47 protein-coding genes, 1 tRNA gene, 1 other RNA gene and 1 pseudogene (1 of these 50 only partly in view) are annotated in these 57,671 nt (G+C 72.3%); 29 read left to right on the top strand and 21 right to left on the bottom strand.

From position 1 onward, the window contains the following. The 4 genes from ftsE to smpB all read left to right on the top strand — a co-directional run. Positions 1-383, top strand: the 3' portion of a protein-coding gene (ftsE, locus tag ACIQCJ_RS31220) for a cell division ATP-binding protein FtsE (protein ID WP_188284086.1). 307 nt of this gene lie to the left of the window's left edge; 383 of the gene's 690 nt are visible here — the last part of the coding sequence; the start codon falls outside the window, past its left edge; the stop codon is at positions 381-383. Positions 384-455: 72 nt separating this feature from the next. Next, positions 456-1,373, top strand: a complete 918-nt coding sequence (ftsX, locus tag ACIQCJ_RS31215) for a permease-like cell division protein FtsX (protein ID WP_188284085.1) — start codon at positions 456-458, stop codon at positions 1,371-1,373. 159 nt (positions 1,374-1,532) lie between these two features. Then, a complete protein-coding gene (locus tag ACIQCJ_RS31210) occupies positions 1,533-2,816 on the top strand; it encodes a S41 family peptidase (protein ID WP_401304952.1) in 1,284 nt (427 codons plus the stop codon). Between the two features lie 18 nt (positions 2,817-2,834). Next, a complete protein-coding gene (smpB, locus tag ACIQCJ_RS31205) occupies positions 2,835-3,314 on the top strand; it encodes an SsrA-binding protein SmpB (protein ID WP_355342970.1) in 480 nt (159 codons plus the stop codon). A 126-nt stretch (positions 3,315-3,440) separates the two neighbouring features. Here smpB and ssrA read toward each other — a convergent pair. After that, positions 3,441-3,810, bottom strand: a transfer-messenger RNA (tmRNA) gene (ssrA, locus tag ACIQCJ_RS31200). 277 nt (positions 3,811-4,087) lie between these two features. On the opposite strand from ssrA, the gene ACIQCJ_RS31195 reads away from it, so the two are divergent. The 7 genes from ACIQCJ_RS31195 (at position 4,088) to ACIQCJ_RS31165 (ending at position 16,404) form a co-directional block, all read left to right on the top strand. After that, positions 4,088-7,999: a S8 family serine peptidase gene (locus tag ACIQCJ_RS31195; protein WP_402713188.1), complete on the top strand. Its 3,912-nt coding sequence runs from the start codon at positions 4,088-4,090 to the stop codon at positions 7,997-7,999. 224 nt (positions 8,000-8,223) lie between these two features. Then, a complete protein-coding gene (locus tag ACIQCJ_RS31190) occupies positions 8,224-9,228 on the top strand; it encodes a helix-turn-helix domain-containing protein (protein WP_391117364.1) in 1,005 nt (334 codons plus the stop codon). 491 nt (positions 9,229-9,719) lie between these two features. Continuing rightward, the gene (locus ACIQCJ_RS31185; RefSeq protein ID WP_402713187.1) at positions 9,720-10,895 is read left to right on the top strand and encodes a uroporphyrinogen-III synthase; all 1,176 of its coding nucleotides are present in this window, start codon (positions 9,720-9,722) and stop codon (positions 10,893-10,895) included. 108 nt (positions 10,896-11,003) lie between these two features. Then, positions 11,004-11,621 carry an ABATE domain-containing protein gene (locus tag ACIQCJ_RS31180; RefSeq protein WP_355342982.1) on the top strand — a complete coding sequence of 206 codons (618 nt, stop codon included), beginning with the start codon at positions 11,004-11,006 and terminating at the stop codon, positions 11,619-11,621. 161 nt (positions 11,622-11,782) lie between these two features. Then, complete coding sequence (locus ACIQCJ_RS31175) at positions 11,783-14,047, top strand: HelD family protein (RefSeq protein ID WP_402713186.1); 2,265 nt, start codon at positions 11,783-11,785, stop codon at positions 14,045-14,047. A gap of 407 nt (positions 14,048-14,454) precedes the next feature. Then, a complete protein-coding gene (locus ACIQCJ_RS31170) occupies positions 14,455-15,900 on the top strand; it encodes a malic enzyme-like NAD(P)-binding protein (RefSeq protein WP_391047160.1) in 1,446 nt (481 codons plus the stop codon). Between the two features lie 222 nt (positions 15,901-16,122). Then, on the top strand, positions 16,123-16,404 hold the full coding sequence (locus ACIQCJ_RS31165) for an HU family DNA-binding protein (protein WP_355342991.1): 282 nt from the start codon (positions 16,123-16,125) through the stop codon (positions 16,402-16,404). Positions 16,405-16,528: 124 nt separating this feature from the next. Here the strand turns inward: ACIQCJ_RS31165 and murA are convergent, their stop codons facing one another. After that, on the bottom strand, positions 16,529-17,878 hold the full coding sequence (gene murA / locus ACIQCJ_RS31160) for a UDP-N-acetylglucosamine 1-carboxyvinyltransferase (RefSeq protein ID WP_391047158.1): 1,350 nt from the start codon (positions 17,876-17,878) through the stop codon (positions 16,529-16,531). Positions 17,879-18,157: 279 nt separating this feature from the next. On the opposite strand from murA, the gene ACIQCJ_RS31155 reads away from it, so the two are divergent. The 7 genes from ACIQCJ_RS31155 to ACIQCJ_RS31125 all read left to right on the top strand — a co-directional run bounded on the left by ACIQCJ_RS31155 (position 18,158) and on the right by ACIQCJ_RS31125 (position 27,536). Next, positions 18,158-18,736: a YqgE/AlgH family protein gene (locus tag ACIQCJ_RS31155; protein ID WP_402713185.1), complete on the top strand. Its 579-nt coding sequence runs from the start codon at positions 18,158-18,160 to the stop codon at positions 18,734-18,736. An 11-nt stretch (positions 18,737-18,747) separates the two neighbouring features. Further along, on the top strand, positions 18,748-19,047 hold the full coding sequence (locus tag ACIQCJ_RS31150; RefSeq protein WP_093716639.1) for a DUF3039 domain-containing protein: 300 nt from the start codon (positions 18,748-18,750) through the stop codon (positions 19,045-19,047). A 36-nt stretch (positions 19,048-19,083) separates the two neighbouring features. Continuing rightward, positions 19,084-20,355 carry a hypothetical protein gene (locus tag ACIQCJ_RS31145; RefSeq protein WP_355343000.1) on the top strand — a complete coding sequence of 424 codons (1,272 nt, stop codon included), beginning with the start codon at positions 19,084-19,086 and terminating at the stop codon, positions 20,353-20,355. Positions 20,356-20,668: 313 nt separating this feature from the next. Beyond that, positions 20,669-22,300, top strand: coding sequence for a beta-N-acetylhexosaminidase (locus ACIQCJ_RS31140; protein ID WP_402713184.1), 1,632 nt, complete (start codon positions 20,669-20,671; stop codon positions 22,298-22,300). A 267-nt stretch (positions 22,301-22,567) separates the two neighbouring features. Further along, positions 22,568-23,440, top strand: coding sequence for an FAD binding domain-containing protein (locus ACIQCJ_RS31135; protein ID WP_355343006.1), 873 nt, complete (start codon positions 22,568-22,570; stop codon positions 23,438-23,440). Then, positions 23,437-25,230, top strand: coding sequence for a (2Fe-2S)-binding protein (locus ACIQCJ_RS31130; protein WP_402713183.1), 1,794 nt, complete (start codon positions 23,437-23,439; stop codon positions 25,228-25,230). Before ACIQCJ_RS31135 ends, ACIQCJ_RS31130 begins: the two co-directional genes overlap by 4 nt. Further along, positions 25,227-27,536, top strand: coding sequence for a xanthine dehydrogenase family protein molybdopterin-binding subunit (locus tag ACIQCJ_RS31125; RefSeq protein WP_402713182.1), 2,310 nt, complete (start codon positions 25,227-25,229; stop codon positions 27,534-27,536). Before ACIQCJ_RS31130 ends, ACIQCJ_RS31125 begins: the two co-directional genes overlap by 4 nt. Positions 27,537-27,730: 194 nt before the next feature. On the opposite strand, the gene ACIQCJ_RS31120 is transcribed toward ACIQCJ_RS31125, so the two are convergent. The 8 genes and pseudogenes from ACIQCJ_RS31120 to ACIQCJ_RS31085 all read right to left on the bottom strand — a co-directional run bounded on the left by ACIQCJ_RS31120 (position 27,731) and on the right by ACIQCJ_RS31085 (position 33,037). Continuing rightward, on the bottom strand, positions 27,731-28,468 hold the full coding sequence (locus tag ACIQCJ_RS31120; RefSeq protein ID WP_402713201.1) for an isocitrate lyase/phosphoenolpyruvate mutase family protein: 738 nt from the start codon (positions 28,466-28,468) through the stop codon (positions 27,731-27,733). A 74-nt stretch (positions 28,469-28,542) separates the two neighbouring features. Then, entirely contained in the window at positions 28,543-28,989 is a 447-nt protein-coding gene (locus tag ACIQCJ_RS31115; protein WP_402713181.1) for a carboxymuconolactone decarboxylase family protein, read from the bottom strand. 110 nt (positions 28,990-29,099) lie between these two features. Next, the gene (locus ACIQCJ_RS31110) at positions 29,100-29,783 is read right to left on the bottom strand and encodes an NADPH-dependent F420 reductase (RefSeq protein WP_401724179.1); all 684 of its coding nucleotides are present in this window, start codon (positions 29,781-29,783) and stop codon (positions 29,100-29,102) included. A gap of 231 nt (positions 29,784-30,014) precedes the next feature. Continuing rightward, entirely contained in the window at positions 30,015-31,118 is a 1,104-nt protein-coding gene (locus ACIQCJ_RS31105) for a methyltransferase domain-containing protein (protein WP_402713180.1), read from the bottom strand. 226 nt (positions 31,119-31,344) lie between these two features. Next, positions 31,345-32,039, bottom strand: a pseudogene (locus tag ACIQCJ_RS31100) (helix-turn-helix domain-containing protein). A 32-nt stretch (positions 32,040-32,071) separates the two neighbouring features. Then, positions 32,072-32,599 carry a DUF6879 family protein gene (locus tag ACIQCJ_RS31095; protein WP_391047144.1) on the bottom strand — a complete coding sequence of 176 codons (528 nt, stop codon included), beginning with the start codon at positions 32,597-32,599 and terminating at the stop codon, positions 32,072-32,074. After that, entirely contained in the window at positions 32,583-32,774 is a 192-nt protein-coding gene (locus ACIQCJ_RS31090) for a hypothetical protein (protein ID WP_355343280.1), read from the bottom strand. The genes ACIQCJ_RS31095 and ACIQCJ_RS31090 overlap by 17 nt, the downstream gene beginning before the upstream one ends. Positions 32,775-32,965: 191 nt before the next feature. Further along, a tRNA-Cys gene (locus tag ACIQCJ_RS31085) sits at positions 32,966-33,037 on the bottom strand. 312 nt (positions 33,038-33,349) lie between these two features. On the opposite strand from ACIQCJ_RS31085, the gene ACIQCJ_RS31080 reads away from it, so the two are divergent. The 4 genes from ACIQCJ_RS31080 (at position 33,350) to ACIQCJ_RS31065 (ending at position 39,034) form a co-directional block, all read left to right on the top strand. Further along, positions 33,350-34,762 carry an MFS transporter gene (locus tag ACIQCJ_RS31080; RefSeq protein ID WP_402713200.1) on the top strand — a complete coding sequence of 471 codons (1,413 nt, stop codon included), beginning with the start codon at positions 33,350-33,352 and terminating at the stop codon, positions 34,760-34,762. Between the two features lie 180 nt (positions 34,763-34,942). Then, positions 34,943-36,733: a DEAD/DEAH box helicase gene (locus tag ACIQCJ_RS31075; RefSeq protein WP_355343030.1), complete on the top strand. Its 1,791-nt coding sequence runs from the start codon at positions 34,943-34,945 to the stop codon at positions 36,731-36,733. Positions 36,734-36,975: 242 nt separating this feature from the next. Continuing rightward, positions 36,976-37,716, top strand: coding sequence for a helix-turn-helix domain-containing protein (locus ACIQCJ_RS31070; RefSeq protein ID WP_355343033.1), 741 nt, complete (start codon positions 36,976-36,978; stop codon positions 37,714-37,716). 523 nt (positions 37,717-38,239) lie between these two features. After that, a complete protein-coding gene (locus tag ACIQCJ_RS31065) occupies positions 38,240-39,034 on the top strand; it encodes a S16 family serine protease (protein ID WP_355343036.1) in 795 nt (264 codons plus the stop codon). 7 nt (positions 39,035-39,041) lie between these two features. Here ACIQCJ_RS31065 and ACIQCJ_RS31060 read toward each other — a convergent pair whose 3' ends face one another. From ACIQCJ_RS31060 to ACIQCJ_RS31030, 7 genes are all read right to left on the bottom strand, one after another. Next, positions 39,042-40,367 (bottom strand): MFS transporter, encoded by a 1,326-nt coding sequence (locus ACIQCJ_RS31060; RefSeq protein WP_355343039.1) that lies wholly within the window; start codon positions 40,365-40,367, stop codon positions 39,042-39,044. 164 nt (positions 40,368-40,531) lie between these two features. Then, a complete protein-coding gene (locus tag ACIQCJ_RS31055; protein WP_188284047.1) occupies positions 40,532-41,143 on the bottom strand; it encodes a helix-turn-helix domain-containing protein in 612 nt (203 codons plus the stop codon). Positions 41,144-41,284: 141 nt separating this feature from the next. Further along, complete coding sequence (locus ACIQCJ_RS31050; protein ID WP_391163964.1) at positions 41,285-42,256, bottom strand: glycine betaine ABC transporter substrate-binding protein; 972 nt, start codon at positions 42,254-42,256, stop codon at positions 41,285-41,287. Next, complete coding sequence (locus tag ACIQCJ_RS31045) at positions 42,253-43,200, bottom strand: ABC transporter permease (protein ID WP_402713179.1); 948 nt, start codon at positions 43,198-43,200, stop codon at positions 42,253-42,255. Before ACIQCJ_RS31045 ends, ACIQCJ_RS31050 begins: the two co-directional genes overlap by 4 nt. After that, positions 43,197-44,492, bottom strand: coding sequence for a betaine/proline/choline family ABC transporter ATP-binding protein (locus ACIQCJ_RS31040; protein ID WP_402713178.1), 1,296 nt, complete (start codon positions 44,490-44,492; stop codon positions 43,197-43,199). Before ACIQCJ_RS31040 ends, ACIQCJ_RS31045 begins: the two co-directional genes overlap by 4 nt. Next, positions 44,485-45,132 carry an ABC transporter permease gene (locus tag ACIQCJ_RS31035; RefSeq protein ID WP_355343051.1) on the bottom strand — a complete coding sequence of 216 codons (648 nt, stop codon included), beginning with the start codon at positions 45,130-45,132 and terminating at the stop codon, positions 44,485-44,487. Before ACIQCJ_RS31035 ends, ACIQCJ_RS31040 begins: the two co-directional genes overlap by 8 nt. Before the next feature lie 41 nt (positions 45,133-45,173). After that, positions 45,174-45,644: an Lrp/AsnC family transcriptional regulator gene (locus ACIQCJ_RS31030; RefSeq protein WP_093716663.1), complete on the bottom strand. Its 471-nt coding sequence runs from the start codon at positions 45,642-45,644 to the stop codon at positions 45,174-45,176. A 124-nt stretch (positions 45,645-45,768) separates the two neighbouring features. Between ACIQCJ_RS31030 and hppD the strand changes: the two genes are divergently transcribed. Beyond that, entirely contained in the window at positions 45,769-46,884 is a 1,116-nt protein-coding gene (gene hppD, locus ACIQCJ_RS31025) for a 4-hydroxyphenylpyruvate dioxygenase (protein WP_355343054.1), read from the top strand. 67 nt (positions 46,885-46,951) lie between these two features. After that, positions 46,952-48,322: an FAD-linked oxidase C-terminal domain-containing protein gene (locus ACIQCJ_RS31020; RefSeq protein ID WP_355343057.1), complete on the top strand. Its 1,371-nt coding sequence runs from the start codon at positions 46,952-46,954 to the stop codon at positions 48,320-48,322. A 25-nt stretch (positions 48,323-48,347) separates the two neighbouring features. Here ACIQCJ_RS31020 and ACIQCJ_RS31015 read toward each other — a convergent pair whose 3' ends face one another. Continuing rightward, positions 48,348-48,827 (bottom strand): SsgA family sporulation/cell division regulator, encoded by a 480-nt coding sequence (locus tag ACIQCJ_RS31015; RefSeq protein WP_355343286.1) that lies wholly within the window; start codon positions 48,825-48,827, stop codon positions 48,348-48,350. Positions 48,828-49,146: 319 nt separating this feature from the next. Here ACIQCJ_RS31015 and ACIQCJ_RS31010 point away from each other — a divergent pair, with 319 nt between their 5' ends. From ACIQCJ_RS31010 to ACIQCJ_RS31000, 3 genes are all read left to right on the top strand, one after another. Next, positions 49,147-50,334: an RDD family protein gene (locus tag ACIQCJ_RS31010; RefSeq protein WP_402713177.1), complete on the top strand. Its 1,188-nt coding sequence runs from the start codon at positions 49,147-49,149 to the stop codon at positions 50,332-50,334. 115 nt (positions 50,335-50,449) lie between these two features. Next, complete coding sequence (locus tag ACIQCJ_RS31005) at positions 50,450-51,211, top strand: RDD family protein (protein WP_391047128.1); 762 nt, start codon at positions 50,450-50,452, stop codon at positions 51,209-51,211. 74 nt (positions 51,212-51,285) lie between these two features. Then, on the top strand, positions 51,286-51,759 hold the full coding sequence (locus ACIQCJ_RS31000; protein WP_355343066.1) for an RDD family protein: 474 nt from the start codon (positions 51,286-51,288) through the stop codon (positions 51,757-51,759). A gap of 144 nt (positions 51,760-51,903) precedes the next feature. Here ACIQCJ_RS31000 and ACIQCJ_RS30995 read toward each other — a convergent pair whose 3' ends face one another. Continuing rightward, complete coding sequence (locus tag ACIQCJ_RS30995) at positions 51,904-52,248, bottom strand: hypothetical protein (protein ID WP_355343069.1); 345 nt, start codon at positions 52,246-52,248, stop codon at positions 51,904-51,906. A gap of 316 nt (positions 52,249-52,564) precedes the next feature. On the opposite strand from ACIQCJ_RS30995, the gene ACIQCJ_RS30990 reads away from it, so the two are divergent. Continuing rightward, on the top strand, positions 52,565-54,973 hold the full coding sequence (locus ACIQCJ_RS30990; RefSeq protein WP_355343072.1) for an immune inhibitor A domain-containing protein: 2,409 nt from the start codon (positions 52,565-52,567) through the stop codon (positions 54,971-54,973). A gap of 159 nt (positions 54,974-55,132) precedes the next feature. Next, positions 55,133-55,456 (top strand): hypothetical protein, encoded by a 324-nt coding sequence (locus tag ACIQCJ_RS30985; protein WP_355343075.1) that lies wholly within the window; start codon positions 55,133-55,135, stop codon positions 55,454-55,456. Positions 55,457-55,473: 17 nt separating this feature from the next. Here the strand turns inward: ACIQCJ_RS30985 and ACIQCJ_RS30980 are convergent, their stop codons facing one another. Both ACIQCJ_RS30980 and ACIQCJ_RS30975 read right to left on the bottom strand, forming a co-directional pair. Next, positions 55,474-56,064, bottom strand: a complete 591-nt coding sequence (locus ACIQCJ_RS30980) for an isochorismatase family protein (RefSeq protein WP_355343078.1) — start codon at positions 56,062-56,064, stop codon at positions 55,474-55,476. Between the two features lie 163 nt (positions 56,065-56,227). Further along, the gene (locus ACIQCJ_RS30975; protein WP_391047120.1) at positions 56,228-57,556 is read right to left on the bottom strand and encodes a nicotinate phosphoribosyltransferase; all 1,329 of its coding nucleotides are present in this window, start codon (positions 57,554-57,556) and stop codon (positions 56,228-56,230) included. Positions 57,557-57,671: the final 115 nt, after the last annotated feature.

Genomic DNA, 57,671 nt, shown 5'->3' with positions numbered 1-57,671 from the left:
TCGCCCTCGAAGTGATCGGCAAGGCCCGCGGCACCATCCGCAAGACCGTGCCCGAAGTGCTCGACCTGGTCGGCCTCGCGGGCAAGGAGGACCGGATGCCCGGCGAGCTGTCCGGCGGTGAGCAGCAGCGCGTCGCCATCGCCCGCGCCTTCGTCAACCGGCCCATGCTGCTGATCGCGGACGAGCCGACCGGAAACCTCGACCCGCAGACCTCGGTCGGCATCATGCGCCTGCTGGACCGGATCAACAGGACCGGCACGACCGTGGTGATGGCCACCCACGACCAGAACATCGTCGACCAGATGCGCAAGCGCGTCATCGAGTTGGAGAAGGGGCGGCTGGTGCGCGACCAGTCGCGCGGTGTCTACGGCTACCAACACTGAGAGCCGCGCGTACGGCGTACGTACTGCCGTACAGCAGTAGTCACCACCCCCCTGAAAGGACAACCAGAGACCATGCGCGCCCAGTTCGTCCTGTCGGAGATCGGCGTAGGACTCCGCCGCAATCTCACCATGACCTTCGCGGTGATCATCTCCGTCGCGCTCTCCCTCGCCCTGACCGGTGGCGCCCTGCTGGCCAACAAGCAGGTCAAGTCCATGAAGGGCTACTGGTACGACAAGGTCCAGGTCACCATCTACATGTGCAACAAGGGCGACGCGTCGACGACGCCCAGTTGCGCCAAGGGCGCCGTCACCGACGACCAGAAGGCCCAGATCAAGGCCGACCTGGAAAAGCTCCCGATCGTGGAGAAGGTCTACTTCGAGAACGCCGAGCAGGCGTACAAGCACTACCAGGAGCAGTTCAAGAGCTCCCCGCTCGCGGCCTCGATCACCCCGGACCAGATGCAGGAGAACTACCGGGTCAAACTCAGGGACCCGACGAAGTTCACCGTCGTCGCGAGCGCCTTCGACGGGCGTCCGGGGGTGCAGTCCGTTGAGGATCAACGGGCCGTGCTGAAGAACCTCTTCTCGCTGCTGAACGGTATGACGCTGGCCGCCTGGGTGGTGCTGGCCTTCATGCTCACCGTCGCGATGCTGCTGATCGTGAACACCGTGCGCGTGTCCGCCTTCAGCCGCCGCAGAGAGACCGGCATCATGCGGCTGGTCGGCGCCTCCAGCTTCTACATCCAGATGCCGTTCATCATGGAGGCGGCCTTCGCCGGACTCGTGGGCGCGGGGCTGGCGTGCGGAATGCTGCTCGGCGGCCGGTACTTCATGATCGACGCGGGTCTGAAGCTCCAGGAGAAGATCCCGCTGGTCTCCTTCCTCGGCTGGGACTCGGTCGTCGCGGTGCTGCCGCTGGTGCTGCTGATCGGCGTCGTGATGCCGTCGATCGCCGCCTTCATCGCGCTGCGCAGGTATCTGAAGGTCTGACGCCCGCGGGCCGGGCCCGGCCGTCGCGCCGGGCCCATCGCGGGGCCGTACGGCGGGGGACGGGTCCCAGGGGGGCGGTGTACCGGGTTGCGGATCATGCCCCGCCGAGGTAGCGGCAACTATCCGTATGCCGCCCGTTTCTGTCCTAGACTTCCGGCCATGTCCGGCCCGTCGCTGTTCGGGACGCCCCGCCGCTTGCGCCGCGGGGCCACTCTGACGTTGGTGTTCAGCACTCTGCTGGCCACCGGTGCGGCGGCCAGCGGACTCACCGCGCCGGACGCCCGGACCGCCGCCCGCGCCACCCGTATCGCCGCCGCGCCGGTCGCCGACGGGCGGCAGGACGACGGCAAGCCGCCGGCCCCGGCCCACGGCGGCGAGCCCGCACCGTCGTCCCCCGCGGCCTCCGAGACCCCGACGGGCTCGCGGGCGAAGCCGGACGGGACGAACGGCGACCACGTCGACACCGGCCGGATCGCCGAGGAGATCCAGGACGGCAAGGTCGGCCCGCTCGCCGCCGCGAAGCTCGTCAGCCGCAGCGGCGACCGCTGGTCGTCCTTCTACACCGCCCGCGAGTACGCGGGCCTCCAACAGGCGCTCGACGGCCGCTACGTCGGCGTCGGCCTGTCCGTGCGGCGGATCGACGACGGCCGGATCCAGATCGCCCGCGTCCAGCCCGGCAGCCCCGCCGACCGCGCGGGCCTGCGCGAGGGCGACCTGCTGGCCACCATCGGCCCGGTCAAGTGCACCGGCCTCGCGGTCACCGAGGTCGTCGCGGACCTGCGCGGCGACAACGTCCCCGGCAGCGTCGTACAGCTGGGAGTCCAGCGGGCGCAGCGTAGTTGGACGGTCACGGTACGTCGCGCCACGCTCGACACCGACGCCGTCACCGTGACGCGGTCCGCCGACGCGCCCACGGTCGTCAAGATCGACGCCTTCACGCTCGGCGTCGGCGACCAGGTGCGCGACGCGGTACGGGACTCCGAGCACGGCGTGCTGCTCGACCTGCGCGGCAACTCCGGCGGCCTGGTCACCGAGGCGGTCGCGGTGGCCTCCGCCTTCCTCGACGGCGGCCTCGTCGCCACCTACGACGTCCACGGCGAGCAGCAGGCCCTCTACGCGGCCGAGGGCGGCGACACCACCGTCCCGCTGGTCATCCTGGTCGACGGCGGCACGATGAGCGCCGCGGAACTGCTCACCGGCGCCCTCCAGGACCGCGGCAGGGCCGTCGTCATCGGCTCGCGCACCTTCGGCAAGGGCTCGGTCCAGATGCCCAGCACGCTGCCCGACGGGTCGGTCGCCGAGCTGACCGTCGGCCACTACCGGCTGCCGGACGGGCGCAGTGTGGACGGGCGCGGCATCGACCCCGATGTGACCGTCCCCTCCGGTGAGGACCCGCTCGCCGAGAGTCACGAGGTATTCGCTGGCCTCGGACCCCCCTCCTAGTGGGACAATGGCCCGGTTATGGCAAAAGAGACGGGTCGCAAACTGATCGCGCAGAACAAGAAGGCGCGGCACGATTACCTCATCCTGGACACCTTCGAGGCCGGGCTCGTGCTGACCGGCACCGAGGTCAAGTCCCTGCGCCAGGGACGCGCCTCCCTGGTGGACGGCTTCGCGCAGCTCGACGGCGGCGAGGCGTGGCTGCACAACGTGCACATCCCGGAGTACACCCAGGGCACCTGGACCAACCACTCCGCGCGCCGCCGCCGCAAGATGCTGCTGCACCGCGCCGAGATCGAGAAGCTGGTCCACAAGACCCAGGAGACCGGGCACACGATCGTGCCACTCGCCCTGTACTTCAAGGACGGCCGCGCCAAGGTCGAAATCGCCCTGGCCAAGGGCAAGAAGGAGTACGACAAGCGGCAGACCCTGCGCGAGAAGCAGGACCGCCGCGAGTCCGACCGCGCCATCTCGGCCGTGCGCCGCAAACAGCGCGGCTGAGCCGCCCCCGGCCGCCGGCCTCGACGCGCCCGGGGGAGACGCGGGTGACACGACGTCACGACGTCGGCTTGCCCTGAAACGACGAAACGGCACCCTCCCGAAGGAGGGTGCCGTTGTCACATGGGGTGGTGGAGATGGCGGGAATCGAACCCGCGTCCTGTGGTGCGGAATCAGGGCTTCTCCGAGCGCAGTCCGCTGTGCTTTTCTCGGCCCCGGCTGTCACGCGGACAAGCTGCCGACGGGCTCAGTCACTGTTTGATTTCCTTCTGAGGCCCGTGACCGGCCCTAGAAGTTTAGATCCCTTGATGATGCCAGGATCCGGGTCGGGATCACCCCCGGGCTGACACTTCGCAAGTCGCTACTTAGGCAGCGAGGGCGAAGGAATCGCGCTTGGTGTTGGCGATTATTGGTTGCGACATATGGTTAACGAGATCATTGCCGCTTCCTCGGCTCGCTTCCCCTGCTTCGACATCCCCAGTCGAAACCGATCATCCCCATGTTGATTTTTCAAGGTGCACCACCCGAGGGTGGCGGCTGGTTCCATCGTACGGGATCAACGGTCACACGGGCCAGCGCATTCCCCCGTGGGTGTCCCGGCGCACGCCCGGGAGCAAGCGCGCGGCCACCCGGCCGTCACCGGGGAGGGGGCGGCGGCGCGGGTGGCGCCGTTGTGCCACGTCACATCCGTGCCACCGGAAACGGGTGACACACCCTCCGGCCCCACCGGATTCTTTCCAGCATCGCGTGCACATGCATGGAAAGGGGCTGGACCGATGAGACGAACCCGCTTCGCGGCGGTCGTGTCGACAGGGCTGATCCTGGCCGTCTCCGCCGCCGTACCCACCGCGGCCGTCGCCGTACCCGGCGCCGAACCCGTACCGACATCGGGCGCACAGCCGGGGACAACCCCCGACAGCACCGCCACGGTTCGGCTGATCACCGGCGACCGGGTGCGGGTGACGACGACCGCGGACGGCCGGCACACCGCCTCCGTCGAGCCGGGCGCCGGACGGGAGCGCGTCGTCTTCCACACCTCGGACGCCGACGGGCGGCTGACCGTGCTGCCGTCGGACGCCGACCCCCTCGTACGGTCGGGGCGGCTTGACCGGCGGCTGTTCGACGTGACGGCGCTGGTGGAGCAGCGGTACGACGAGGAGCACCGGGCCTCGCTGCCGCTGATCGTCGCGGGGTCCGGGGGAGCGGCGGCCGACCGGCTGACCGCGCTGGCCGCGCCCGGCGCCCCCACCCATGACCTGGGCAGCATCGGGGCCCACTCCCTCACCGTCCCCGACGCGAAGCTCGCCGCCTTCTGGCAGCAGATCGTGCCCGCGGGAACGGACACCGGGAAGACCGGCACCGCGGCGGCCGGCACCGGGCCGGCCGACACCGTGAAGGCCGCCGCCGTCCCGAAGATCTGGCTCGACGGCCGGGTCCGGGCGGCGGCGGACAGCATGGACCAGATCGGCGCGCCCCCGCTGTGGAAGGCGGGATACGAGGGCGCGGGCGTCAAGGTCGCGGTGCTGGACACCGGCGTCGACCAGACCCACCCCGATCTCAAGGACCGCGTCGCGAAGGCCGAGGACTTCACCGAGAGCCCGACCGGCACCGGCGACCACTTCGGACACGGTACGCACGTGGCGTCCATCGTCGGCGGTACGGGAGCGGCCTCTGGCGGTGCCCGCAAGGGCGTCGCCAAAGCCGCGAACCTGCTGGTCGGCAAGGTCCTCGGGGACGACGGCTACGGCTACGACTCGCAGGTCATCGCGGGCATGCAGTGGGCGGCCGACCAGGGCGCCAAGGTCGTCAACATGAGCCTGGGCGCCGACGACGAGAGCGACGGCACCGACCCGATGAGCCTGGCGCTGAACGAGATCAGCGAGGCCAGCGGCACCCTCTTCGTCGTCGCGGCGGGCAACAACGGCGAGAACGGGCAGCGGACCGTGGGCATCCCGGGCGTCGCCGACGACGCGCTGACCGTCGGCGCGGTCGACGGCAAGGACGCGCTGGCGAACTTCTCCAGCCGCGGCCCGCGCTACGGCGACGGCGCCGTCAAGCCCGATGTCACCGCGCCCGGCGTGGACATCGTGGCGGCCCGCGCGAGCGGCACGACGCTCGGCGACCCGGTCGACCCGTACTACGTCAGCCTGTCGGGGACGTCGATGGCGACCCCGCATGTGGCGGGCGCCGCGGCCCTGTTGGCGCAGCGGCACCCGGACTGGACCGCGCGCCAACTCAAGGACGCGCTGATCAGCACCGCGCACACCGTGGACGGGCAGGCCGTGACCGACCAGGGCGGCGGCCGGATCGACGTGTCGGCGGCGGCGCTCGGCACGCTCACCGCGACCGGCACCGTCTTCCTCGGCGACATCCACGCGACCGACCCGAAGGCCACCTACCCGGTCACGTACACCAACACCTCCGCCGCGCCGGTCACGTTGACGCTGGGCCTGGCGCTCAGGACGTCGGGCGGCCGGGCGGTGAACGCGGGCGCGGTACGGATCGGCGACGGTTCCGCCGCCGCCACGAAGGTCACCGTCCCCGCCCACGGCACCGCCCGCGCCGACCTCACCCTCGACCCGGCCAAGGTGACGTACGGCTCCTACTACGGCTATCTGACGGCGACACCGGCCGGGGGCACGGCGGGAGCGGCCGTCCACACCACGCTCGGCCTGGTCGCCCACGGCCCGCTGCACACCCTGACCGTCACCGCCTACGACGCGCACGGCGCTCCGGCCCACCCCACCATCAGCATCTGGGGCGCGAGCGGTCTGCTGTACCCGTCGGGCGACAGCAAGGGCACCTCCGCCTCCGACCTCGAAGAGGGCACGTACCAAGTCCGCGCGTCCTTCCAGGAGATGACGGACGACGGCATGGAGGAACGGCTGGTCGTGCTGCCCGAGGTGAGGCTCACCAAGGACACGGCCGTGACCGTGGACGCCCGCAGGACCACGCAGGTCGAGATCCGTACGCCGCGGCCCGCCGAACAGAGCGGCATCCCCTACTACCAGACGTACCGTCAGATCGAGGGCAGGGGCCTCACCGAGAGCGAGGAGTTCTTCACCGGCATCCTCAGCAAGCTCTACGTCAGCCCCACCGCGAAGGTCACCGACGGCGACTTCGAGTTCTCCTCCCGCTGGCAGCTCGCCGCGCCGCAGCTCACCACCGAGGCGCCGGGCACGGGACTGAGGCTGAAGAGCTACTACACCTCGTACTCACCGCTCTTCGACAGCAAGGGCGTGAATCTGACGGCGGTCGACGCGGGCTCCCTGGAAGCGCCGGACTTCAGCGGGGCGCGCGGCAAGCTGGCCGTCGTCCGCAACGAATCCGGCGAGGGAGAAAGGGAGTTGGCGGCAGCCGCGGCCAAGGCGGGCGTGCGCGGACTGATGATCGTGCACTTCTCCGACTTCGGCTGGACCCGCTGGTACCCGACCGGCGAGCGCAACGCGGTGCCGACGATACGGATCGGGAAGGCGGCCGGTGACGCGCTGCTGGCGCGACTGGCGAAGAAGCCGGTGAAGACCGTCACCGTACGGATCGGCGGCACGGCGGTCAGCCCGTATCTGTACGACGTGTTCCAGACGTCCACGCAGCAGATCCCGCAGCGCGTCGTCCACACCGTCACCGCCGCCAACAGCGCGGTGATCAGGACGACGTACGCCGAGAACGGCGGCGCCCCGTGGGCCGCTGAGCAGCGCTTCGCGTGGCGGCCGTACCAGAACTTCGCGTGGGAGGCGACGCGGAACGTGCCGACGGGCGTGACGCGTACCGAGTACGTCAGCGCCAACGGCACCTGGTGGATGCACCGGGTCAACCAGGAGACCACCTTCGACATCGACCAGCCGCTGCTGGCCGGCATGGTCGACACGACCACCACCTACCGGGCGGGCAAGCAGCCCGACCAGGCGTGGCAGCAGGCCGTGGTGCGGCCGTCGATCCCGCGCGGCACGCGCAACCCGAGCGTGCGCAACGGCGACGTACTCGACCTGCGCATACCGGAGTTCACCGACTCCGGCGCCGGACACTGGGCACGCGCGGCGGTCGGCGGCGACTTCGGCGGCTTCGGCACGGCGGCCGGTACGAGCCCGGCCTCCGGCACGCGTACGTCCTCCGGCACGAGCGGCGCGCAGGACGCCCCCGTCGAGGGCGACTCCGCCAAGGCGACGCTCTTCCGCGACGGCCGGCGGATCGCCGCCGCCGACTCCCCGTGGGCCGACCTCGAAGTGCCCGCGGGCACCGCCGACTACCGCCTGGACGTGGCGACTTCACGGGTCTCCCCGGAGTGGCGCTACGCCACCGACACCAGCACCTCGTGGTGGTTCCGCTCCGGCACCGCGGCGCGACCGACGCTGCTGCCGCTGCTCCAGGTCGACTACGCGGTACCGGTCGACGCCTGGAACGCGGTGCGCAAGGGCAGTTCGCACACCGTGGGTCTCACCGTCCGCGCCCAGGACGGGGCGGCCGTGCCGACCGGCGTGAAGGTCGAGGTCCAGGCGTCGTACGACGACGGGCGGACCTGGACCGGCGCGCGCGTGGACGGCCGAGGTCACAACACCTTCGACGCCCGGCTCACCAAGTCGGCCCGCTCCAGGGGCGATGCGTACGTGACGCTGCGGGTCACCGCGCGCGACGCCGCGGGCGACCAGGTGCGGCAGACCGTACGCCGCGCGTATCTGTGGCGGGGGTGAACGGGCACGTGAGCCGGTGGCGCTGATCCGACGCCACCTCGACAGCCGGGGCGAGCGGGCCAGTGGGGTGCCCGCTCGCCCCGGCGCGTGGTCCCGGCGCGCGTGGTTCCGGTACGTGGTTCCGGCGCGTGCTCCCGGCACGGGCTTCGCCGGGCCGCGGTGGTGATCTCCGCTCGTAGTACGGTGGCTGCTCACCCAGCCCCCGTACCCGCGAGGAGGGTGCCATGGCCCTGGAGGCCGCCGGGATCACCGACGCCGAAGAGGCCGCGTACCGGCTGCTGGTGACGATGGACAGCGCCTCGGCGCGGGAGATCGCGGAGTACTCGGGCCTGAGCCCGGACACCGCGCTGTCGGCGCTGACCGGTCTCGTCGCCAAGGCCATGGCCAGCGCCTCCGACGGCCGGCCGCCGCGCTACCGGGCCTACCCGCCGGATGTGGCGCTGCTGCCGCAGCTCAAGCACCGGGCCGACGCCCTGGACCTGGCGCGCTCGGCGGCGGCCGACCTGCTGGAGAGCTACCGGGCCACCGCGCGCCGCCGGGACGCCGGGCTGCTGATCGAGGTCATCACCGGGGCGGAGGCGCTGCGCCAGCGGCTGCGGCAGATCCAGGCGGACGCGCGCGACGAGATGCTGTGGTTCTGCAAGGCGCAGTACGTGGCGATGCCGTCGGGCAGCAACACCGCCGAGTTCGACGCGCTGGAGCGCGGGGTCCGCTACCGGGTGCTCTACGAACGGGACTTCTTCGACGACGAGAGCGCCGTCGGCAACATCGCGGCGGCCGTGCGGAAGGGCGAGATCGCCCGCGCCGTCCCGCACCTCCCGCTGCGGCTGGCCGTCGCCGACCGCTCGGTGGCGATCTTCCCCCTGGTCCCCGGCGGCCCGCACGGCAGCCCCGAGGAACCGTCCACCGCGCTGGTCCGCGACAGCAGCCTCCTCGACGCGCTCATCGCGCTCTTCGAGCGCTACTGGGAGGACGCCGTACCGCTGCACGTCGACGCCTCGGGCGCGGTCACCGGCGCGGCCGACGTCGGCCCCGCGGACCCGTTGTCGTCCACCGACCGGCGGCTGCTGTCGCTGATGGTCGCCGGGGTCGCGGACAAGGCGATAGCCACCCAGATGAACCTCAGCCGCCGCACCCTCCAGCGGCGCGTGCAGAGCATGATGGAACTGGCGGGCGCCACCACCCGCACCCAGCTCGCCTGGCAGGCGGCCCGCCGCGGCTGGCTCTGAGACCCGGCCCCGGCACCAAGACCTGACACCCAGCCCCGACTCCCCCCCCACGAGGGCCGGCGCACAGCCTGGCGCGGGCGCGGGTGAGCGCATGGTTGCGCTCGTGTCACCTCGGGGCGCGGGGCGGTCATGCGGCCGTTTCCAGCGTCGGGCCCGACAGTCCACCCCCGCCTTCGTCTCCTTCCCCGCCTTCGTTCTCCTTCCTCGCCGCCTCCGCGCTCTGTTACGCCGTCACGTGGGCCGTATACCTGCGGCGACCGGCGCGGGCGGCGGGCGGGGCCGGGCGGACGGCGCCTGCCGGGACCGCCGTCCGCGCGCGGGTGTGAGCGGCGGAGGCGTCCGTAACATCCGGGTCATCCCGGTGAATCGACCCCGTCACCCCGTCTTGGGACGATGCGGCTCCGGCGGGGTGGCCGGGAGGGCGGCGGCGGATCAGGGACGGTCCGCCCGCCGTCCGGCACGCGTAACTCCAGCAAAAGTGGGGCGGAGCCATGCAGGCGCAGGCGACCAGGAACAGCGATCCGGGCCGGGGCGGCGGGGTGCCGCCCCTGGCCGGGTTCACCGTCGGGGTGACGGCGGCCCGCAGAGCCGACGAGCTGGCCGCGCTGCTGGAGCGGCGCGGCGCGGTCGTGCTGCGGGCGCCCGTCCTGCGCATCGTGCCGCTGCCCGACGACACCGAACTGCTGGAGACCACCAGGCGACTCGTCGCCGACGCACCCGACATCGTGGTCGCCACCACCGCGATCGGCTTCCGCGGCTGGATCGAGGCCGCCGACGGCTGGGGCCTGGGCGAGGCGCTGCTGCGCAGGCTCGGTGCGGTCGAACTCCTCGCCCGCGGGCCCAAGGTGCGCGGCGCGGTGCGCGCGGCCGGGCTGCGCGAGGCGTGGTCACCGGCCTCGGAATCGATGGCCGAGGTCCTGGAACGCCTGCTGGAGCAGGGAGTCGAGGGCCGCACCGTCGCCGTCCAGCTGCACGGCGAGCCGCTGCCCGGCTTCATCGAGTCGCTGCGGGCGGCCGGGGCGACCGTCGTGGCGGTGCCGGTCTACCGCTGGATGCCGCCCGAAGACCTCGGGCCCGTCGACCGGTTGCTCGACGCCGTCCTGTCCCGGTCGGTCGACGCGCTGAGCTTCACCAGCGCCCCGGCCGCCGCCTCCTTCCTCGACCGGGCCCGGCAGCGCGGCCGTTGCGACGCACTCCTCGCGGCGCTCCGCCATGACGTCATGACCGCCTGCGTCGGCCCGGTCACCGCGCTGCCGCTCCAGGGCCACGACGTGCCCACCCGGCACCCCGAACGCTTCAGGCTGGGACCGCTGGTGCAGCTCATCGCCAGCGAACTGCCCGGCCGCGTAAGGCCGTTGCCCGTGGCCGGGCACCATGTCGAGATCCGCGGGCACGCCGTCGTCGTGGACGGGACGCTGCGGCCGGTGCCGCCCGCGGGCATGGCCCTGCTGCGGGCGCTGGCCCGCCGCCCCGGCTGGGTCGTCGCCCGCGGCGACCTGCTGCGCGCCCTGCCCGGCTCCGGCCGCGACGAACACGCCGTCGAGACCGCGATGGCCCGGCTCCGTACCGCACTCGGCGCCCCCCAGCTGATCCAGACCGTCGTCAAACGCGGCTACCGGCTCTCCCTCGACCCGCACGCGGACGACAAATACGGCTCGGCGCCGTAAGCCGGTCAGGCGAGCGCGGCCACAGCGGTCCTGACACGCCCTAGACCCCGCGACGGCCGCCGGGCACCCTGGGGGGAAGGTGACGGGCGGGCGGGAAGGCGGCTGACCATGAGTGGAACGAGCCCGCTACGGTTCGACACCGGCCGGCTGTGTCTCGATCTCGTCGCCACCCGCACCGGCCGCCCCGAGCGGGAGCGGCTCGGCACGCCCGACCGGCTGGCGGCGTGGCTGTACGGGACCGGCCTGGTGCCGCGCGCGCCCGGGGAGGCGGCGCGGCCGGACCTCGCCGTGGACGACGGCTGGCTGAGCGGATTCCGCGGCCTGCGCGCCGTCGTCTGCCGGGTCGTGACCGCCGAGGTCGCCGGTGAGCGGCCCGCCGCCGCCGACATCGCCGAGCTGAACGCGACGGCGCTGGCCGCCCCGCCCGCCCCGCGCGCGGTCACCGGCGAGGGCGGCGCCCTGATCCGTACGCTGGCCGCGCCCCCGGAGCCCGCGGGACTGCTCGCGGCCGTCGCCCGCGACGCCGTCGCGCTGCTGACCGACCCGCTGGCCCGTACGCAACTGCGCCGCTGCGAGGGCGAGAACTGCTCGCTGGTCTACCTCGACACCTCCCGCGGCCGGCGCCGCCGCTGGTGCAGCAGCGAGATCTGCGGAAACCGCGAGCGCGTCGCCCGGCACCGCCGTCGCACCACCACGCGCGGGACTCTCACCTCGCCCCAGGGCTGACCCGCCGGGGTCCCCGGCCCGCCGGAAAACTGACCGCGCCTCAGACCCGACCGCACGGCGGAGTGTGCAGAAGCCCGCAGGTCGCGTACGGTTGCAGGCTGCCCCACGTGCCCCGTCACGTACGTGGGCGGCGCATGACGCAATGAAGAAGGGGGTCCTGCGTGGCCGCGCAGACCACAGCCCACCTGGGGGTCCGGGATCAGGAGATCGCCGTCGAGCAGGCGCATCTGGACCGGGTGTACCACCGCCTCGAAGAGAAGATCGACGAAGCCGAGTTCCTGATGAAGGACGCCGCCCAGCGCGGCCACGTCGGCACGCCGGGCGCGCTCGCCGAACGCGACGCGCAGGTCTTCCGCGCGGGGGTCCACCTCAACCGGCTGAACAGCGAGTTCGAGGACTTCCTCTTCGGCCGGATCGACCTGCTGCGGGGCAAGGACGGCAAGAAGGGCGCCGACGGCGCCTTCACCTCCGTCGAACCCGCCGACGACGCCGTCCGCGAGGACCGGACCGCCGACATCGCCGAGACCCTGCACATCGGCCGGATCGGTGTCCTGGACAGCGAGTACGCGCCGCTGGTCATCGACTGGCGGGCCCCGGCCGCCGCGCCCTTCTACCGCTCCACCCCGGTCGCGCCGGGGCGCGTGGTGCGCCGCCGGGTGATCCGCTCCAAGGGCCGCAAGGTGCTCGGCGTCGAGGACGACCTGCTGCGCCCCGAGCTGACCACCGGGCTGCCGGTCGTCGGCGACGGCGCCCTGATGGCGGCCCTCGGCCAGGCCCGCAGCCACACCATGCGGGACATCGTGGCGAGCATCCAGGCCGAGCAGGACATGGTGATCAGGGCGCCCGCCGCGTCCGTCACCGAGGTGACCGGCGGCCCCGGCACCGGCAAGACCGCGGTCGCCCTGCACCGGGCCGCGTACCTGCTCTACCAGGACCGGCGGCGGTACGCGGGCGGCATCCTGTGCGTCAGCCCGACCCCGCTGCTGGTGTCGTACACCGAGGGCGTGCTGCCGTCGCTCGGCGAGGAGGGCCAGGTCGCGATCCGCGCCGTCGGCTCGCTGGTCGACGGCGTCTCCGCCGATCTGTACGACGAGCCCGCGGTCGCCCGGATCAAGGGCTCGCTGCGGATGCAGAAGGTGCTGCGCAACGCGGCCCGCGGCGCGCTCGACCTGACGCCCGGCCGCCCGGCGACGCTGCGCGTGGTCGCCTTCGGCCGCCGCGTGGAGCTGTCCGAGCAGGAACTGGCGGGCATCCGCCACAACACCCTCGGCGGCACCGCGCCCGTCAATCTGCTGCGCCCGCGCGCCCGCCGCCTGCTGCTGGACGCGCTGTGGCGCAAGACCGGCCGCCGCTTCGACGATCCGGAGCTGGCCGCGGAGGAACGTCAGGGCTTCGACGAGGACATCAGCACCGAGCAGGACTTCACCGACTTCCTCGACGCCTGGTGGCCGGTGCTCCAGCCGCGCGCCGTGCTGGCCGCGCTCGCCGACGAGAAGCGGCTGGCCCGCTGGGCGCGCCGGGTGCTGTCCCCGCCGGAGGTCCGCCGGGTGGCGCGCTCGCTGCGCAGGACCGGCGCCACCGCGCACGACGTGGCGCTGCTGGACGAACTCGACACGCTGCTCGGCCCGGTGCCGCGCCCCAAGCGCCGCGAGGCGGACCCGCTGGACCAGCTCACCGGCCTGGACGAGGTCACGACCTTCGCCGACCGGCACGACGCGGGCCGCCGCAGCCGAGCCGAGCGGCTGGACGAGGAGCGCACCGAGTACGCGCACGTCATCGTGGACGAGGCGCAGGACCTGACGCCGATGCAGTGGCGGATGGTCGGGCGCCGCGGCCGTACGGCCACCTGGACGATCGTCGGCGACCCGGCGCAGAGTTCCTGGACGGACGTGGACGAGGCGGCGCGGGCGCGCGACGAGGCGCTCGGCACCCGGCCCCGGCGGCGCTTCACCCTCACCGTCAACTACCGCAACCCCGCCGAGATCGCGGAGGTCGCCGCCACCGTGCTGGCGCTCGCCATGCCCGGCATGCAGTCGCCGCGCGCCGTGCGCTCCACCGGTGTCCTGCCGCAGTACGCGGTCGCGGGCGACGACCTCGGCGCGGACGTACGCCGGTGCGCCGCGCGGCTGTTGGAGGAGGTCGACGGCACGGTCGGCGTCGTCGTCGCCATGAACCGCCGCGCCCAGGCCCGCGGTTGGCTCGAAGGGCTCGGCGAGCGCGTCGTGGCGCTCGGCAGCCTGGAGGCCAAGGGCCTGGAGTACGACGCCACGCTCGTGGTGTCCCCCGCCGAGATCGCGGAGGAGTCGCCCGCGGGGCTGAGGGTGCTGTACGTGGCCCTGACGCGGGCGACGCAACGCCTGATGGTCCTCGCGGCCCAGGGCGATCTGCCGGACGCCGAGGGAGTGCCGGACCTGCTGCGCCCCTGACCGGGCGCCGGGGTCCGACAACGGGTCCTGGCACGGGTCCGGGAAGCGGCTCCTGGCACGGGTCCGAAAACGCCGTGGGCGCCCCCTCCGGAAGAGGGGGCGCCCACGTGACGTTCACGACACCGGCCCGCCATGCTCGCCTCGCGGCAAGTGGGCGCTCGAAGCGCCTAAGGTTGGGCCCGGGGGCTTGGATCGAACCGGTGCCGTACTCAGGCTAACAAACGGCTACGGGAACCTCTTCCCGGCGGACGAAAATCTCTTCTTCGGTCCACCCGGTTGCGCCGCTCCCGCATCGCGGAAGTATTCTTCCAATCTTCACCCCACGCGGGTTTACGCGTACCCGTCGGTAGGTGCAACGATCGACGGGCAGCACCACCAGCAGCAGAGGAACCGGAAGAAGGTCCGTCATGGCAACGGCGCCAAGCGTCTCGTACTCGATCACGGTACGGCTGGAGGTCCCCGCCAGCGGGACCGCGGTCAGCCAGCTCACCACCGCGGTGGAGTCCTCGGGCGGTTCGGTCACCGGCCTGGACGTCACCGCGTCGGGCCACGACATGCTCCGCATCGACGTCACCGTCGCCGCCAGCTCCACCGCGCACGCCGACGAGATCGTCGGCAAGCTCCGCGGCATCGAGGGCGTCGCCGTGAGCAAGGTCTCCGACCGTACGTTCCTCATGCACCTCGGCGGCAAGATCGAGATGCAGTCCAAGCACCCGATCCGCAACCGTGACGACCTCTCCATGATCTACACCCCCGGCGTCGCCCGGGTCTGCATGGCCATCGCGGAGAACCCCGAGGACGCCCGCCGCCTGACCATCAAGCGCAACAGCGTGGCCGTCGTCACCGACGGCTCCGCCGTCCTCGGCCTCGGCAACATCGGCCCGAAGGCCGCGCTGCCGGTCATGGAGGGCAAGGCGGCCCTCTTCAAGCGCTTCGCCGGCATCGACGCCTGGCCGCTGTGCCTCGACACCCAGGACACCGACGAGATCGTGGCGATCGTCAAGGCCATCGCCCCCGGCTTCGCGGGCATCAACCTGGAGGACATCTCCGCGCCGCGCTGCTTCGAGATCGAGGCCCGGCTGCGCGAGGCGCTGGACATCCCGGTCTTCCACGACGACCAGCACGGCACCGCCATCGTGGTGCTCGCCGCGCTCACCAACGCGCTGCGCGTGGTCGGCAAGCAGATCGGCGACGTACGCGTCGTCATGTCCGGCGCGGGCGCGGCCGGTACGGCCATCCTCAAGCTGCTGCTGGCCGCCGGAGTGAAGCACGCGGTGGTCGCCGACATCCACGGCGTGGTGCACTGCGACCGCGACGACCTGGTGGAGGCGTCGCCGGACTCGCCGCTGCGCTGGATCGCCGACAACACCAACCCCGAGGGCGTCAGCGGCACCCTGAAGGAGGCCGTGACCGGCGCCGACGTCTTCATCGGCGTCTCCGCGCCCAACGTCCTGGACGGTACGGACGTGGCGCGGATGGCGGACGGCGCGATCGTCTTCGCGCTCGCCAACCCCGACCCCGAGGTGGACCCGGGCGTGGCCCGCGAGACCGCCGCCGTGGTCGCCACCGGGCGCAGCGACTTCCCCAACCAGATCAACAACGTCCTGGTCTTCCCCGGCGTCTTCCGCGGCCTGCTGGACGCCCAGTCCCGCACCGTGAACACCGAGATGATGCTGGCCGCCGCGCACGCCCTCGCGGACGTGGTGGGGGAGGGCGAGCTGAACGCCAACTACATCGTCCCCAGCGTCTTCAACGACAAGGTCGCGGGCGCGGTCGCCGACGCCGTACGCGACGCGGCCAAGGCGCAGGGACCGGCGGTGGCCGCCGCGGCGACCGCGCCGGGGGCGGTCTGACAATCCGTCCGACAAACGGATTCGATGCGTCGACCATGTGACGACAATCCGTCATCCCCGTGGTGTCCCCGTGCAATCGCATCGTTTTTTGTGCGACTCGCGCGGTCGGTGGATTGGCTTTCCCCCCATATATGGGGGCAGGATGCACACCTGGGCAGTGAGGCACACAGCAACAGCTTCGAGCTCGCGCCCCCATGGCAGAAAGAACACGGGAGTACAGATATGAACCGCAGTGAGCTGGTGGCCGCTCTGTCCGAGCGCGCCGAGGTGACCCGCAAGGACGCCGACGCCGTACTGGCCGCGTTCGCTGAGACCGTCGGTGAGATCGTGGCCAAGGGCGACGAGAAGGTCACCATCCCCGGCTTCCTGACCTTCGAGCGCACCCACCGTGCCGCTCGGACCGCGCGTAACCCGCAGACCGGTGAGCCGATCAACATCGCGGCCGGCTACAGCGTGAAGGTTTCGGCGGGCTCCAAGCTCAAGGAAGCCGCCAAGGGCAAGTAATCACATCGCCAAAGGGCGGCTTCTCCCGGGGGAGAAGCCGCCCTTTCGCATGGGGCGGCCCGCACGACAGCGGTACGCCGGGCCGCACGGCGGGCGTACGGCTGCCGTACGCCCGCCGTACCGCTCAGGAAGCGACCGCGCCCGCGGGCTCGGGCAGCTCGATGTGGGCGCCCAGGCCCTCCAGCTTGGCGAGGAAGTTCTCGTAGCCCCGGTTGATCAGGTCGATGCCGTGCACGCGCGAGGTGCCCTGCGCGGCCAGCGCCGCGATCAGGTACGAGAAGCCGCCGCGCAGGTCGGGGATGACCAGGTCGGAGCCCTGGAGCTTGGTCGGGCCCGACACGACCGCGGAGTGCAGGAAATTGCGCTGCCCGAAGCGGCAGGCGGAACCGCCCAGGCACTCGCGGTAGAGCTGGATGTGCGCGCCCATCTGGTTGAGCGCGGAGGTGAAGCCGAGCCGGGACTCGTACACCGTCTCGTGCACGATGGACAGCCCCGACGCCTGGGTGAGCGCCACCACCAGCGGCTGCTGCCAGTCGGTCTGGAAACCGGGGTGCACGTCGGTCTCCAGCGCGATGGCGTTGAGCGGGCCGCCCGGGTGCCAGAAGCGGATGCCGTCGTCGTCCACCTCGAAGGCCCCGCCGACCCGGCGGAAGGTGTTGAGGAAGGTCATCATCGACCGCTGCTGGGCGCCGCGGACGTAGATGTTGCCCTCGGTGGCCAGCGCCGCGCTCGCCCAGGAGGCGGCTTCGAGGCGGTCGGGGAGGGCCCGGTGGTTGTAGCCGCCGAGCTTGTCGACGCCGGTGATCCGGATCGTCCGGTCGGTGTCCATCGAGATGATCGCGCCCATTTTCTGCAGGACGCAGATCAGGTCCTCGATCTCCGGCTCGACCGCCGCGTTGGACAGCTCCGTGACGCCCTCGGCCAGCACCGCGGTGAGCAGCACCTGTTCGGTCGAGCCGACCGACGGGTACGGCAGCCGGATCTTGCAGCCGCGCAGCCGCTGCGGCGCCTCCAGGTACTGGCCGTCGGCGCGCTTCTCGATCGTGGCGCCGAACTGCCGCAGCACGTCGAAGTGGAAGTCGATCGGCCGGCCGCCGATGTCGCAGCCGCCCAGGCCCGGGATGAAGGCATGGCCGAGCCGGTGCAGCAGCGGGCCGCAGAACAGGATCGGGATCCGGGAGGAGCCCGCGTGGGCGTCGATGTCGGCCACGTTGGCGCTCTCGACGCGCGTCGGGTCGAGGACCAGCTCGCCCGGTTCCTCACCGCTCTGCACCGTCACGCCGTGGAGCTGGAGCAGCCCGCGTACGACGCGTACGTCACGGATGTCGGGGACATTGCGGAGTCTGCTCGGTCCGCTGCCGAGCAGGGCGGCGACCATGGCCTTGGGCACGAGGTTCTTCGCACCGCGGACACGGATCTCGCCCTCGAGGGGGGTTCCGCCATGAACAAGCAGTACATCGGCGATGTCGGTCATGGATCTCGCGATCTTCGGAACGGTTGGTACGGGGGAGGCCGGGCGCGGCCGGGGTGCTCGCCGCGCGGAGCGCAGGAAGAAATGGTAATGCGCCTACTGACCCGTCCCGGCTGCCGTGAACCTCGGCCAGTGTCATGACTTCGCTACAGCGCGGTGCGTGGCGGACCGCACACCGTCCGCTGCCGCGCGCGCCGTACCGCGTGTCGCGCCGTACCTGCGGATGTCCGGGAGTGGCGGTTGCCGCTCCGCCCAGCGGGTTTGTGCGGGATCATGTGTCCCATGACCGAGGTGTCCTCGCTCACCGGAAGACTGCTCGTCGCCACGCCGGCGCTCGCCGACCCCAACTTCGACCGGGCGGTGGTGCTCCTCCTCGACCACGACGCGGAGGGGTCGCTCGGCGTCGTCCTGAACCGGCCCACGCCGGTCGGCGTCGGCGACGTCCTGCTGCCCTGGGCGCCGCTGGCGGGCGCGCCCCCGGTGGTCTTCCAGGGCGGCCCGGTCTCGCTGGACTCCGCGCTGGGCCTGGCCGTGGTGCCGGGCGACGTCCGCGAGGGCGAGGACGCGGACCCGCTGGGCTGGCGGCGGGTGCACGGCGCGATCGGCCTGGTCGACCTGGAGGCGCCGCCCGAACTGCTCGCCGCCGAGCTGGGCTCGCTGCGGATCTTCGCCGGATACTCCGGCTGGGGGCCCGGCCAGCTGGAGAAGGAACTGGTCGGCGGCGCCTGGTACGTGATCGAGTCCGAGCCGGGCGACGTGTCCTCGCCCGATCCCGAACAACTGTGGCGCTCGGTGCTGCGCAGGCAGCGCAATGAGCTGGCCATGGTGGCCACGTATCCCGACGATCCGTCTCTCAACTAGTCTTGAGTCTTATGAGCACTCTTGAGCCCGAGCGCGGGGCGGGCACCGGCACTCTGGTCGAGCCGACCCCGCAGCTCTCCCATGGTGACGGCGACCACGAGCGCTACGCGCACTATGTCCAGAAGGACAAGATCATGGCGAGCGCGCTGGAAGGCACGCCCGTCGTCGCGCTCTGCGGCAAGGTCTGGGTCCCGGGACGCGATCCGAAGAAGTACCCGGTCTGCCCGATGTGCAAGGAGATCTACGAGGGCATGCCGCTGGGCGGCGGGGACAAGGACAAGTCCGGCAAGGGCAGCGGCGGCAAGAGCTGACGTCCGCGCTCCTCGCCGGCGGAAACAGGGGCGGACGTGGACAGCGGTCAGGGTGACGACGGCGCGTTCGGCGCGGCGGACGCGCCCGGCGACGACGACGCGAGCGACGGCGAGCGGGTGCACTCGCTCGTCGCGCAGAGCCGGTTCGCCGAGGCGCACGCCCTCGTCAGCGATGCCTTCGTGGAGCGCAACGGCAGCGCGGGCTACCTGCTGCGCGCCTGGATCCTCGCGCAGGAGAAGCGGCGCCCCGAGGCCCGCGAGTCGGTCGACTGGGCACTGGCGCTCGCCGGGCCCGCGGAGGCGGCCGACGTCTTCGTGCTGGCCGGGGTCGTGCTGCTCTCGCTGGACGAGCCGCACGCGGCGCTGACCGTCGCGCTGCGGGCCACCGGCGCCGACCCCGACGGCTGGGAGCCGTCGGTGCTGCTCTCCGACGTCTACCGGCGGCTCGGCCGGGTGCCCGACGCGGTGGCCGCCGCCCGCCGCGCGGTCGCGCTCGCCCCGCAGGAGGCCGAGGCGCAGGTCGCGCTGGCCCGTTCGCTGACCTCGGGGCGCGGGCTGCTCGGCCGGGTGCCCAAGCGGCACCGCGCCGAGCACCAGAGCGCGGTGGAGCGGGCGCTGATGCTCGGCGCCGACCCCAGCCAGCTCACCGCGCCGCGCGGCGGGGCACTGGCCGGGATCATCGCCGTGGCCCTGCTGGTGGGCGTGCAGCTCTTCCGGATCGCGACCGGTGACGTGTGGCAGATCATCGCCACCGCCGCCGGGGCCGCGGCGGCCCTGGTCCTGATCGTGGTCCTGCTGACGGTGGCGGGGCGCCGCTCCGGTACGCCGCTGCCCGCCCGGCTGCGGGGCATCCGTGCCACCGTCCGTACGGAGCTGGCCGCCGATCCCTGGCTGCGGCGGGTCCGGGAGATCAACGCCGTCGCCGTACTCCCGCTGGTGCCGCTGGTCACCACCGTGCTGCCCTGCGACAAGGAACGGCAGCGCGCGCCGTGGCCGCTGTGGGCGGTCTCCGCCGTGACCGCGGCCGGTCTGGCCGCCGTGGTCGTCGTCGGCCTCGCCGTCCGCTGGTGGTACGGCGGGCCTTTCGCCGAGCGCGCGTTCCTGCGGAGCTGGAACGGGCGTGTGCAGCTCGCGGCCGTGTTCGCGCTGCTGGGCGCCACCCTCGCCCTGGCCTCCGCCCCCGACGTGCCCCACTCCGCGTGGCAGGCCCTCACCATCGCCCACTTGGCGTGGCTGCTCCTCGGTGTGACCCTCACCGTGCTGCTGGCCGTGCGCGCCCAACGCGAGAGGGCGGCTGCCGCCTTCTAGCCTTTCCCGGGCCGGGTACGCGGTGCCCCGCTCCGGCAGCCCCCGCACTCCCGCCCGGTGGGGGCTGGCCGCGCAGTTCCTCCCCCCAGCTACCGCTGGGAGGTGCCCCCGGCGCCCCTTCGGGGCCCGTGCCCGTCGTCTTTGCCCGCGCCCGGGCGGGGCAAGTCTGCCGCGGGCGGGTGAGCCGAGCGCTTCAGGGGCGCGGGAACTGCGCGACCAGGCATGACGCTTCCGCGGTCGGAGAACGGTCCTCGGTCAGGCAGCTGCGGGATTGGTCTATGCCAATCGCGGATTACGGGTCAGGATGGCCCCCATGGACCTCATTCCGGCCCCGCGCCATCAGACCCCGTACGGCACCGACGACGCCTTCGTCCTCGGGCCCGAGACGACCCTCACCGCGACCCCCGGCGCCGAAGGCGCCGCGCGCTGGCTGCGCGGAGTGCTCGCGGCAGCGACGGGCCTGCCGCTGGCGCCGGTGGAGCCGTCCGGGAAGGACGTGATCCGGCTGGCGGTGGACGACGCGGTGGCCAGGGACCTGGGCCCCGAGGGCTACCGCATCATGGCCGCGCCCAACTCCGGCGTGCACGTCTTCGGCGGGAGCCCCGCCGGCGTCTTCTGGGGCGCGCAGACCCTGCGCCAGCTCCTGGGGGCCGACGCCTTCCGCCGGGCGCCCCTGGGGGAGCGCGAGTGGCGCGTGCCGACCTGCCAGATACAGGACGCCCCCCGCTTCGCCTGGCGCGGCTTCATGCTCGACGTGGCACGGCACTTCATGCCGAAGGACGTCGTGTTCAAGTACCTCGACCTGATGGCCGCCCACAAGCTGAACGTGCTGCACTTCCACCTCACCGACGACCAGGGCTGGCGGGTGGAGATCAAGCGCTACCCGAAGCTGACCGAGGTCGGCGCGTGGCGCGAGCGCACGAAGGTCGGGCTGCGCGAGTCGCCGCTGTGGGACGAGCGCCCGCACGGCGGTTACTACACCCAGGACGACATCCGCGAGATCGTCGCGTACGCCGCCGAGCGGCACATCACCGTCGTCCCCGAGGTCGACATCCCCGGCCACTCGCAGGCGGCCATCGCCGCGTACCCGGAGCTCGGCAACACCGACGTCGTCGACACCTCGGCCCTCTCCGTGCTGACCACGTGGGGGGTCAACCCCAATGTGCTCTCGCCCGCCGAGAGCACCCTGCGCTTCTACGAGAACGTCTTCGCCGAGCTGCTGGAGCTGTTCCCCGGCGAGTTCTTCCACGTCGGCGGCGACGAGTGCCCCAAGGACCAGTGGCGCGCCTCGCGTTCGGCGCAGGAGCGGATGCAGGAGCTGGGCCTGGAGGACGAGGACGAGCTGCAGAGCTGGATGATCGGCCACTTCGACCACTGGCTGACCGAGCGCGGCCGGCGGCTGATCGGCTGGGACGAGATCCTGGAGGGCGGCCTCGCCGAGGGCGCCGCCGTGTCGTCGTGGCAGGGATACGCCGGCGGCATCGCGGCGGCCAAGGCCGGGCACGACGTGGTGATGTGCCCTCAGACCCATGTCTACCTGGACTGGCGGCAGTCGGAGGACCCCGAGGAGCCGGTGCCGATCGCGCACGCCCGCGGCCTGGAGGACGTCTTCCGCTTCGAGCCGGTTCCGCCGCAGCTCACCGAGGAGGAGGCGGCGCACGTCATCGGCACCCAGGCCAACATCTGGACCGAAGTCATGGACGCCGTACGGGTGCTGGACTACATGGCCTTCCCGCGGCTCGCCGCCTTCGCCGAGGTCGCCTGGTCGGACCTGCCCGCCGCCGACGAGCGCGACTGGCCGGAATTCGAAGCCCGGATGCGGACCCACTACGCCCGACTGGACGCCCTGGGCGTGGAGTACCGGCCGCCGGGCGGCCCGCTGCCGTGGCAGCGCCGCCCCGGCGTCCTCGGCCGTCCCAAGGACGGTCCGCCCCCGATCGTGTGACTGATTCCGCAACTTCCGCACCCGGCGCGGGCGGAGCTGGCACGGTGGAGTGGCGTACCGTCGCAACACACCCGAAGGATGGCAATTCCGGCACAGCGGTTGATTCCGTCAGAGCCGTACGATCGCGCCCGTGACGGACGGATCGGTACTTCGTGGACCCTCGCGTTGACCACCGTGGAACATGTGCCAGAGTTGCCACGTCCAGGCTGTGAGCACGTACGGTACGGCTACCGCGCGACGGAGGAAGGCCGGGAAGGGGCAGGCTGCGTGAGCACGTATGCACGGCGGACGGCGGAGAACGTGACGCTGCCGTCCTCGCTCGACGAGGCGGTGGAGGCGCTCGCCGCCATGCCCAGCGCCGTGCCCGTCGCAGGCGGCACCGACCTGATGGCGGCGGTGAACTCCGGGCTGCTGCGCCCGGACGCGCTGGTCGGCCTCGGCCGGATCAGTGAGATCCGCGGCTGGCAGTACGCGGACGGCGCGGCGCTGCTCGGCGCCGGACTGACCCACGCGCGGATGGGGCGGCCGGACTTCGCCGCCCTCATCCCCGCGCTCGCCGCCGCCGCCCGCTCCGCGGGACCGCCGCAGATCCGCAACGCGGGCACCCTCGGCGGCAACATCGCGACCGCGGCACCGACCGGCGACGCCCTCCCGGTGCTCGCCGCGCTGGAGGCCAGCGTCATCGTCGCCGGACCCGAGGGCGACCGCGAACTCCCGGTCAGCCACCTGCTCACCGGCATGGACCCGCTGCGCCCCGGCGAACTCCTCGCCTTCGTGAGGATTCCGCTGCTGCACGCGCCGCAGACCTTCCTCAAGGCCACCGGGCGCACCGGGCCGGGGCGCGCGGTGGCCTCCGTCGCGCTCGTGGTCGACCCCGCGCGCCGCCAGGTGCGCTGTTCGGTGGGCGCGGTCGCGCCGGTGCCGCTGCGGCCCCTGGAGGCCGAGCAGTGGGTCGCGGGCCTCATCGACTGGGACGGCGACCGCAATCTCGCCCCCGAGGCGTGCACGGCCTTCGGCGAGTACGTGGCCGCCGCGTGCATCCCGGACCAGGAAGGTGTCGAACTGCCGCCCGCCGCCGTCCAGCTACGCCGTACCGTGGCCGCACTGTCCCGTCGAGCGCTCGGGAGGGCACTGGCATGACCGACCAGCCGCAGCCGCAGCCGGGCGCACCCGGCACCGACGACAGGTCGGGCACGTCCGGCGGGTCCGGTACGTCGCCCGGCACGTCGGGGACCTGGCAGCCGGTGCCCGGCGGCGGGGACTACGACCCCGACCAGACCATGCACGTCTCCTTCGCGGCCCAACTGCCGCCGGAGCCGCGGCCGGGCGAGGACCCGCTCGGCGCGCACGGCCCGGCGGGGCCGCCCGTCACCGGTGAGGGCGACCCGGTCACCCAGTGGTCGATCCCGGTCATAAAGGACGACGCGGACGGCGACTCGGGGGAGTTCTCCGTCGGCTCCTTCGCCTCGCCGTGGGACCAGGCGCCGTCACCCGCGCCCACGCAGTCCTTCCCCGCCGGGATGTTCGGGCAGGGCGCGGCGGCCGCCGCGCAGGCCCAGGCGGCCGCTCAGGCCGCCGCCCAGGCGCAGGCCGGGCAGGGCGCACCGCAGGACCAGCTCACCGGGCAGTGGGACTTCAGCGGCGTCGGCACCGGCATCGACCCCGGCACGGGCCTGGGCACCGGCCTGGGCGCGGGAGTTGACGAGGGGCTGCCCTGGCCGCCCACCCAGGCCGCCTGGTCCGCCGCCGTCGACGACCCGGAGGGCCCGCCGCCCGGCGCGGGACACCAGGCCACCGCCGACAGCGCGTTCACGCACACCGGCCACGACGCCGACTACGGCACCGGCCACGACCCGGCGGCCAGGACGCGCGCCCCCGGCGACCCCGAGAGCCCCGGCAGCGCGGGCGCGCTGCACGACCCCGAGGGCCTGTCGGACGGCCTCACCCCGCTCACCGGGATCGGCGCGCTCGACGGCGTCGACGGCCTGTCCGCGCTCGACGGTCTCAGCGGCCTCGACGCCCTGCCGGGCGGCCTGGGCGGCCTGTCGGCGCTGCCCGCGCTGCCCGCGCTCGACGGCGGCGAGGAACTGGTGGCGAACGGCCACGTACCGGACGGCCTCGCACCGGACGGCCTCGCACCGGACGGCCACGTACCGGACGGACTCGCGCCGGGCGAACTGCCCCCGGCCGGGCCGCTCCCCGACGCCGTGGACGGCCCCGCGCCCGACGGCCTCACGCCCGACGGCCTCGCCCCCGACCTCCTCGCCCCGGATTCCGGTACGGCGGAGGCGGACGGCGACCTCGCGGCCGACGAGGCCGAGCGGGAGCCGGAGCCGGAACCCGTCGAGGAGACCCACAGCGAACACCCCCTCGCCTCCTACGTCCTGCGCGTCAACGGCGCCGATCGCCCGGTGACCGACGCCTGGCTCGGCGAGTCGCTGCTCTACGTGCTGCGCGAACGCCTCGGCCTCGCCGGCGCCAAGGACGGCTGCGAACAGGGCGAGTGCGGGGCCTGCTCCGTCCAGGTCGACGGCCGTCTGGTCGCCTCCTGCCTGGTGCCCGCGGCCACCGCGGCGGGCAGCGAGGTCCGTACCGTCGAGGGCCTGACCGTGGACGGCCGCCCCTCCGACGTCCAGCGCGCGCTCGCCGAATCCGGCGCCGTACAGTGCGGCTTCTGCATCCCCGGCATGGCGATGACGGTGCACGACCTGCTGGAGGGCAACCACAAACCCACCGACCTGGAGACCCGCCAGGCGCTGTGCGGCAACCTCTGCCGCTGCTCCGGCTACCGCGGCGTCCTCGACGCCGTCGACCAGGTCATCGCCGCCCGCGAGGCCGCCGCCGACGACCACGACAACCCGGCGTCCGCGGCCTCCTCCACCGCCGCCCGCGTCCCGCACCAGGGCGGCCCCTCGGGAGGCGCCGTATGACCGGCATCATCGACGGACCGGGGCCCGTCGCGGAGACCCTGGCGGGCGCCGGGGCGGTACGGGGGATCGGCGCGTCGCTGCCCTCGGCCGACGCGCTCCAGAAGGCGCAGGGCACCTACCCGTACGCGGCGGATCTGTGGGCCGAGGGGCTGCTGTGGGCGGCCGTGCTGCGCTCGCCGTACCCGCACGCGCGGATCACCCGGATCGACACCAGCGAGGCCGTCGCGATGCCCGGCGTGCGGGCCGTCGTCACGCACGAGGACGTGCCGGGCGACGCGATGCACGGCCGCCGGGTCGCGGACCGCCCGGTCTTCGCCGAGGACCTGGTGCGGCACCACGGCGAGCCGATCGCCGCCGTCGCCGCCGACCACCCCGACACCGCCCGGCTGGCCGCCGCCGCGATCCTCGTCGAGTACGAGGTGCTGGAGCCGGTCACCGACCCCGAGAAGGCGTTCGCCGCCGAGCCGCTGCACCCCGACGGCAATCTGATCCGGCACATCCCGCTGCGCTTCGGCGACCCCGACGCGATCGGCGACGTCATCGTGGAGGGCCTGTACCGGGTCGGCCGCCAGGACCCGGCGCCGATCGGCGCCGAGGCCGGACTCGCCGTCCCGCGCCCGGACGGCGGCGTCGAGCTGTACGTCGCCTCCACCGACCCGCACGCCGACCGCGACCTGGCCGCCGCCTGCTTCGGCCTCGAACCCGACCGCGTCAAGGTCGTCGTCACCGGCGTGCCCGGCGCGATGGGCGACCGCGAGGACTCCGGCGTCCAGCTCCCGCTCGGCCTGCTCGCGCTCAAGACCGGCTGCCCGGTCAAATTCGTGGCCACCCGCGAGGAGTCCTTCCTCGGCCACGCCCACCGCCACCCCACCCTGCTGCGCTACCGCCACCACGCCGACGCCGAGGGCCGCCTGGTCAAGGTCGAGGCGCAGATCCTGCTCGACGCGGGCGCGTACGCCGACGCCTCCTCCGACGCGCTCGCCGCCGCCGTGGCCTTCGCGGCCGGTCCCTACGTCGTCCCGCACGTCTTCGTCGAGGGCTGGGCCGTACGCACCAACAACCCGCCGTCCGGCCACGTACGCGGCGAGGGCGCGCTCCAGGTCTGCGCCGCGTACGAGGGCCAGATGGACAAGCTCGCCGCGAAGGTCGGCCTGGATCCGGCCGAGATCCGGATGCGCAACGTCCTGGCCACCGGCGACCTGCTGCCCACCGGCCAGACCGTCACCTGCCCCGCGCCCGTCGGCGAGCTGCTGAAGGCCGTACGCGACGCCGACCTGCCCCCGCTGCCCGACGGCGACGACGAGTCGCAGTGGCTGCTGCCCGGCGGCACCTCGGGCGCGGGCGAGCCGGGCGCGGTACGGCGCGGGGTCGGCTACGCGCTCGGCATGGTCCACGTGCTCGGCGCCGAGGGCGCCGACGAGGTGTCGACCGCGACCGTACGCGTCCACGACGGCCGCGCCACCGTCATCTGCGCCGCCGTCGAGACCGGCCAGGGATTCACCACGCTGGCGCGGCAGATCGTCCAGGAAGTCCTCGGCATCGACGACGTCCAGGTGCTGCCGTCCGACACCGACCAGCCGCCGTCGGGACCCTCCGCGCGCGGACGCCACACCTGGGTGTCCGGCGGCGCGGTCGAGCGCGCGGCCAAGATGGTCCGCACCCAGCTGCTCCAGCCGCTCGCCGCCAAATTCGGCATGTCCGTGGAGCTGCTGTCCATCGCCGACGGCAAGATCACCTCGTACGACGGTGTGCTGTCCACCACCGTCGCCGAGACCCTCGACGGCAAGGAACTGTGGGCCACCGCGCAGTGCCGCCCGCACCCGACCGACCGGCTCGACGACACCGGCCAGGGCGACGCCTTCGTCGGCCTCACCTTCTGCGCGATTCGCGCCGTGGTCGACGTCGACATCGAACTGGGCGCCGTGCGCGTGGTCGAGATGGCCGTCGCCCAGGACGTCGGCCGCATCCTCAACCCCCGCCAGCTCGCCGCCCGCATCGAGGCCGGGATCACCCAGGGCGTCGGCCTCGCCCTGATGGAGGACCTCCGCGCCCCCCGAGGCATCGTCAAACGCCCCAGCCTCACCGGATACTCCCTGCCGACCGCCCTCGACGCCCCCACGGTCCGCATCATCCGGCTGGTCGAGGAGCGCGACGTCCTCGCCCCCTTCGGCGCCAAGGCCGTCTCCGCGGTCCCCGTCGTCACCGCCCCCGCCGCGGTGGCCGCCGCCGTCCGCGCCGCCACCGCCCGCCCCATCCCCCGCCTCCCCATCCGCCCCCAAGCCGCGGTGGTCAAACCCCAGAACTAGCGCCTGTCCGGCGGATCATGGGCGGTCCAGGCGGCGCCCGGTACGTGCGAGCGCAAGGCGCCGGGGCGGCCTCGTAGCGGAGCTATCCCGGGCGGGTTGAGCTTGTCAGGGGCGCGGCCGGGGCTGAGCGTGCCGGTCCACCGCGCCCCTGGACAACGTGGCCCGGCGCCTTTACGCGGCGCGCGCCCGGCGGGTCACAGGCGCATGCCGGTCGCCATGTCGCGGACGGCTTCCAGGGCTTGTTGCTGGAGGCCGCCGCCGAAGGTGACGCGGGTGGCGCCGAGGAAGGCCAGCTCGCGGGGGGAGGGCCCGCCGGGACGGCAGAGGGCGTTGAGGGGGAGGGGGACGGCTTCGGCGATCTCGGCGAGGAGGGCGGGCGGGGCGAGGATCGGGTAGACGCAGTCGGCTCCGGCGGCGGCGTAGAGCAGCCCGCGCTCGACGGCGGCGCCGGTCGTACGGTCGCCGCGCAGAAACGTGTCGATGCGCGCGTTGACGACCAACGCGTCCCCGGCGGCGGCGCGTACGGCCGCGAGCCGGTCCGCCTGCCGCCGGGGCTCGACCAGCCCCCTGGACCCCGGCTCGGAGTCCTCCAGATTGCACCCGACGGCCCCGGCCTCCAGCAGCCGCTCGACCAACTCCTCGGGCGCCAGCCCGTATCCGGCCTCGACGTCGGCCGACACGGGGACGTCCACGGCGCGGGTGATCCGCCGGATCGCGGCGAACATCTCGTCGGCGGGCGCCTCGCCGTCCTCGTACCCCAGCGACGCCGACACCCCGGCGCTGGGCGTCGCCAGCGCCGGGAAGCCCGCGTCCGCGAACACCCGCGCGCTGGCCGCGTCCCACGGCCCGGGCAGCACCAACGGATCGGCGGCGTCCCGCCCGTGATGCAGCGCCAGCAGCGCCTTCGCGCCCCCCGCCCCGGCCCCGGCCACGTCCCCCGCCCCGGCCACGCCTCCCGCCCCGGCCACGCCTCCCGCCCCGACCTCGGCCCCGGCCCCCGCGCCGCTCACGCGCTCGCCGCCGGCTGCGTCCTGAACGTCACGTTGAACCGGTTCCACGCGTTGATCGCCACGATCGCGGCCCCCAGGCGCGCCAACTCGTCCGCGTCGAAGTGCTCCGCCGCCCGCGCGTACACCTCGTCCGGCACGAACCCGTCCGTCAGCAGCGTCACCGCCTCCGTCAGCGCCAGCGCCGCCCGCTCCTTCTCGCTGTAGACGCCGTCGACCTCTTCCCACGCGCTCAGCAGGAAGATCCGCCGGTCGCTCTCCCCGGCCTTCCGCGCGTCCTTGATGTGCATGTCCAGGCAGAACGCGCACCGGTTGATCTGCGACGCCCTGATCTTCACCAGTTCCGCGACCACGGGGTCGAGCCCCTTCGCCGCCGCCTGGCTGAACCCCAGCATCGCCCGGAACGCGTCCGGCGCGTGCTTCGCGTAATCCACTCGCTCACTCATACCGACGACGCTACGGCCTGATCGCCCCGCGCCGTTGTACCACTCCCGCCCCAAATCCCTGGGCCAATCGCGGCGGGAGCGGACGGGCGGCCCGGCTTCGGGGCCTGGCTTCAGCTCTCCGCCGCCGCCAGGGCCGCCTCGATGTCGGCGACGGAGGCCGGCGCGGGGGGCTCGGCCATGAAGTCGGCGACCGACTTGTCCGCGTAGGGCAGCCCGTACGCCGCCGTGCCGGGCTGGAACCGCCGGCCCTCGGCGAGCGGCCCGGCGTCCACCGTGTCGAAGCCGAGCAGATCGAGCAGCTCAGCGGCGTGCGCCTTCGCGTCGGCGTCGTCACCGGCGATGGGCAGGGCACTGCGGTCGGCCGCTCCCGCCGGACGCGGCAGCGCCGCCAGGTGCTTGAAGAAGATGTTGTTGAACGCCTTCACCACGTGGGCACCGTCCAGATACCCCTGGAGCAGCCCGCTGTCCGTGGTCTTCTTCTCGACCAGGTCGGCGATGTCGCCGTCGCGCTGCGGGTAGTAGTTGCCGGTGTCGATCACGGTCTTGCCCGCCAGCGGCTCCCGCGGAATCCGCGGGTACGCCTTGACCGGGACCGTCACCACCACCCAGTCCCCGGCGGCGGCGGCCTCCGCCGCCGTGCCCGCGCGGGCTCGTGGACCGAGCTCCGCGACGAGGTCCGCGAGGGTTTCCGGCCCCCGTGAGTTGCTGAGCACCACATCGAGCCCGCTGTCGACCGCCAGCCGGGCCAGGGTGCCGCCGATGTTTCCGCTGCCGATCAGTCCCAAAGTCGCCATACCGGCGGCAACCGCCACGGCCACGTCAGTATTTCCGCCGGTCCGGTCGTTCACCCTGTCAGCGGCGCCGGTGCGGCCCGAGTGCGAGGAGCACGTCGCCGAGCCGGGCGGCGGTCAGGGGTGGCGCGGGCAGGGTTTTCGCCTTCGGCGGCGTCTTCGGCAGGGGCTCCGGCCCGGCCCGGAAGCCGTCCAGGAGCCTCTCCCCGCTTCGTGCCTGGAGAGTGATGTCGCTCAGATACCCCAGGACTCGGCCGGATCGTCCAGCCACACGTACTGCCCGTCGGCGTCGACCGTCAGCCCGAAGCGCTCGACCCCCGGCTTTCCCCGGCCCGTCCACCAGCGGAAGGCGGCCTCCACCTCGTCCCACAGCCGACGCGGTCCGTACTGGTGGACCGTGGACGCGGGCCGGCCGTCGCGGAAGGTCACGACGGCCCACGACGTGTCGGTGAGACCGTAGAACCAGACCGGCCGCGTGTCCCCGCGCTTCTCGGCCGCGGCCTGCACGCACCCGGGCACCCGCAGCCCCAACGCGAAGGGGCCCGCGGTGTACCGCCCGGTGAGGAATTCCGCCTCGGTGACGGTGGTCGTGGACGCGTCGGCGCCGTCCGTGCCCTCCTGCGATACGTCATCGCCGTGCCGTACGGCAGCCCTCCGCTGGGCGCGGAGCTTCATGAACTCCACCAGCCGCGTGAACCGCCCCGACGCCGCCCCGTCCCCGACGACCAGCCGTGCCACGGCGTCACCGTTCCCGTAATGCGTCCCCCACGGCGCCACGACGATCCCGCCGGGTGCCGTCTGCTCGACCCAGGCGTACGGGATCTCGCGCATCCCGCACGTGGCGATGACCCGGTCGTACGGCGCGCCCGGCAGGTGCCCGCCGTATCCGTCCCCCGTCACCATCGTCGGGCCGAGCCCCGCCCTTCGCAGCGACTCCCGGGCCGCTGCCGCCACCGCCGCGTCCACCTCGACGGTCGTGACCTTCTCGCCGCCGAGCCGGTGCGTCAGCAGCCCCGCGTTCCACCCCGTCCCGGTGCCGATCTCCAGCACCGCGTTCCCGGGCCGCACCTCCAGGTCGCCGAGCATGGCGAACACGACGGACGGCATCGACGCCGAAGACGTCGACACCTTCCCCGGCGCCGTCCCGCTGTGCCGCCCGTCGTCCCACTGCGTCACGATCGGCACATCGGCCTCGGCGTACCCCAGCCACGCCGCCGGGTCCTCCGCCCTGCTCACGGCCACACTGGCCTGTGCGGTGAGGTCGAACGGCCACATCACCTCGGGCAGAAACGCCGCCCGCGGCACCGCCGCGAAAGCCGTCGCCCAATCGTCCGTCATGACCCCCGCCGCGAGAAGCGACCGCCCCAACTCGGCCCGCCCCCCGCCCCGTTCGATCGATGTCACTTCCGATGCGTCCCGTCCCCGGGCGGCGTGGACCCATCCGGATTCGGCGGCTCCTCCGGCGGCGTCCACGGCGTCCCCGGCTGCCCGTCTCCCTCTCCACCGGCACGAATTCCTCGCGGAGTCTTCTCCACGGCGCATCTCCTTTGCTCGGCCTTCCGCCCTATTCGCTGTCGTGTCCAGAATTCTGGGAGGCGGAGTGCGGTGTCCAGGGCGTTTCCTGTTCGCGCAAGAATTCGTCGCGAACAGCCGTGAGGAAGTCGCGCATGGCGTCGTCGGCGAGGGCGCCCGAGGAGAAGTGCTCGAATTTCTTCACGTAAAGAGCGACGTCCCTGGGATCGGTCACCGCCATTTCGGCGTGCAGCGTCTCGACCGTGACCATACGGTTGTCGCGGATGACGAAGGAGTGACCGGGTGCGTATTTTTGTGCTGCGGTGAGCGGGACGACGCGGATGTCGAGGTTGGGAAGCCCGGACAGGAAGATGAGCCTGTCCAGTTGGCCGGCCATCACCGGTGGCGGAACGAGCAGCCAGCGCAGTACGGGCTCGGTGACGACGAACCGCAGGGTCTTCGTCCTGTCGTACAGCACGCTCTGGCGATCGAGTCGCGCGGCGACCGTACGTGCCAACTGTTCGTCGCCCAGCTCCTTGCGGGAGAGCACCGCCCGCCCGTACTCGGGTGTCTGCAACAGGCCCGGAATCAGCGACGGTTGGCGGACACGCCCAATGCCGTGAGGATGCGCTCCACGTCGATGACGCCGGGCGCGGTGCGGCCGTTCTCGATCTTGCTCAGTTTACTGGTGGACATGACGGCGCCGCGGGCCACAGCCTTCGCTTCCTGCCCGGATGCCTGCCGCAACGCCCGCAGCGCGGCGCCCAGTTCTGATCTGTTCACTCGCCGAACTCGGCCCACCAGTCGGTGAAGGGCCTCGCGTGTGCGAGCGCCACATCGCGGTACGCCCCGAACTCGTCGGCATCCGCCGCCTCGTGGACGTCCACGCCGAGGAACTTCCCAGCGCCGTCGTACGTCATGGCCGCCGCCGTCCTGCCGTCGAACAGCCAGAAGTCAGGGGCCTGCGGCAGCGGGTTCTCCGTCTCGGTGGTGTCGAGGATGAAGAATTCCTCACCGGCCGTCATGTTCCGCTGGTATCCCCAGCCCAGTTCGAATCGCAGGTACGGTGTGAGAGGCCGTGACAAGATGTGTACCCGATAGATGCGTTTCCCGGCCCGGGTGATCTCGCGGACCGTCGTGACCCAGTCAGCGTCTCGGTAGTCCTCCGGCTGATCCTCCCCTGCGAGGAAGGCGTGATAGGCGGTCACACCACCGGACTTGCTGTAGTCGCCCAGCGTTTCCAGCCGGAACGCTTCCCGCTCGAACTGCGAGAACATCTCGCCGAGCGTTTTAGAGGAGCCCGTCACGGATGGCCTTTCTGATCAGTTCCACAGGGATTTCGACCATGCCTTCGTGAGCGGGGATGCTCCGACCGTGCTCGGTGATGTGCGGCCCCTGCACTGCGAGGGTGCCCCGGTCGGTCACGTACAGCGTCGGACAATCGCCGTCGTCGCACGATCCGACGAGTCGTGTCAGCTCCACTGCTGCCCCCAGGGAAGAGACGGTGTCGTGTTCGATGCTCCCGAGTGACCGTCCCCCGGCGCACTGAGGCCCGCTCTCTCAAGCTCGAGTGCTCCGGATCGTGCAAGCCGCAGGAGACGACAGCACATCAAGAAGAGGGCGGCACCCCGTACGGGGTGCCGCCCTCTTCTTTCGCCATATCAGGCAATCGGAGGCCGTGACCGGAATCGAACCGGCGTAACTCGCTTTGCAGGCGAGTCCCTCAACCACTCGGGCACACGGCCAGGTGTGTGTGCGGTGTGGTTCGACCTTCGCGGGTGGGGCGGGGGTGGGTCAAGGGTGGGGGAGGGGGTGCAACGGGACTGCCATACGGCGTTCATGAACGGGGGTGCGGGCCGGGGCGGGAAGGCGGCCGGGACGGAGGTGGGACGAGGGCGGGGCGTAGGGCGAAAGGCGGAGGGAAAGGGGGTCGCAGGGCAGGGGTGAAAGGGGCTGATGCCCCTTACCCTTGGCTGGTGACTGCCTCCGACACTCGCCGTGACCAGCGGCTTCCTGGAATCGACCCCGAGACCGCCCCGGACGCGCCGGAAGGCGTGATGGGGCGGTCGTACCGCGCGCTGACCCTGGGCATCGTGTCGGTGGTGCTGATGATCGCGTTCGAGGCGACCGCGGTGGGGACGGCGATGCCGATCGCGGCGCGGGAGCTGGACGGTCTCGGGCTGTACGCGTTCGCGTTCTCGGGGTATTTCACGACGTCGCTGCTCGCGATGGTGGTCAGCGGGCAGTGGTGCGACCGGTCGGGGCCGCTGCCGCCGCTGGCGGCGGGCATCGGCGGATTCGCGGCGGGACTGGTGATCAGCGGGACCGCGCAGTCGATGTGGCCGTTCGTGCTCGGCCGGGCCGTGCAGGGGCTCGGCGGCGGGCTCGTGATCGTCGCGCTGTACGTGGTGGTCGGCCGGGCGTATCCGGAACGGCTGCGGCCCTCGGTGATGGCCGCCTTCGCGGCCTCGTGGGTGGTGCCGTCGATCGTCGGGCCGCTGGTGTCGGGGACGGTCACCGAACACCTCGGCTGGCGCTGGGTGTTCCTGGCCATCCCGGCCCTGGTGGCGCTGCCGCTCGCCGTCATGCTGCCGCCCCTGCGGCGGGCCGCGCACGCCCCCGACCCGGCCCCCGAGACGCTGCCCGAGGCCCCCGAGCCGGTCGCGCCGCCCGTACGGGACGGGCGGCGGATCTGGTACGCGGTGGCGCTCGCGACGGGCGCGGCGCTGTTGCAGTACGCGGGCCAGGACATCAGCCCGCTCTCGGTGATACCGGCCGTCGCGGGCATCGTGCTGCTCGTACCGTCCGCGCTGCGGCTGCTGCCGCCCGGCACCTTCCGCGCGGTGCGCGGGCTGCCCACGGTGATCCTGATGCGCGGGATCGCGGCGGGCACCTTCATCGCCGCCGAGAGCTTCATCCCGCTGATGCTGGTCACCCAGCGCGGCCTGTCCGCGACCATGGCGGGGCTGTCGCTGGCGGGCGCCGGGCTCACCTGGGCGCTCGGCTCGTACGTCCAGGCCCGCCCGCGCCTGGCGCCGGTCCGCGAACGCCTCGCGCAGTTCGGCATGGTGCTGTCCGCCGCCGCCATCTGCGGCGCCTCCCTCGCCCTCGTCCAGTCCGTACCGGTGTGGATCGTGGCCGTCGCCTGGTGCGCGGGCGGCCTCGGCATGGGCCTGGTCATCTCCACCCTCAGCGTGCTGATGCTGGAGCAGTCCGCCCCCGCGGAGGCCGGTGCCAACTCCGCCGCCCTCCAGGTCTCCGACGCCCTCTCCAACGTCCTCCTGGTCGCCGCCGCCGGCACCGTCTTCGCCGCCCTCGGCGGCGGCACGGTCGGCGCCGCGGCCGACGCGAGCACCACCACGACGGCACACCCCGCCGCCTTCGCCGCCGTCTTCCTCCCCGCCGCCGCCCTGGCCCTCGTGGGCGCCTTCGTAGCGGCCCGCCTGCGCCCCCACCCGAAATCGGCGTGAGACCGACCGCCTGCGCCCGGGACGGCGTATCACCGTACGAGACGGCGTCCGCGCGCCCGTATGTGAGCTGAGTCGCACACGGGCGGCGCGGTGGCGTCGGGACGGGGGTGAGGGGGTGCGGCCGGTAGGCTGAGGCGGTTTTCGTACCGACCCGCCGCGAGACGAACCTCAACGGAGACCGTGACTACCACCGCCGCATCGCACCCGCACCATCTGTCTCCCGCCTTCCCCGGGCGCGCGCCCTGGGGGACGGCGAACAAGCTTCGGGCCTGGCAGCAGGGGGCCATCGACGCGTACGTCGCCAAGCAGCCGCGGGACTTCCTCGCGGTGGCGACACCCGGCGCCGGGAAGACCACCTTCGCGCTGTCGCTGGCGTCGTATCTGCTCCACAACCACCTGGTGCAGCAGATCACGGTGGTGGCGCCCACCGAGCACCTGAAGACGCAGTGGGCGGACGCGGCGGCGCGGATAGGGATCAAGCTGGACCCGGAGTACAGCGCGGGCCCCGTCGGCAAGGAGTACCACGGCGTCGCCGTGACGTACGCGGGCGTCGGGGTGCGGCCGATGCTGCACCGCAACCGCTGCGAACAGCGCAAGACGCTGGTGATCCTGGACGAGATCCACCACGCGGGCGACAGCAAGTCGTGGGGCGAGGCGTGCCTGGAGGCGTTCGACCCGGCGACGCGGCGGCTGGCGCTGACCGGGACGCCGTTCAGGTCGGACACCAACCCGATCCCCTTCGTGGTGTACGAGGAGGGCAACGACGGCATCCGCCGCAGCGCCGCCGACTACACGTACGGGTACGGCAACGCGCTCAACGACGGCGTCGTGCGCCCGGTGATCTTCCTCAGCTACAGCGGCAACATGCGCTGGCGCACCAAGGCGGGCGACGAGATCGCGGCGCGCCTGGGCGAGCCGATGACGAAGGACGCCATCGGGCAGGCGTGGCGGACCGCGCTCGCGCCGACCGGCGACTGGATCCCGAACGTGCTGAAGGCCGCCGACCAGCGGCTGACCGAGGTCCGCAAGGGCATCCCGGACGCGGGCGGCCTGGTGATCGCCACCGACCAGGACTCGGCCCGCGCCTACGCCAAGCTGCTCAAGGAGATCTCCGGGCACAAGCCGACCGTCGTGCTCTCCGACGACCCCGGCTCCTCCAAGCGGATCGAGAAGTTCAGCGAGTCCGAGGACCGGTGGATGGTCGCGGTCCGGATGGTGTCGGAGGGCGTCGACGTGCCCCGCCTCGCGGTCGGCGTGTACGCCACGACGATCTCGACGCCGCTGTTCTTCGCGCAGGCCGTGGGCCGTTTCGTACGGTCGCGGCGGCGCGGCGAGACGGCGTCGGTGTTCGTCCCGACCATCCCGATGCTGCTGGAATTCGCCAACGAGATGGAGGTCGAGCGCGACCACGTGCTCGACAAGCCCAAGAAGCAGGGCGAGGAGGACCCCTTCGCGGAGGAGGACAAGCTCCTCGCGGACGCGGAGAAGGCCGAGGACGAGGCCACCGAGGAGGACATGCTGCCCTTCGAGGCGCTGGAGTCCGACGCGGTCTTCGACCGGGTGCTGTACGACGGGGCCGAGTTCGGCATGCAGGCGCATCCGGGCAGCGAGGAGGAGCAGGACTACCTCGGCATCCCCGGACTCCTCGAACCGGACCAGGTCCAGATACTGCTGCAGAAGCGGCAGGCCCGGCAGATCGCCCACAGCCGGAAGAAGCCGGACGAAGAGGCCGATCTGCTCGAACTCCCCGCCGAGCGGCGCCCGATCGTCACCCACCGCCAACTGCTCGAACTGCGCAAGCAGTTGAACACGCTCGTGGCCGCGTACAACCATCAGAGCGGTAAGCCGCACGGGGTGATTCACACCGAATTGCGCCGTGCGTGCGGCGGGCCGCCGAGCGCCGAGGCGACGGCGGGACAGCTCGGCGAGCGGATCAAGAAGGTGCAGGAGTGGGCGACCCGAATGCGATGATGTCGGCCGTATTGTAGAGGGTGGATCTCCAAAGTCGGGTCAAGCCAGCGCCCGGATTGTGGACGACCCCTTCCGCTGAGCGGTACCCGCTCGCTACGGTGCCGGTCACGCACGCGCCGTGGCAGTGCAGCCGCGGAGCGCAGCCGGTATGACGACTACCGGCGGCCTCTCCGCGCACTGCCGCGGGACCGGCAGTGCGTTACCGCCGTGGAGATGGCCGCCGCCTACGAGGAGGGGGCGTCGTGACCGCGGAGACGTCTCAAACGCTTGACCGGGGCCTGCGGGTTCTCAAGCTGCTCGCCGACACCGACCACGGCCTGACGGTGACCGAGCTGGCCGCCAAACTCGGTGTGAACCGGACGGTGGTCTACCGCTTGCTGGCCACGCTGGAGCAGCATTCGCTGGTCCGCCGTGACCTCGGCGGCCGGGCGCGCGTCGGACTGGGCGTGCTCGGTCTGGCCCACCAGGTGCACCCGCTGCTGCGCGAGGCCGCACTGCCCGCGTTGCGCTCGCTCGCCGAGGAGATCGGGGCGACCGCCCACCTGACCCTCGTCGACGGCAGCGAGGCGCTGGCCGTCGCCGTCGTGGAGCCGACCTGGACCGACTACCACGTGGCCTATCGCACCGGCTTCCGGCACCCGCTGGACCGCGGGGCCGCGGGGCGCGCCATTCTCGCCGGGCGGGGCATGCAGCCGACGCCCGACGGGTCGCGCTGGGAGCGGTTCGTCGAGGAGGAGTCCCTGGGCGCCCGCCCGGCCGAGGGGCCGCCCGCCGCCCATACCGTCACCGCCACCGAGCCGGTCCGGTACGTCCTCACCCACGGCGAGCTGGAGGCCGGCGCCAGCGGGGCCGCCGCGCCCCTCCTGGGCGTCCCCGGCATCGAGGGGAGCGTCGGCGTCGTCATGCTCGCCGACTCGGTCCCCGAGAGGGTCGGTGCGCGCGTCGTGGAGGCCGCCACGGAGGTCGCCGACGCCCTGCGCTAGGGCGCTGAGCCTCCCCACAAGGGTGCGCCCCCAGGCCCCCGGGCCCGTGCCGGGTCCTTTGCCGGGACGCCGGCTACGCGTCTTCACGGGCCCGGCCCAAGGGGGGCTCCTTTGCTGGGACGCCGGCTACGCGTTTTGGGCTGCTGCCCCGGGGCGGTTGTTTTGCTGGGGGCGGTGGGCCGTGTTTTGGGGGGCGCGGGGGACTGCGCGGCCAGCCATGATGCTGCCGCAGGTCACCACCCGCCCCGGTGGGGCGGTTCGGTTGTGTCCGGGCCACCGGCCGGTGGTGGGTTGCTCGCGCAGTTCCTCGCGCCCCTGAGGGGGCGCTGGTCGTGCGTGCGTGCGGGGAGCTGGGGCCCGGCCCCGGGGCGGTTGCTTTGCCGGGGGCGGCGGGGCTGTTCGGTTGGGTCCGGGCCACCGGCCGGTGGTGGGTTGCTCGCGCAGTTCCTCGCGCCCCTGGCGGGGCGCTGGTCGTGCGGGGGCGTGGCCGCGAGGGCGGGGGGTGTGAAATAGGGTCGGCGGCATGCGTAGAAGCAGCGTCTCCCGGCGGACCGTGACTCTGGCCGTCTGCGGAGCAGTCACGGCCGGGCTGCTGGCCGTCGCGGCCCTCGCCCCGCTCCCGATCTCGATCGTGGAGCCGGGGCTGACGGCGAACGTGCTGGGGGCGGACCAGGGGACGCAGGTGATCACGGTGAGCGGGACACCGGTGCGCAGGACGAGCGGGCAACTGCGGATGGTGACGATCCAGGCGACGTCACCGGACGCCTCGGTGCACGTCACCGACGTGCTGAAGGCGTGGTTCAAGAAGGACCAGGCGGCGATGCCGCGCGACTCGGTCTACCCCACCGGCGGCTCGGTGAAGGAGATCGAGAAGGCGAACCGCAAGGAGATGACCGACTCGCAGGACGCGGCGACGACGGCCGCGCTCAAGCACCTCGGGCTCTCACCGTCCAAGGTGAAGGTCGATCTCCAGCTCGCCGACGTCGGCGGCCCCAGCGCCGGGCTGCTCTTCGCACTCGGCATCATCGACAAGATCAACGGCGACGGCCACGGCGGCGACCTCACCGGCGGCCGGACCATCGCGGGCACCGGGACCATCGACGCCTCGGGCAAGGTCGGCGCGGTCGGCGGGGTGCCGCTGAAGGAGCAGGCCGCCCGCCGCGACGGCGCGACCGTCTTCCTCGTACCGCGCGGCGAGTGCTCCGACGCCAAGGCGGAGCTGCCCGACGGGCTCAGGCTGGTCCCGGTCAACGACCTGGACGGCGCGCTGGCGGCCCTGGCCGCCCTGGACAAGGGCGGAAAGCTGCCGACCTGCTAGACGGCGGCTAGACCGACGCCCGCGCGGCGCCCGGCGACACGGCGGGCTCGTCGCCGGGCTCGTCGTTCCAGTGCCGGAAGGCGGGCAGGACGAGCGGGCTCAGCGTCGTGAGCAGATAGACGGCGCTGACGGTGGCCATGGCGGTGCGCAGGCCCGCGTACTGGACGAGGAAGCCGCCGAGCAGGCCGCCCAGCGGCACGGCGACCAGGACGCCGGAGGTGACGGCGCCGAAGACCCGGCTGCGCAGCCGCTCGGGGACCAGGCGGACCATCTCGGTGCCGATCATCGGGTTCAGGACCCCGGCGGCCAGCCCGCACACCGCGCAGGTGACCAGGAGCGGGGTCAGACCGGGCACGAAGGCGGCCACGGCCGTCCGGGGGAAGCCGCTGATGAGGAACGCGCCGATGTAGAGGCCGCGTTGCGACACCCGGTGGCCGACGACGCCGTACGTCAGCGAGCCGATCAGCGCGCCGCCGCCGAAGGTCCCGGCGACCAGGCCGACGCTCACCGAACCGCCCAGGTGCTCGCGGGCGTCCACCGGCAGCAGCACCGCCGACCACGCCTGGTCCAGCGCGTTGGTCACCATCACCATCACCACGATGGCGAACAGCAGCCGCGCGGCCACCAAGTAGGCGAATCCCTCGCGCAGTTCGGCCCGGTAACTGCCGGCGGACTCCTTCGGCGGCTCCGGCGCCTCCGCCGGCGTCCGGTCCCGTACCCCGATCCCGATCAGCACCGCGGACACCGCGAAGGTCGCCGCGTCGACCAGCAGCGTATTGGTGGCGCCCATCACCGAGATGAGCACGCCAGCCAGCGGGGCGCCGAGCATACGGGCGCCGCGCGACGCGCCCTCGTACGCGCTCGACGCCCGCGCCACGGTGGTGTCGGCGCGTGCGGCGAGCCGGGGCATCAGCACCTCGCGGGCGGTCTCGCCGGGGGCGTGGAAGAGGCCGCTGACGCCGACCAGCGCGAGCAGTTCCCAGTAGCGCAGCCCGACGGTCAGATGCAGCAGCGGTACGGCCGCCATGGCCGCCGCGCACACCACGTCCGACACGACGCTCGTGACCGCGTAGCCGAGCCGGTCGATCAGCGGGCCGCCCAGGATCGCGGCGAGCACGACCGGCAGGGTGGCCGCGAAGGCGACCAGACCGGCCCGCGCCGGGCTCCCGGTGGTCTCCAGCACGAACCACGGGACGGCGACGACGGTGAGCATGTTCCCGGCGATCGAGACCACGTTGGCGGCCAGCAGCACCCCCAGCGGGCGCCGGTCGCGGGCCGGTCCCGACCCGTCGGGCCGGTGGTGGGCGTGCGGTATCGCGGTGCGTGCGGGCATGGCGAATTCCCCCGTGACGATGGGTCGTTGATACGGAGTGACGGAGCTACGGAATTACGGGCCGGTACGGACAGGGAGCCGGTACGGACAGGGAGCCGGTACGGGTACGGATACGGATACGGCTGCGCGTGCGGTGACGGCGCGCGCGGCGCGGGGGAGCGGGGTCAGTCGGACGCGATCGGGAACTCGTGGAACTGCACCCGGACCCGCTCACCCTCCGGCCCGTCCGTCTCCCGCTCGCGGAAGGACTCCACGAGCGCGTGCACCCGCTCGCTCAGCTCCACCGCGTCCTGCGGCGTGAGGCGCAGCGTGAAGCGGCTGGAGTCCCACGCCTCCTGCCAGACCTTCGGCCAGGTGTGCATCGTGCTCATCCAGGTCGCCACCTGCTCGGCGCTGCTGGTGGCGTGCTCGACCAGGAAGGTGCTCATCGCGGCGCGCACCTCGGGGTCGGGGTGCCGGACGAACTCCCCGATGCTGTCGAAGCGTTGGCCCCGGTGCACCGCCTTCCACCAGCGCTCGCGCGCGGTGCCGCGGCCGGGGTCGTCCTCGACCAGGCCGAACGAGGCGAGCTGGCGCAGGTGGTAGCTGGTCGCACCGCTGGACTCGCCGAGCCGGTCGGCCAGTTGGGAGGCCGTGGCGGGGCCGCGGTCGCGCAGCGCGGCCAGCAGCCGCATCCGCAGCGGGTGGGCGAGGCCGCGCAGCGACCTGGCGTCGAGGGTCAGCAGATCCTCGTCCGAGATCGGGCCGATCGGCACCGCGTCCTTCTTGTCCGTCATGGACACCACCTTAAGCGCGTGCAAAGCACCTTTGCAACGCTCTTTTGCAAAATAGCTTTGCATCCACGGAGCCGTACGCCCGAGCCGTACCCCCGGCCCGTACCCCGCGAGCCGTACCCCCCGAGCCCCGCAGGGCCCCCCTCACCCGTTCTTGATGAAGCCCTCCGCGATCAGCCACTTCTTCGCCACGTCGTGCGGGTCCTGCCCGTCCACGTCCACCTGGGCGTTCAGCTTCTGCGCGACCGCCGTGTCCAGCTTGGCGCTGATCGGGTCGAGGAGCTTGGCGATGGCCGGGTACTTCTTGAACGCCTTGCTGTAGATGACGGGCGCCGCGTTGTAGTTGGGGAAGAAGTGCTTGTCGTCCTCCATGACGGTCAGGTGCATCGACTGGATGCGGCCGTCGGTGGTGTACACTTCGCCCAGCAGGCAGGAACCGCTCTTGTTCACCTGGGTGTAGATGATCCCCGCGTCCATCTTCTGGATCCGCGAGCTGGGGATGTCCATGTCGTACGCCTTCATCATGCCGGGCAGGCCGTCCTGCCGGGAGGCGAACTCGTTCTCCACGCACAGCGTCACGGCCTTGGGGTCCTTCTTCGCCAGCGCGGCCACGTCGGAGAGCGTCTTGAGGTGGTACTTCGCGTTGTTGCGCTGGCTGACGGCGAGCGAGTACGTGTTGTTCAGCGTGGACGGCGGCAGCCAGGTCAGGCCGTTCTTCAGGTCCGCGTCGTGCACGGCCTGCCACTGCGCCTGGGGATTCTTGATGGGTTCCGTGTGCCCCAGATACGTGATCCAGGCGGTGCCGGTGTACTCGTACATCGCGTCCGCCTGACCGGACTTGACCGCCTCGCGGGCGCCGATCGAGCCGGTGATGTTCGTCCGGTCCAGCACGCTCGCGCCCGCCGCCTTGAAGGCGAGGCCGATCATCTCGCCCAGGATGATGTTCTCGCTGAAGTTCTTGGACGTGATCACCAGGTGGGCGCCCTTGAGGGGTTCGCCCTGCCCGATCGAGCCCGGTTTGACGTTGTCCACCAGCGGGCTGCCGCTGGTCAGCCCGCAGGACGCCAGCAGGGCGGCGCCGCAGAGCGCCACGAGCCCCGTACGCCGCCGCGTCACGCCGTCACCTCCAGGCCGCGGGGGCGCATCAACTGCTCGGCGACCGAGGCCAGCCAGTCCACGAACAGCGCGAGCACCACCGTCAGCACCGAGCCGAGGATCAGCACCGGCATCCGCTGGTTGACGATGCCGGAGGTGATCAGGTCGCCGAGGCCGCCGCCCCCGCCGAAGGTGGCCAGCGTGGCGGTGCCGACGTTGAGCACCAGCGCGGTCCGCACGCCCGCGAGGATCAGCGGTACGGCGAGCGGCAGTTCGACCTTGGCGAGCACGCCGGGCGCCGACATGCCGATGCCGCGCGCGGCCTCCACCAGCGTCGGGTCGATGGCCTTGAGCCCCGCGACGGTGTTGGAGAGCACCGGCAGCACCGCGTAGGCCACGATGCCGATGATCGCGGTGCGGGCGCCGATGCCCAGCCAGATCACCAGCAGCGCCAGCAGGCCGATCGCCGGGGTGGCCTGGCCGATGTTGGCGAGCGCGGTCACGAACGGCGCGACCCTGCGCAGCCGCCGCCGGGTCAGCGCGATGCCGACGGGGATGGCGATCACCAGCACCCAGAAGGTGGAGATCGCGGTCAGCTTCACGTGCTGCCAGAGCCGGAGCTGCACATTGCCGTCGTCGAGCGAATTCTTCTCGATCGCGTCCAGGTGGATGTTGGTGATCCACAGATACGTGGCGAGCAGCACGGCGGCCAGCACGACCGGGGTGAACACCAGCTTCCGCCACGTCAGTTTGGGCTTCGGCCTGGTCGCGGCGGGCGCGGGCCCGCCGTCGTGCTCCTCGTGCTCCGTACCGCCGTCGTCGTCGCGGAAGGCCAGGCCGCGCACGTCGTGCTCGCCGGGGGGACGGCGCTCCCCGGCGTCGCGGGTGTCCCGGCCCGACGGGTGGGACCGGCCGCCGTCGGCGCGGCTGGCCCCCGTCGCGCGGTCCGGGCCGTCCGGGCTCATGACGCCGGCTCCGCGCCCGCCGCGCCCTCCTGCTCGGCGCGTGCCCGCTCCTCCTCGTGCCCCTGCCCGGCCTGCGACTCGGCCAGTTCGTGCTGGTGCTCCATCGCGGTCAGCCGGTCGGCCTCCAGCATCTCCTGCACCGAGTTCATCAGCGTCTCCATGTCGACCACGCCCACGAATTCGCCGCGCCGCCCGGTCACCGCCACCCGCCCGCCGCTGTCGGTCAGCACCGCCTCCAGCGCGTCCCGCAGTGTCGCGTCCCGCGTCACCGTGTCGTGCACGATCGTGCCCGCCCGTGCCAACGACCCCTTGGCGCGCATCAGATCGCCGCGCCGCAGCCACTTGTACGGGCGGCGCCGCCGGTCGAGCAGCAGCAGTTCGTTGTGCTGGCTGGTGCGCAGCCGCTCGAAGATCGACTGCAACGGCTCGTCGACGCCCACCGCGGGGAATTCGGCGATGCCGACATCGCGCACGCGGGTGAGATTGAGCCGCTTGAGCGCCGCGCCGGCGCCGACGAAGCCGGACACGAAGTCGTCGGCCGGGTTGGTGAGAATGGCCTCCGGCGTGTCGAACTGGGCGATGTGCGAGTGCTCGCGGAGCACCGCGATCCGGTCACCGAGCTTGATGGCCTCGTCGAAGTCGTGCGTGACGAAGACGATCGTCTTGTGCAACTCGTGCTGGAGCCTGATCAGTTCGTCCTGGAGGTGGTCGCGGGTGATCGGGTCGACCGCGCCGAACGGCTCGTCCATCAGCAGCACCGGCGGGTCGGCCGCCAACGCCCGTGCCACGCCCACGCGTTGCTGCTGTCCGCCGGAGAGCTGGCGCGGGTAGCGGCCGTGGAACTCCCGCGGGTCCAGGCCCACCAGGTCGAGCATCTCCTCGACCCGGTCCTTGACCCGCGACTTGCTCCAGCCGACCATCTTCGGCACCAGCGCGATGTTCTCCGCGACCGTCATGTGCGGGAAGAGACCGGACGACTGGATGGCGTACCCGACCTTGCGGCGCAGCTTGACCGGGTCGATCGCGGTGACGTCCTCGTCGTTGATCCTGATCCGCCCGGACGACGGCTCGATCAGCCGGTTGATCATCTTCAGCGTGGTGGACTTGCCGCAGCCGGAAGGGCCCACGAAGATCACCGTCTCACCGGCCTTGATCTCCATGCTGACGCTGTCCACGGCCGGGTCCTGGCTGCCCGGGTAGCGCTTGGTCAGGTTCTCCAGCTCGATGGTGGCGCCCGCCACCCCGGCGGGCGCCGGCTGCTCCCGGTCCTGCGGTGACCACTGCTCAGACACGGATCCCCCTCGGAATGGTCAGACGGCCGATGCCCACGTACGCGGCGTCGAAGAGCAGCGCGAGGACGATGATGCCGAGCGTGCCGGACAGCACCTCGTTGAGCGCGTTGGCGCTGCCCAGCGACGCGATGCCGCGGAAGATCTCGTTGCCGAGGCCGGGGCCCGAGGCGTACGCGGCCACCGCCGCGATACCCATCAGCATCTGGGTGGCGACCCGGATACCGGTCAGGATCGGCGGCCAGGCCAGCGGCAGCTCCACCCGCAGCAGCCGGGCCACCCGCGACATGCCGATGCCCTTGGCCGCGTCCACCAGCGCGGGGTCCACACCGCGCAGCCCGACGATGGAGTTGCGGACGACCGGCAGCAGCCCGTACAGCGTCAGCGCGGTCACCGTCGGCGGCACGCCCAGGCCCAGGACCGGGATCAGCAGACCGATCAGGGCCAGCGACGGGATGGTGAGGATGGTCGCGGTCGAGGTGACCGCGAGATTGCCCGCCCAGTCGCTGCGGTAGGTCAGGACACCGATCAGGACGCCGATCACGGTCGCGAGCACCATGCACTGGAACACCGCGCTGGCGTGCTGGAAGGCGTCGGTGAGCAGTTGCTGGTGCCGGTTGGAGAGGTACTGCCAGAAGCTCACCGCGCCGCCACCTCCCCGTCTCCTTCGACCGCGTGGCGCGTCTAGGTGTCGCGCGCCGCCTGCTCCACCAGCGGGATGATCCGCAGCGGGACCGGGTTCTCCATGACGATGGCCGTGGCGGCCCGGACAATCCCATCAAAGCCGACAACGCGGTCGATCACCCGCTGGAGATCGGCGTTGGAACGGGCCACCAGACGGCAGAGCATGTCGCCCTGACCGGTCGTGGTGTGCAGCTCCAGCACCTCCGGCACGGTGGTCAAGTGCGCCCGTACGTCGGCCCCTTGGCCCTGCTTGATCTCCAGCGTGGCGAACGCCGTCACCGGATAGCCGAGCGCCGCCGGGTCCACCTGCGGGCCGAAGCCGCGGATCACCCCATTGGCCCTCAGCCGGTCGAGCCGCGCCTGCACCGTGCCGCGCGCCACCCCCAGCCGCCGGGACGCCTCCAGCACGCCGATCCGCGGCTCCCGGTCCAGCAGCGTGATCAGCCGCCCGTCCAGCGCGTCGATCCCCATACCCCGCCGCCTTCCGTGGTCATGCTGCACAGATTGACCCGTCGATCCTCGCTTCCGCTGTGCAGACTGTCCACTGAAATCCGGAACTATTGCGCACCCTGACAAGCGGCGGGACGCTTTTGTCATGACTGAGACCCAGGATGCTTTCCCGGTAAAGGGCATGGACGCCGTCGTCTTCGCCGTGGGCAACGCCAAACAGGCCGCGCACTACTACTCCACCGCTTTCGGCATGCGCCGCGTCGCCTACTCGGGACCCGAGAACGGCAGCCGCGAGACCGCCTCCTACGTCCTGGAGTCGGGCGGCGCGCGCTTCGTGTTCACCTCCGTCATCAAGCCCGCCACCGACCACGGCCGCTTCCTGGCCGACCACGTCGCCGCCCACGGCGACGGCGTCGTCGACCTCGCCCTGGAGGTCCCCGACGCGCGCGCCGCGTACGCGTACGCCGTCGAGCACGGCGCCACCGGCCTCACCGAGCCGTACGAGCTGAAGGACGACCACGGCACCGTCGTGCTCGCCGCCATCGCCACGTACGGCCAGACCCGGCACACCCTGGTCGACCGCACCGGCTACGACGGCCCCTACATGCCGGGCTTCGTCGCCGCCGAGCCGGTGGTCGAGCCCCCGGCGCGGCGCTTCTTCCAGGCCATCGACCACTGCGTCGGCAATGTCGAACTCGGCCGGATGAACGAGTGGGTGGCCTTCTACAACCGGGTCATGGGCTTCACCAACATGAAGGAATTCGTCGGCGACGACATCGCCACCGAGTACTCGGCGCTGATGTCCAAGGTCGTGGCCGACGGCACGCTCAAGGTGAAGTTCCCGCTCAACGAGCCGGCCGTCGCCAAGAAGAAGTCCCAGATCGACGAGTACCTGGAGTTCTACGGCGGCCCCGGCGTCCAGCACATCGCGCTGGCCACCAACGACATCGTCGCCTCCGTACGCGCCATGCGCGCCGCCGGTGTCGAATTCCTCGACACCCCCGACTCCTACTACGACACCCTCGGCGAATGGGCGGGCGAGACCCGCGTCCCCGTCGAGACACTGCGCGAACTCAAGCTCCTCGTGGACCGCGACGAGGACGGCTACCTGCTCCAGATCTTCACCAAGCCGGTCCAGGACCGCCCGACCGTCTTCTTCGAGATGATCGAGCGCCACGGCTCCATGGGCTTCGGCAAGGGCAACTTCAAGGCCCTGTTCGAGGCGATCGAGCGGGAGCAGGAGCTGCGCGGCAACCTCTGATCTCACCCTGTGGTCTCGCGGGGGTCCCGCCCTTGAGGGCGGGGCCCCGGCCTGTCAGGGTGAACACATGCACGATGAACTGATCACCGCACTGCGCGGCGGCCTGCCGCCGGAGGCGGTACTGACCGACCCCGACGTCGTCGCGGCGTACTCCCAGGACATGGCGAGCTTCTCCGCCGTCGGCACCCCGGCGGCGGTCGTGCTGCCCCGCAGCACCGAGGACGTGCAGCACGTCATGCGGACCGCGACCGCGCACCGGGCGCCGGTCGTACCGCAGGGGGCGCGGACCGGGCTGTCCGGCGGCGCCAACGCCATGGACGGCTGCATCGTGCTCTCGCTGGTGAAGATGGACCGCATCCTGGAGATCGACACGGTCGACCGGATCGCCGTGGTCGAACCGGGCGTCGTCAACGCCGTGCTGTCCAGGGCGGTCGGCGAGCACGGCCTGTCCTACCCGCCGGACCCGTCGAGCTGGGAACAGTGCACGATCGGCGGCAACATCGGCACCGGCGCGGGCGGCCTGTGCTGCGTGAAGTACGGGGTGACGGCCGAGTACGTCCTCGGCCTCGAGGTGGTGCTGGCCGACGGGCGGCTGCTGACCACCGGGCGGCGCACCGCCAAGGGCGTGGCGGGATACGACCTCACGCGGCTCTTCGTCGGCTCCGAGGGCACCCTCGGCATCGTCGTGAAGGCGGTCCTCGCGCTGCGGCCCGCGCCGCCGCGCCAGCTCGCCATGGTCGCCGAATTCCCGTCGGCCGCCGCGGCCTGCGCCGCCGTCTGCTCGATCATGGAGAGCGGCCATGTGCCGTCGCTGCTGGAGCTGATGGACGGCACGACCATCCGCGCGGTCAACGCGATGGCGAACATGGGCCTGCCCGAGACCACCGAGGCCATGCTGCTCGCCGCCTTCGACACCGCCGACCCGGCCGCCGACCTCGCCGCGGTCGGCGAGCTGTGCACGGCGGCGGGCGCCACCGACGTGGTGCCCGCGGAGGACAGCGCCGAGTCCGAGATGCTGCTCCAGGCGCGCCGCCTGTCGCTGACGGCGCTGGAGACGATCTCGACGGCCATGATGATCGACGACGTGTGCGTACCGCGCGCGAAGCTCGGCGAGATGCTGGACGGCGTCGCGGACATCTCGGCCAAGTTCGGCCTGACGATCGGGGTGTGCGCGCACGCGGGCGACGGCAACACCCACCCCGTGGTCTGCTTCGACGCGCACGACCCCGACGAGGCCCTGCGGGCCCGCGAGTCCTTCGACGAGATCATGGCGCTCGGTCTCGCGCTCGGCGGCACCATCACCGGCGAGCACGGCGTCGGCCTGCTCAAGAAGGACTGGCTGGCCCGCGAACTCGGCCCCACCGGCGTCGAGTTGCAGCGCGGCGTGAAGGCCGTCTTCGACCCGCTCGGGCTGCTGAATCCGGGCAAGCTGTTCTGAGGGCCGCGCCGGGCGTGCCCGGCCCTCACGCCCCCGCGTCCGGCGTCTCGTCCTTCCCCGACCACGGATCGCTCAGCCACAGCTCGTCCCGCGTGGTCGGGGCGAGCAACCGGCTGAGACCGTCGTCCATGCCGAGCTGCTCGTGCTCGGTGCCCGGCGGCACCACCCGCAGCGTCCGCTCCAGCCAGGCCGCGACCGGCGACGAGGGCGCCTCCAGCAGCGCGTTGCCGTCGGGGGAGCTGAGGGCCAGACAGATCACGCTGCGGCCGTTGACCTTCGTCGGCCAGATCCGCACGTCACCGTGACCGCACGGCCTGAACACCCCCTCCACGATCAGCTCGCGGGCGAAGGTCCAGTTCACGGGGGCGTCGGAGCCCACGTGGAAAGTGATGTGCACGGCAAAGGGATCATCCGTGCGATAGGCCAGCCTGGCGGGTACGGGGATGCTCCGCTCCGGCGACAGCACTAGCTGCATTTCCAGTTCGCGTTCCACCACGGTGTGCATCGACTCGACATCCTTTCCTCGGCGCGGCAGCCCCATTTCGCGTTCCGCGTGTTCCGCGGTGTCTTCGGTGACGCGCAGCGGGTGCTGCGCCGGGGCCTGCACCAGGAGAGAGCGCGTACCACTCCAACCATTACGCGGGTTCGCGGGATTCGGTTCAAATTTCCTGAAGCACGGGCACGAGGGGGCGCGTACGGGTAAAGACAAGTACGCCCTCCGAAGCCGGGCGGTGCGGGGAACGGCGGTCACGCCGGGCCCGCGCGTCTGGTAGATGTGGACGTCACAAACCCCCCAGACCGAGCAGATACGGATTCCGTGAACCATGAGCGCACCCACTTCTGGCTCCTCCGGTTCCTCCTCCGCGTCCCCGGCCCCGGGCTACTACCCTGACCCCTCGGTCCCGAACTACATCCGCTACTGGAACGGCTCCACCTGGGTGCCGGGTACGAGCCGGCCCGCGCCCGCCGCGGGTGAGGCGCCGGTTCCGTCCCCGTCCCCTTCTTCTTCCCCTCCGCCCGCCCCGGCGATGGACGAGTCCGGGCCAATGTTCCTCGACGAGGACCCGGGGGCGCCGCACTCCGACTTCGGTACGCCGGCGCCCGCTGCGGCCCCGGCGTCCGCCCCGGAGCCCGCTCCTTCCTGGCCCCGGCCCGCCGGGCAGGAGCCCGGCGCCGAGCCGCCGCGGATCTCCTGGGGCGCCGCGGGCACGGCCGCCGCGCCGGGCGTGCCCGCGCAGCAGCCTCCGCCCGCCGCCGAGCGGCCCCAGCCGCGGACACCGCCCCACCAGCCGCAGGCCCAGGCCCAGCCGCAGCCGCACGCCCAGCCGCAGCCGCAGGCCGCCCCCCAGTCTCAACCGCAGCCGCAGGCCCAGCCGCAGCCTCAACCGCAGGCCGCGCCCTGGGCGCAGCAGGTGCACCATCTGGCCCGGCAGTCGGCGGGGGAGCAGGAGCGGCCCGCGGGCGAGGAGCGCCCGGCGCCGTGGCGGCCCCCGGCCGGTGACCCGTTCCTGAGCATGATCTCGGCGCAGGGGCGGCCGGGCGCGCTGGTGCGGCGGTTCGCGGCGCGCGTGCTCGACACGGTGCTGTTCTGCGCGGTGACCGCCGCCGCGGCCGTACCGCTGGGCACGGCCGCGTACCACCACATCCACACGAAGGTGGACGACGCGAAGCAGAGCGGCGAGACCGTGAAGGTGTGGCTGATCGACGGCACGACGGGCCTGGAGCTGGCCGTGGTGCTGCTGGTGGCGGTCCTGGCGGGCCTGCTGCTCGAAGTGCTGCCGACCGTCAAGTGGGGGCGCACGCTGGGCAAGAAGCTGGTGGGCCTGCGGGTGCTGGACGTCGAGGCGCAGATCCCGCCGGCCTTCGGCCCGAGCCTTCGCCGCTGGCTGACCCACACCGTGCTGGACGTCCTGGTCGTCGGCGTCGTCGGCCTCGCCTGGTGCCTCTTCGACCGCCCGTGGCGCCAGTGCTGGCACGACAAGGCCGCGCGGACGTTCGTGGCGGCCGACTGAGGTCACGTCCGGGGGGGGCGTACGTCCGCGCCGATGCCGTACGTCCGGGGCGGCGCCGTACTCCGAACGGAGTCCGCAGCGGGCGGGCGGCCGGTGTCCGGGTTTGACTCGGGACATGAGTACCGATCAGCCAGCGCCCGGTTCCCCCCAGGACCCCTTCGCCAAGCCGCCAGGCGACCAGGCCGGCGGCCCGTACAACGGCGCCCAGGGCACCCCGCCGCCGGGCAATCCGTACGGCGGCGACCCGTACGGCGGCGGTCCCGCCACTCCGGGCGGCCCCGGCGGCTCCGACAACCCCTACGGCGGCGGTCCCGGCGGCCCGGCGAATCCGTACGGCGGCGGCGGTCCCGGCGGTCCGGGAAACCCGTACGGCGGCGGTCCCGGCGGTCCCGGCGGGCCCGGTGACCCCAACAACCCCTACGGCGGCGCCCCGCAGGACCCGCTGGCCGGGATGCCGCCGCTGGCGGACGGCGGCAAGCGCGTGCTGGCCCGCGTGATCGACGTGATCATCGTGCTGATCCCGGCCGGTCTGCTGGACTGGGCGGCGGGCGGCACCGACAACTTCAGCAGCGGCAAGTCGGCGGTCGGCGGCGCCTTCTTCGCGGTGCTCGGCTTCCTCTACGAGTGGTTCATGACCCGGTCCACCGGCCAGACGGTGGGCAAGAAGCTGATGAAGCTGCGCGTGGCGATGCTGGAGAACGGCAGCGTGCCCACCTCCGCGGCGGCGGGGCTGCGCGCGCTCGTGCTGTGGCTGCCCGCCTTCTGCTGCAGCTGCGTCTGGTTCGTGATCCTCGGCATCACGGTGCTGTTCGACAAGCCGTACAAGCAGGGGCTCCATGACAAGGCCGCCAAGACGGTGGTCGTCCAGACCGCCTGACGGACCGGCGGCCGGGCGGAAGGGCGCCGCACACGCCCTGTACCGCCACCCGGATGGCTGATTGACTGAGCGTCATGAGTGCAGACCAGCCGTCCGGGATGGCCCCGCTCGCCTCCCTCGGCCAGCGGTTCCTGGCCCGGGTCGTCGACACCGCGATCCTGATCGTCCTCGACGTGCTGCTCAGCGCGGCGGTGTTCGGCGGTGATCTGTCCAATCCAGGTGACGCGGGCCGCGGCAAGGAGATCCTCGCGGGGGCGGCGACCTTCATCGCGTACTTCCTCTACGAGGGAGCCATGACGGCCGCCCGCGGGCAGACCCTCGGCAAGATGCTGCTGCGGATACGCGCGGCGCGCCTGGAGGACGGCGCGGTCCCCGGCGGCGTCGGCTGGACGCGGGCCGCGGTCTACGCGCTGCCCGGCGTGCTCGTCACGATCCTGATCGGCCCGCTCTTCTGGCTGCTCAACTCCCTGTGGTGCACCTGGGACAAGCCGTTCCGGCAGTGCCTGCACGACAAGGCGGCCAGGACCGTGGTCGTGGCCGCCGTCTGACGCGGTGAAGCGGTGACGCGGTGAAGCGGTGCAGCGGACGAGCGCTGGAGCGATGAAGCGGTGGCGCCGTGAAGCGCCGAAGTGCCGAAGTGCCTTCAGTGGTGACATGCGGTGCGGGTCTTCCGCGCGGGTCCGCGCCGGGCCTCAGCGTCGTAGTGACGCCTCGCTGACCCGCGACGACTCGCGTACGCCGCGACCGCCGGCAGCCCGTGGGAGCGGGCGCTGTGCGGGGGACGGTTGGGCGCCGGACTCGGCGGCGGGAACGGTGGAACCGGTGGAGGCGCTGGGCCGGGCCTGGGCGGACCGCACCCGGGCGACGAAGGGCAGGGTGACGGTCACCGCGACGAGCAGGCCCAGGATCAGTCCCGCCGCGCAAATGACGGCGACTCCCACGCCGGACCGTGCGTCCGACAGCAGGAGCATCGCGAAGGTGGACAGGACAACGGTCAGGGAACCGTAGGCGAGTTGCGCGGTCGTAGGACGTGGCATTGGGGGAATCCGTCCTCGGTAGCGGGCTGGCTCTACGCTTCGGCATGCCCGGCCCGAACATGGGGTAAGCGTGACCTAACCCACGGTGCGGAGCACGAGGGGGCGCACGGGGTCGCAAGCGTGTCAGGCGTCTCATCCTGCGGACGCCAGTGTCCGTCAACGCCCGGACGGCGGCGGCCGGTTGGTGTGACCTGTGGGTCCGCTGAGCGGTGCCGGGAAACCGGTAAACGTACTGGCCTGCCATGCTCAAGTCAAGATCTGTTTTTTCTCCCGTCACTCCGATGCAATGGCCTTTCTCAAGGGGAGGTCAAAAATCTTGAAAACGCAGCGGAGGATCACCACACCCGCCGCCCTGGCCCTCGCGATAGCCGTGTTGGGCGTCACCGCGGTCACCACCGCGGGGGCGTACGCGGCTCCCGCCGAGAAGGGGCAGCCCGCACCCGTGGCCAGCCACGATCCGGCGGAGAACCAGGCCCACGATCTGCCGGGCCCGTTCAGCGAGAAGCAGTCGGCCGAGCGTACGGCCGCGCTTCAGCAGGTCGTGAACGGCGACGCGACCGTGCAGCAGCGCGGCGGCTCGAAGGTCGTCCAACTCGGCTCCGGCAAGGGCAAGAAGAGCAAGTACGTCGAGCTGGGCCGCGAGCAGACCGACAAGATCTTCACGATTCTTGTCGAGTTCGGCGACCAGGTCGACAACACCACGACGTACGACCCGGACGGCCCCGACGGCCCGCAGCCGCCGGTCGTGAAGTACGGCGGCGACCCGGGCCCCGCGCACAACACCATCGCCAAGCCGGACCCGAAGAACGACAACAGCACGGCCTGGCAGGCGGATTACAACCAGCAGCACTTCAACGACCTCTACTTCTCGCACGACGCGAAGAAGGAGTCGCTGGCGAAGTACTACGAGAAGCAGTCCTCGGGCCGCTACTCGGTGGAGGGCGAGGTCTCCTCCTGGGTCAAGGTGCCCTGGAACGAGGCCCGTTACGGCTCCAACTACTGCGGCGCCAGCACCTGCTCCAGCGCCTGGGACCTGATCCGCGACGCCACCACCGCGTACGTCGCCGACCAGAAGGCCCAGGGCCGCACCGACGCGCAGATCAAGGCGGACCTGGCCCAGTACGACCAGTGGGACCGCTACGACTACGACGGCGACGGCAACTTCAACGAGCCCGACGGCTACATCGACCACTTCCAGATCGTGCACGCGGGCGAGGACGAGTCCGCGGGCGGCGGCGCCCAGGGCACGGACGCGCTGTGGGCGCACCGCTGGTACGCCTACGGCACCGACGCGGGCCGCACGGGCCCGGCCGACAACAAGTCCGGCGGCACGCAGATCGGCAACACCGGCGTCTGGATCGGTGACTACACCCTCCAGCCGGAGAACGGCGGACTCGGCGTCTTCGCGCACGAGTACGGCCACGACCTCGGCCTGCCCGACGAGTACGACACCACGTACGTCGGCGAGTCCAGCGTCGGCTTCTGGTCGCTGATGTCCTCCGGCTCCTGGATGGGCACCGGCAAGGACTCGATCGGCGACCTCCCGGACGACATGAGCGCCTGGGACAAGCTCCAGCTCGGCTGGCTCAACTACGGTACGGCCAAGGCCGCTTCGCGCTCGACGACCAAGCTGGGCGTCGCCGAGTACAACACCAAGGACAAGCAGGCGCTGATCGTCTCGCTGCCCGACAAGGCGGTCACCACCGCCATCACCGCGCCCGCCGAGGGCAGCAAGCAGTGGTGGAGCGGCAGCGGCGACAACCTGTCCAACACCCTGACCCGCTCGGTCGACCTGACCGGCAAGTCCTCGGCGTCGCTGGCCCTCAAGGGCTGGTGGGACATCGAGGAGGGGTACGACTACCTCTACACCGAGGCGTCCGCCGACGGCGGGGCCACCTGGACCGCGCTCGACGGCACCGCCAACGGCAAGTCCATCCCGCGCGACGGCGGCGGCACCCCGGCGCTGACCGGCACCAACGGCGCGTACCAGGACCTGTCCTTCCCGCTGAACGCCTACGCGGGCAAGCAGATCCAGCTCCGCTTCCGCTACCTGACCGACGGTGGCGTGGCCCAGCAGGGCTTCGCGGCCGACGCGATCTCGGTCACCGCGGACGGCGCGACCGTCTTCACCGACGGCGCCGAGACGGACGACAACGGCTGGACCGCCAAGGGCTTCTCCCGGATCGGGGCGTCGTTCACCAACGACTACCCGCAGTACTACATCGCGGAGAACCGGCAGTACGTCTCGTACGACAAGACGCTGAAGACCGGCCCGTACAACTTCGGCTGGACGAGCACCCGGCCGGACTGGGTCGAGCACTACCCGTACCAGAACGGTCTGCTGGTCTGGCTGTGGGACACCTCGCAGTCCGACAACAACGTCGGCATCCACCCCGGCACGGGCCAGATCCTGCCGATCGACGCCCACGCCAAGGCGGAGAAGTGGTCGGACGGCAGCGTGATGCGCAACCGCATCCAGGCGTACGACTCGCCGTTCAGTTGGTTCCCGACCGACGGCTTCACCGTGCACACCAACGGTGTCGCCACCAAGGTCAAGGCGAAGCTCGGCAACCCGGTCTTCGACGACCACTACGGCTCCTACTGGGACGCCGCGAACCCGACCGGCGGGGTGAAGGTGCAGGACACCAACACCCGGATCACCATCGTCGGTGAGGCGCTCGACGGGAGCACGATGACCCTCCAGGTCGGGCCGGCGCACCGCTGATCACCGCGCCGATCGCCGGGCTAATCACCGGGACGGTCACCGCACGAAGATCGTCCTGATCGGGTCGCACCCGCTGTGACCTGCTGTTTCATCCGGGTTCATCCCGCGTTCGGCCGTCGTCCTCTGGTGGGCGGCGGCCGAACGGCTGATGATGTGACCATGGCGGTCGGTGGATTCACCAAGCTCCCGGGCGGCACGGTCGTCGTCGCACTCGGCCTGCCGCATCCGGCGTGCCCCGAACGCACGGTACGGGTCGTGGTGCACGCCCAGAACCGGCAGCGCGCCCTCACCCGGCTCAGCAACCTCGGCTTCCGCGGCGCCCGGCTCACCGGCAACGCCGAGCCGCCCACGCCCGACGAGGTCACCGCGGTCCTGCACCACCCGGACGGCCTGGTCTGGCGCGAATACCGCGGCAAGGGGGACGTCGGCGCCAGCACCGAGCTGTGGCACCCGATCTCGGCGCTGAACCGTACTCCGCGCTAGCTGAACCGTACTCCGCGCTAGCCGGCGACCACCGGGGCGCCGGTCAGCTCCACGCCCGCCTCGCGCAGCTCCACCAGCGCCCGGTCGGTCGTCGTGGGCGCCACGCCCGCGGTCAGCGAGAGCAGCACACGGGTCGTGAAGCCGTCGCGTACGGAGTCCAGCGCGGTCGCCCGCACGCAGTGGTCGGTGGCGATGCCCACCACATCCACCTCCGTGACGCCGCGCTCGCGCAGCCAGCCGGTCAGCGCCGCGCCGTTCTCGTCCAGGCCCTCGAAGCCGCTGTACGCCGCCGCGTACGCCCCCTTGTCGAAGACCGCGTCCACCGCGCCGGAAGCGACCGCGGGCGCGAAGTTCGGGTGGAACCCCGCGCCCTCCGTGCCCGCGACGCAGTGCACCGGCCACGACGTCACGAAGTCCGGCCGGTCCGAGAAGTGCGAGCCCGGGTCGATGTGGTGGTCCCTGGTGGCGACGACGTGCCGGTAGCTGCCCGCCGACTCCCCGATCAGGTCCGTGATCGCCGCGGCCACGTCGGCCCCGCCGGTCACCGCGAGGCTGCCGCCCTCGCAGAAGTCGTTCTGCACGTCGACGACGATCAATGCGCGGTGCATTTTGCCCTTCCGGCGGAAAGTGTGGAAACGGTCCCGAGCCTAGGGGTGCGCTCCCCCCAACGTAAGACGTTGCCCTCCCCGCTGCGCGGGGAACCGCGCGCTCAGCCGTCGACGGGCCGCTCGCGCGGTTCCTCGCGCCCCTGAGGGGGCGCCCCCGCGGGGGTCACATCAGTTCGGTGGGGAGGACGGGCTCGCCGCGGGAGAGCTGGGTCGCGGAGAGGGGAAGGCCCGCGCGAGCGGTGATGTGGCGGGCGCGGGCGGAGTCGAGGGGCTCGCGGCCGATGACCTCGCCGTGGCGGACGAGGGGGACGAGGAGCTGGCGGTCGGCGAGCTCGGGCGGCACGGCCCCGGTGCCGACCACCTCGGCGGCGGCGACGCCGTCCTCGTCGAGCCGCCGGGCGGCCCACTTGCGGCCGCCGACGCTCGTCTTGCCGCCGAGGGACTTCTTGGCGACGGAGACCAGCGGCTCGTCGGGGTCGTCGGAGGTGGCGCGGGCCACGAGCTTGTAGACCATCGAGCAGGTGGGGTGCCCGCTGCCGGTGACCAGGGAGGTGCCGACCCCGTAGGCGTCCACGGGCGCGGCGGCCATCGAGGCGATGGCGTACTCGTCCAGATCGGAGGTCACGATGATCTTCGTGTCCTTGGCGCCGAGGTCGTCGAGCTGCTGGCGCACCCGGTAGGCGAGCAGCAGCAGGTCGCCGGAGTCGATCCGGACCGCTCCCAGCTCGGGCCCGGCGATCTCCACGGCGGTGCGCACGGCGCTGGTGAGGTCGTACGTGTCCACCAGCAGCGTCGTGCCGCGGCCGAGCGCGTCCACCTGGGCGGTGAACGCGTCGCGCTCGGTGTCGTGCAGCAGCGTGAAGGCGTGCGCGCTGGTGCCGATGGTCGGGATGCCGTACCGGAAACCGGCGGCGAGGTTGGAGGAGGAGCCGAAGCCGCCGATGTACGCGGCCCGCGAGGCGGCCACCGCGGCCAGCTCGTGGGCGCGCCTGGCGCCCATCTCCATCAGCGGACGGCCGCCCGCGGCCACCGCCATCCGGGAGGCCGCCGCGGCGATCGCCGAGTCGTGGTTGAGGATCGACAGGATGACCGTCTCCAGCAGCACGGCCTCGGCGAAGGTGCCCTCGACGCGCAGGATCGGCGAGCCGGGGAAGTACACCTCGCCCTCCGGGTATCCCCAGATGTCGCCGGTGAAGCGGTAGCCCGCCAACCAGTCGAGGGTCGCGGAGTCCACCACGCCCTCGCGCTCGAGGAATTCCAGCACGGGTTCGTCGAAGCGGAAGTTCTCCACCGCGTCGAGGACCCGGCCGGTGCCGGCGACCACTCCGTAGCGGCGCCCCTCGGGCAGCCTGCGGGTGAACGCCTCGAAGACCGAGCGGCGCTGCGCGGCGCCGCTGCGCAGGGCGGCCCGCAGCATCGTCAGCTCGTACCGGTCGGTGAACAGGGCGGTGGACGGCACGTCCACCGGCAGTCCCAGGTCTGCTGTGCTCATGGCGAGGATGCTACCCCCAATACTCGTCAGAGTGACGATTTCTCGGGGCAAGTGTGCGGCGCCGCACACCGGCGGATTCCGCGCGGGCGCAAAACCCCCCATTCGGCGGTGCCGC

Origin of the sequence: Streptomyces sp. NPDC093221, assembly GCF_044753885.1 — a bacterium.
Classification (GTDB): domain Bacteria; phylum Actinomycetota; class Actinomycetes; order Streptomycetales; family Streptomycetaceae; genus Actinacidiphila.
This window is presented reverse-complemented; position numbering and strand designations above follow the sequence as displayed.

Coding starts and splice junctions, on each gene's coding strand:
- ftsX (WP_188284085.1), top strand. CDS start 456: ATGCGCGCCCAGTTCGTCCTGTCGGAGATCGGCGTAGGACTCCGCCGC.
- ACIQCJ_RS31210 (WP_401304952.1), top strand. CDS start 1,533: ATGTCCGGCCCGTCGCTGTTCGGGACGCCCCGCCGCTTGCGCCGCGGG.
- smpB (WP_355342970.1), top strand. CDS start 2,835: ATGGCAAAAGAGACGGGTCGCAAACTGATCGCGCAGAACAAGAAGGCG.
- ACIQCJ_RS31195 (WP_402713188.1), top strand. CDS start 4,088: ATGAGACGAACCCGCTTCGCGGCGGTCGTGTCGACAGGGCTGATCCTG.
- ACIQCJ_RS31190 (WP_391117364.1), top strand. CDS start 8,224: ATGGCCCTGGAGGCCGCCGGGATCACCGACGCCGAAGAGGCCGCGTAC.
- ACIQCJ_RS31185 (WP_402713187.1), top strand. CDS start 9,720: ATGCAGGCGCAGGCGACCAGGAACAGCGATCCGGGCCGGGGCGGCGGG.
- ACIQCJ_RS31180 (WP_355342982.1), top strand. CDS start 11,004: ATGAGTGGAACGAGCCCGCTACGGTTCGACACCGGCCGGCTGTGTCTC.
- ACIQCJ_RS31170 (WP_391047160.1), top strand. CDS start 14,455: ATGGCAACGGCGCCAAGCGTCTCGTACTCGATCACGGTACGGCTGGAG.
- ACIQCJ_RS31165 (WP_355342991.1), top strand. CDS start 16,123: ATGAACCGCAGTGAGCTGGTGGCCGCTCTGTCCGAGCGCGCCGAGGTG.
- murA (WP_391047158.1), bottom strand. CDS start 17,878: ATGACCGACATCGCCGATGTACTGCTTGTTCATGGCGGAACCCCCCTC.
- ACIQCJ_RS31155 (WP_402713185.1), top strand. CDS start 18,158: ATGACCGAGGTGTCCTCGCTCACCGGAAGACTGCTCGTCGCCACGCCG.
- ACIQCJ_RS31150 (WP_093716639.1), top strand. CDS start 18,748: ATGAGCACTCTTGAGCCCGAGCGCGGGGCGGGCACCGGCACTCTGGTC.
- ACIQCJ_RS31140 (WP_402713184.1), top strand. CDS start 20,669: ATGGACCTCATTCCGGCCCCGCGCCATCAGACCCCGTACGGCACCGAC.
- ACIQCJ_RS31130 (WP_402713183.1), top strand. CDS start 23,437: ATGACCGACCAGCCGCAGCCGCAGCCGGGCGCACCCGGCACCGACGAC.
- ACIQCJ_RS31125 (WP_402713182.1), top strand. CDS start 25,227: ATGACCGGCATCATCGACGGACCGGGGCCCGTCGCGGAGACCCTGGCG.
- ACIQCJ_RS31115 (WP_402713181.1), bottom strand. CDS start 28,989: ATGAGTGAGCGAGTGGATTACGCGAAGCACGCGCCGGACGCGTTCCGG.
- ACIQCJ_RS31110 (WP_401724179.1), bottom strand. CDS start 29,783: ATGGCGACTTTGGGACTGATCGGCAGCGGAAACATCGGCGGCACCCTG.
- ACIQCJ_RS31105 (WP_402713180.1), bottom strand. CDS start 31,118: ATGACGGACGATTGGGCGACGGCTTTCGCGGCGGTGCCGCGGGCGGCG.
- ACIQCJ_RS31080 (WP_402713200.1), top strand. CDS start 33,350: ATGGGGCGGTCGTACCGCGCGCTGACCCTGGGCATCGTGTCGGTGGTG.
- ACIQCJ_RS31065 (WP_355343036.1), top strand. CDS start 38,240: ATGCGTAGAAGCAGCGTCTCCCGGCGGACCGTGACTCTGGCCGTCTGC.
- ACIQCJ_RS31060 (WP_355343039.1), bottom strand. CDS start 40,367: ATGCCCGCACGCACCGCGATACCGCACGCCCACCACCGGCCCGACGGG.
- ACIQCJ_RS31055 (WP_188284047.1), bottom strand. CDS start 41,143: ATGACGGACAAGAAGGACGCGGTGCCGATCGGCCCGATCTCGGACGAG.
- ACIQCJ_RS31045 (WP_402713179.1), bottom strand. CDS start 43,200: ATGAGCCCGGACGGCCCGGACCGCGCGACGGGGGCCAGCCGCGCCGAC.
- ACIQCJ_RS31030 (WP_093716663.1), bottom strand. CDS start 45,644: ATGGGGATCGACGCGCTGGACGGGCGGCTGATCACGCTGCTGGACCGG.
- hppD (WP_355343054.1), top strand. CDS start 45,769: ATGACTGAGACCCAGGATGCTTTCCCGGTAAAGGGCATGGACGCCGTC.
- ACIQCJ_RS31020 (WP_355343057.1), top strand. CDS start 46,952: ATGCACGATGAACTGATCACCGCACTGCGCGGCGGCCTGCCGCCGGAG.
- ACIQCJ_RS31015 (WP_355343286.1), bottom strand. CDS start 48,827: ATGCACACCGTGGTGGAACGCGAACTGGAAATGCAGCTAGTGCTGTCG.
- ACIQCJ_RS31010 (WP_402713177.1), top strand. CDS start 49,147: ATGAGCGCACCCACTTCTGGCTCCTCCGGTTCCTCCTCCGCGTCCCCG.
- ACIQCJ_RS31005 (WP_391047128.1), top strand. CDS start 50,450: ATGAGTACCGATCAGCCAGCGCCCGGTTCCCCCCAGGACCCCTTCGCC.
- ACIQCJ_RS31000 (WP_355343066.1), top strand. CDS start 51,286: ATGAGTGCAGACCAGCCGTCCGGGATGGCCCCGCTCGCCTCCCTCGGC.
- ACIQCJ_RS30995 (WP_355343069.1), bottom strand. CDS start 52,248: ATGCCACGTCCTACGACCGCGCAACTCGCCTACGGTTCCCTGACCGTT.
- ACIQCJ_RS30985 (WP_355343075.1), top strand. CDS start 55,133: ATGGCGGTCGGTGGATTCACCAAGCTCCCGGGCGGCACGGTCGTCGTC.
- ACIQCJ_RS30980 (WP_355343078.1), bottom strand. CDS start 56,064: ATGCACCGCGCATTGATCGTCGTCGACGTGCAGAACGACTTCTGCGAG.
- ACIQCJ_RS30975 (WP_391047120.1), bottom strand. CDS start 57,556: ATGAGCACAGCAGACCTGGGACTGCCGGTGGACGTGCCGTCCACCGCC.